This is a genomic window from Flavobacterium sp. GW821-FHT12A05 (assembly GCF_058807735.1).
In genome coordinates this window covers 57,672-103,528 of the sequence record NZ_JBXAQY010000006.1, presented here as the reverse complement: position 1 = coordinate 103,528, position 45,857 = coordinate 57,672, and the positions used below count along the sequence as shown (strand labels likewise).

Genomic DNA, 45,857 nt, shown 5'->3' with positions numbered 1-45,857 from the left:
AATTTACTATAAAAACATTATGTAAAATAGGAATTATGAAAAAGCTCATATACATCACATTAGTTATTTTTTCTGTCACAAATGTCTCGGGTCAGGAACTTAAAAAAGAATATCAAAAGTTTATTCAAACCTTTATCGATAACGTAAAAGGGGATAAGAAAGAAGAAATTGCAAAGATCATTTCCTATCCGTTGAATAGAGAAAGTCCGATACCGGCGATTAAGAATAAAACAGAATTTGTAAAGCGATATTCTGAAATTTTTGATGCCGATTTGAAGAAAGAAATACTATCGTCAAAACCCGATAAAGACTGGTCAGAAATGGGCTGGCGAGGTATTATGCTTAATCAGGGCACAGTTTGGATGGATTCTGATGGGAAACTAACCGCGATCAATTATCAGTCGAAATATGAGAAAGATTTTAAATCAAAACTTATCACGGCTCAAAAAAGTACTATTCATTCCAGCATTGCCAGTTTTAAAGATCCGGTTTGTGTTTTAGAAACCACAAAATTTAGAATTAGAATAGATGATTTGGGAAATAACAATTATCGTTATGCCTCTTGGCCAATTAAAAAGAAGATGACTGAAAAGCCTGATTTGATTATAACAAACGGTAAATTTATTGCCGATGGAACGGGGGGAAATCATAGTTACGAATTCAAAAAAGGGAATTACGTTTACGAATGTTCCATTATAGTTTTGGGAGAAAAAAGCGCACCTCCTGCAAAATTAGCAATAACACAGGACGGAAAACAAATTCTGAATCAGAACGCCAAAATTGTTTCACGATAAACAAAAAGCCAATTCAAGTGAATTGGCTTTGTTATTAATTTGCAGACATTGCGTTTTCGAGTTCTTTTTCCTGCGTTATTTGCTTTAATTTTAATTTTTGGACCTGGAGTTCATTTTCTTTTATTTTAACTCTCTGCTTCTGTATTTTTTCATCAGTAAGGGAAGAGGATCCAATTTTGTTTTCCATTTTTTGGTTGTCAAGCTCCAGTTTGCTTATTTTCTCTTTAGTAGCTTTCAGATTGTTTTCGGCTTTATTGAGATTTTTCTTTTTTTTATTTTCTTCGTTCTGTTGTTTTTTTAGCTCTGAAATTCTATCATCAAGCTTTTTATGAGTTTCTTGTGAAGCTTTTTTGGCTTCTTTTTCAGCCTTTTTTAATTCTAATTGTTGTGTTTTTTGGTCTGTTATAATCTGTTGTGCAAAAAAGAATTGCGAGTTCATCATGAACAACAGTAAAGCGATTGTTTTTAAAGTTTTATGCATCTTTTTTTTAATTTAATTAAAAACGAAATTAAATGATGCCGTGTTTTAAAACATCCACATAAAATTTTAAAAATGACAGAATAAGACAAAAAAAAGCCTATTCGGTTAGAATAGGATTTTTAAGGTTTTATAGATTTTCGACTAAGATCCACGCATCTGGATTTTCGCCTTTCTGAATTTCTTTTTGTGCTTTTTCAGCTTCATTCATTGTGGCATAACTTCCGTATAAAACAGGGAATAATCCATGTTTGTTTTCGCCTAGCATTCTGGCTTTGTAGCCATCTTTAATTAACTGGTTATACGCTTTTTTTGCATTTGCTTCGCTTCTAAAAGCACCCGCCATGATATGATAAGGCATTAGTTTTTCGGCTGTTTCTACTTTTGCTGAATCAACTGCAAGAGTAACAGCCGGCATAGGATTTTGAATTACAAAAGTTGCTTCCTGAATTTTGTTTTGAACTTTTTTCTGAACATTGCCTTCAACAACAAGTGTTTGAGCCGCAATTTGATTTTGATATAACGGATATCCAATACTTCCGGTAATTCCAAGACCAAGTACAAAAATAGCAGCGTATCTTAAGAAAGAACCAGATGATCTTGGTTCGTCATTTTCATATAATGCAACAGGTTCTCTTTCTATTTGCTCGATTTTTTTCTCGAACATTTCTTTTTTCACCAAAGGAGAAACAAAAGGAGCCAGTCCAAAAGAAGTCGCTAAATAGTTGGTTTGATCGTTTGGTGTAAAAACAATATTGTTTTCAGAATTTAAACGAAGTTCACCAATATTTTTTAGGCTGATTACACCATTTTCTTCCAATGCTTGTCTCCAGGTTTGTACCTCAAAAGCAATAGCGCTTACAGCAAAACCGTAAGACGTATTTTCGGCCTGAGCAACATGATTTGCCAGAAGTCCGTCATTGTTTTTCAAACGACTGTTGAAAGAAATCATTTTTTTGGGTGGAAAAAACGAATTTGTGCTTTCATTCAGCTGAGCTGACTGAATTTCGGTTAAAAATGCTCCAAACCCAGGAACCGTTACACACTGATAACGATACAATAACTGCGAGATGTATACTTCGATTTTCATAGTAGCAAAGTTATGTAATGAATATAGTTATCAAAATTTTATTCACAATTTTTATTCACAATTCTGATATTTTTACAGATAATTAATTTTCAGTATTTTAATCATCATCTTATTAGTTTTTTAAAATTTATAATAGCACAAAATTATATATTTATTAAGAAATTACTTTATTTTAACCATATTTGCAGGATTAATTTATTAGAATTTTAAATTCTATTTTACATAATATTTTTAGGAGATGTCAGATCAGGAATTATTTAATTTATTGGCCTTAATGAAAGTGGATGGAGTGGGAGATATTATGGCTAAAAAGTTGTTGAATCATTGCGGAAATGCTGAAGCAATTTTTAAATCGAAAACCAATCAATTGGCTGTAATTGATGGAATTGGATCTGTTTTATTGAAGAATTTGAAAGACAAAAATATCTTTGAAAAAGCCAATCAGGAATTTGAATTTATTAGAAAAAATAATATCGATGTTTCTTTTTTTCAGGATGAAAATTATCCGGATCGCTTAAAACATTGTATAGATTCGCCGGTTTTGCTTTTTTCTGGCGGCAATATCGATTTGAAAAATAGAAAAATAATTAGTATTGTAGGCACCCGTCAGATTACTTCATACGGAACAGAATTCTGTCGAAAACTAATTGAAGATCTGGCCCCTCTTGATCCTGTAATTGTAAGTGGTTTTGCCTACGGAGTTGATATTGTGGCACATCAATTGGCGATGGAATATAACTTGCAGACTATTGGCGTTTTGGCACACGGATTAAACCAGATTTATCCGCGCACGCACAAAAAGTATATGGCTAAGATGGAAGAAAACGGCGGTTTCATTACGGAATTTTGGAGCTCGACAAGTCCTGATAAAGAAAACTTTGTTCGCAGAAACCGAATTGTTGCCGGAATCAGCGAAGCAACTATTGTCATTGAATCTGCCGATAAAGGCGGATCGCTCATAACAGCCAATTTAGCAAACGATTATAACAGAGATGTTTTTGCTGTGCCGGGCAGAGTAACAGATCGATACAGTCAGGGCTGTAATGATTTAATTAAAACGCAGAAAGCAAATGTATTAACCAGCGCCGCCGATTTAATTTATGTTTTGAATTGGGATATTGATAAGAAACCCAAAACCATTCAAAAACAATTGTTTATAGAACTTGAACCCGATGAACAGAAGATTTACGATTTCCTTTTAAAGAACGGAAAAGAACTCTTGGACATCATTGCTTTAGAATGTGATTTACCCATTTTTAGAATTTCAGGAACGCTTTTAAATATGGAACTGAAAGGGATTATCAGACCTTTGCCCGGGAAAATGTTTGAAGCTGTTTAATTATAAAATCAACGTAAAATTAATCTTTATGAGACTTGACAATATTTATAAAAAATAGAAGTAAAGATGCTATAGAGCCCATTAGAGCAACTGCAAAGTTTTCTAAAGACATTAAAATAAGAATTAATATAATAAGCTCAAAATGAGCTAAAGAAAGATAATAATTGGTTTTTCGTTTTAGAAGAAAAACAATAAAATATCCAACGATAAAAAGGCATTGTGACAAGCTAAAAACAAGCGCATTTAAAGCTTCATTAGAAATACTGTAGGCCCATCCAACAGTTTTGTTTATTCCAATTGATGAGACATTTCCAAATAAAAAACCAAGTATATATCCAAATCCAAAAAGCGATATTAGGAGAAGAAATATGTATTTAGTAAATATTTGTCTCATGGAAAAATGGAATGAAAGGGTATAATGGTACTTATAACTTGACTGAGCATTAGTATGTTGCGTTTAAAAAAGAAACCCAAGAGGTTTTTAAAACCTCTTGGGTTTAGTATGATAAATTAGTTCTCAAATCCAAGAACTGTTCTCACTTTTGCTAAAACGCCATCAGCAATAATTGAAGCTTTTGCAGCGCCTTTTTTTAATAAAGCATTTACTTCGTCAGGGTTGTTCATGTAGTAAGTATATCTTTCTCTTTCGGTTTTGAATTTTTCTGTAATCAATTCAAAAAGAGCTTGTTTTGCATGACCGTAACCGTAATTTCCGCCAAGATAATTCGCTCTCATTTCGGCAATTTGAGCTTCATTTGCTAATAAAGAATAAATTGCAAAAGCATTACAAGTATCTGGGTTTTTTGGATCTTCAAGCGGTGTGCTGTCTGTTTCAATACTCATAACCTGCTTGCGTAGCACTTTATCATCAAGGAAAATATTGATAATATTATTAGCAGATTTACTCATTTTTCCGCCGTTAGTTCCTGGAATCAATTTACTGTCTTCCTGAATTTTAGCTTCTGGAATTACAAATGTTTCTCCCATTTGGTGGTTAAAACGAGATGCAACATCACGCGTAATTTCTAAATGCTGCAATTGGTCTTTTCCAACCGGAACAAACTCTGCATCATAAAGTAAAATATCGGCAGCCATTAACATCGGATAAGTAAAAAGTCCGGCATTAACATCGTCTAAACGATCGGCTTTGTCTTTGAAAGAATGAGCGAGAGTTAAGCGCTGGAACGGAAAAAAACAGCTTAAATACCAAGTCAATTCGGCAGTTTGAATCACATCAGATTGTCTGTAGAAAGTTACTTTATCAGGATTTAAACCACAAGCAAGCCAGGCAGCGGCAGTGCTGTAAGTGTTTTCTCTTAATGTTTTACCATCTTTAATTTGTGTAATCGAATGTAAATCAGCAATAAACAAAAAAGATTCATTTGCAGGATCATTCGATAATTCAATTGCAGGGATAATCGCTCCCAATAAATTGCCTAAATGCGGCGTTCCAGTACTCTGAACACCAGTAAGTATTTTTGCCATTCTAGTTTTTCTTATTCTTTGAGCTACAAAGGTCGTGATGTTTTTTTTAACCGCAAAGTTTGAAAGTTTCTTTGGCAGCTTTTAACACAAAGTTTGGAAAGTTTCTTGTGTGTTTTCTAACGCAAAGCGAGCAAAGGTTTTTAGCGAAGAAAAGAAGTTTATTTGCTTTGAGATTTGCTTTGCAATAAGTTCGCAAAGCTTTGTCTATAAAGATTAATATTTTTAAAAGTTTTAGACTTAAGATTATTGTGTTTAATTATAAGAATATATTTATAAATTTGGTGTTTTTAATATGACAGAAAACGAAATATCAAATATTATAATTGGAATTGCTATTGAAATTCATAAAAAACTTGGTCCGGGTTTATTAGAGAATGTTTATAAAGAATGCTTGTTTTATAAAATTAAGCAGAGAGGATTTCTAGTAGAAAAAGAGAAAGCTTTACCATTAGTTTTTGAAGAAGTGAAGCTTGATTGTGGATACCGAATTGATTTGCTTGTAGAAAACAAGTTTTTAATCGAAATAAAAACTGTAGAATCACTCACTGTTAACCATTTGGCACAAACTTTAACTTATTTAAAACTAGGAAATTATAAACTAGGCTTACTCGTAAATTTCAATGAAAGCCTCTTGAAAAACGGAATAAGAAGAGTCGTAAACAACTTATAGATAAAGCTTTGCGAACTTATTGCAAAGCAAATCTCAAAAAATAACTTCTTTTCTCTGCGAAAAACCTTTGCGCGCTTTGTGTTAAAAACTGAACCCTAAAATTCTTTATAAAATTCACTTCGGTTTTCTTACATTTGAAACCATGAAAGGATTAAAGATTGTTTTTTGGATTATTTGGCGCATTTGGTTCTATATTTTAATGGCGGTTCCAATATTAATTATGCTGCCGTTTTTGCTTGTTTCTATTATCTCTGAAAGGGGATATCCCTATTTCTTTAAAATGGCTCGCATTTGGGCTAAATTCATCCTTTTTGGCATGGGTTTCTATTACAAAGTGAAACGCGAACAAAAGCTGATTAAAAAGAAAAGCTATATGATCGTGGCTAATCATACCTCAATGACAGATATTATGCTGATGCTGGCGATAATAAAAAATCCTTTTGTTTTTGTGGGAAAGAAAGAGCTGGTGAAGATTCCGCTATTTGGATTTTTCTATAAAAGAACCTGCATTTTAGTAGACAGAAATTCATCAAAAAGTAAAAACGAAGTTTTCAAAAGAGCGCAGGATCGCTTAAGCCAAGGTTTAAGTATTTGTATTTTTCCTGAAGGAGGGGTTCCTGATGATGAATCTATTTTGCTGGATGAGTTTAAAGATGGGGCTTTTAGACTTGCCATAGAACATCAAATTCCAATTGTTCCAATCGTTTTTGCTGATAATAAAGAAAGATTCTCGTATACTTTTTTAAGCGGAAGTCCCGGAAAAATGCGAGGTAAAATTTTGCCTTTTATAGAAACAAGCGGTCTGACATTAGACCACAGAAAAGAACTTCGAGATACCGTTAGACAATTGATTTATAAAACTTTACTCGAGTTTAAAAAGAAAGATTTAAAAGAGTAATTAAAATACTAAACCCGACAAAATTTCAAAAAATTTGTCGGGTTTTCTTTTGAAATAAAAACCCCCTTTTATTCAAAAAGTTTATCTATGTATTATTTTTTCGGAGATAAATCGTAGTACTTTTTTAAATTTTAATTTGGTTTTTCTTCGGTTTTTATTCAACAACACTTCTATTTTCTCTTTCATGGTTAAAATATTATAAGGTTGGTAATAAAGAGTTTAAAAAAAGTAAACTCAAGTTAATGTCATATCTTATAAGATTGTTGAAAATGAAAAAGGTTGCGTTGAACTTCGAAAAAAAATAAAAGAATGGTGATAAAAAATCCGTTAGTTCAGGAAACTAACGGACTTTTGTCGAATCAACCAACCAAATTTATTCTAAAAAACGTCGAAGTGGGTATTTATGGCAATACCAGCAAATCATGTCTCTTTTTAGTAGATGAACATTTTTAAAAAAGGTTGCGTCATTTTTTTTATTTTTTTTGAAAATAAAAAACCCAACAACTTTTAGGCTGTTGGGTTTGTATATAAAGTATTGATTTTTAAATACTTTTAGGAGTTTTAAGCATCAGCTAATTCTTTAATGTGAGCTTTAATTTTCACTTCTAATTCATCAGCTAATTCAGGATTGTCTTTAATTAACGCTTTTACAGCATCACGACCTTGTCCTAATTTTGTATCTCCGTAGCTAAACCAAGATCCTGCTTTTTTAACGATTTCAAATTCAACCGCTAAGTCAAGAATTTCACCTGTTTTAGAAACTCCTTCTCCGTACATAATGTCAAATTCGGCAGTTTTAAAAGGCGGTGCTACTTTGTTTTTAACGATTTTAACTTTGGTTCTGTTTCCAATTACGTTTTCGCCATCTTTAATTTGAGAAGAACGACGAATATCTAAACGAACAGAAGCATAGAATTTTAATGCGTTACCACCCGTTGTTGTTTCAGGGTTTCCAAACATAACACCAATTTTTTCACGTAATTGGTTGATGAAGAAAACAGTACAATTTGTTTTGCTGATTGTTCCGGTTAATTTTCTTAAAGCCTGAGACATTAAACGTGCGTGAAGACCCATTTTAGAATCTCCCATTTCACCTTCGATTTCACTTTTTGGTGTTAAAGCGGCAACAGAGTCAATTACAACAATGTCTATAGCCCCAGAACGAATTAAGTTTTCGGCAATTTCTAATGCCTGCTCTCCATTGTCTGGCTGCGAGATAATTAAGTTTTCGATATCTACGCCTAATTTTTCAGCATAGTTTCTATCAAAAGCATGCTCCGCATCAATAAATGCTGCAATTCCGCCCGCTTTTTGAGCTTCCGCAATAGCATGTAATGTTAATGTAGTTTTACCAGACGATTCCGGCCCGTATATTTCAATAATTCTTCCTTTTGGATATCCATTTACCCCAAGGGCTAAATCAACGCCAAGTGAGCCAGAAGAAATCGTTTCTACTTCCACAATGGCTCTGTCGCCCATTTTCATTACGGTTCCTTTTCCGTAGGTTTTGTCAAGTTTATCAAGCGTTAACTGTAACGCCTTTAATTTGGCTTCTTTGTCTGAACTCATCTTTTTCTTAAATTATCTAAATTGTTATTTTTAGCTTTCAAAATAAAAATCAAAAGAAGGAAAGATCTTTCGGGTTTTATTTGACAGATTTGTAATTGTGTAAAAATACTTCTTTTTTTTAAGTCTCAATGTGGCAAATTGTTCCAAATTGTCACAAATTTCACTATAAAAATAAAGCCTTTAATTCGGTAGCATCTGCAGGTTTTATTTTCCCCGCAAGCAGTAAACTCAACTGTTTACGACGTAAAGCTGCTTCAAAACGCTGTGTTTCAAGTTCAGTTTCGGGTATAATTGCCGGAACTTCAACCGGTCTTCCGGTATCGTCAACAGCTACAAAAGTGTAAATTGCTTCGTTTGCTTTTGTTCTGTTTCCAGATTCGCGGTCTTCTACCCAAACGTCTATAAAAACTTCCATAGAACTTTTGAATGATCTTGAGACTTTTGCCTCAACAGTAACCACGCTGCCCAAAGAAATTGCTCTGTTGAAAGCTACGTGATTGACAGATGCCGTAACCACAATTCGGCGTGAATGTCTGCGGGCTGCAATACTTGCTGCGCGATCCATTCGGGCTAATAATTCGCCGCCAAAAAGATTGTTTAAAGGATTAGTTTCGCTTGGCAAAACTAAATCAGTTAATATTGTTAGGGATTCTGAAGGGTGTTTTGGATTCATTTTTTTAATGTAAAATTTATTTTTTTGTCCGCTATGCGGACGTTTTTTTTGCTGCTCCCGATAACTATCGGGATAAAATGATTTCAATGATTTTTTTAAATCTTTTTAATCTGTGAAATCAGTGGCATATTTTTAATTCAACCAATAAACTGCCATTACAGCAGGGATAAAATAAATAACAATGGTTCTTGCTCCATCGTAATCTTTGGCTAATCGTTGTCCGAAAAGCATCATTAACAAACAAATACAAGAAAATACAGCGCCGTAAAAACCATATTCGCGGCCACTGTTTGTTAACAATTGTATAGCGCCTACAACGCATAAAACTCCAGAAATTAATTCTAAAATTAATAAGTGAAGTAAAGCAAGCGGCACCTGATTTTTTAATGGTGTTTTGGCAAAATGTCCTTTAAGCCATTCGACATTATCTTTCCAATAAAAAATCTTTTCATAGCCTGATTGTAAAAAGGTTAAGGCTAAAAAGGCTAATAATAAAATAGAGGCAACATTATTCATTTGAGGACTATTTTTTATGAATTAAACGAGTCAGTTTTATAGATAAATCGGTTAAGATTATTTTTGCATTTCCGTTTCTTTCAATGTGATACATCGCATCTGAAAGTTCTTTGAAAATTTCGTGAATGTTGTTTCCGTTTACGAAAGGCGCAAAATTTTCGAGTTTAAACTTTTCTACTTTTGGCTCGATATAAACTAAGCTTGGCGCTTGATAATTCAGCAAAAGTGCCTGACGGAACATTTCGATACAAAACTGTATAAATTTTTTCTGGCTTTCGCGTCCAAGTGAAGCAATTTCTTCGCTCCAGGAAATTAAATCCTGAATAGCCGAGGCATTTCCTTTTGCTCTAAAAGCGGCACGAACCCAATTGACAAACCATTGCTCGAATGGATATTCAGAATCGTCTTCTTTTAGCAAATGAAGCGCTTTACTAAAATTTCCCTGTGCTTGATGGGCAATTTTTTTAGCCAGATTTGCGTCTATATTTTCTTGAGAAACCAATGCATCTGCAATTACTTTTTCCGGAAGTCCGTTAAAGTGAATTACCTGACAGCGTGAACGTATGGTTTGTATGATATCTTCTTCGTTTTCGGAAATCAGAATAAAAATAGTTTTATCCGATGGTTCTTCGAGGAGTTTTAAAAGTTTGTTTGATGCGGCGATATTCATTTTATCGGCCATCCAGATAATCATGATTTTATAACCGCCTTCATAAGCTTTCAGCGAAAGCGATTTTAAAACTTCGGTTGCATCTTCGACTCTGATTTCGCCCTGCTTATTTTGTACGCCTAAAACTTTGTACCAGTCAAATAATCCGCCGTAAGGCATTTCCTGAATAAATGTTCGCCAATCCTGAATAAAGTCTAAACTTTTGGGTTTGGTTTTAACATCTTCGGTAGTTACGGTTGGGTAAATAAAGTGGAGATCCGGATGCGAAATGTTTTGAAATTTCAAATTACAGGAATCGTTCCCGTTTTCATTTTCGTTTCCGGTATTATTACACAAAATGTACTGCGCATAAGCAATTGCTGTAGATAATGTACCGCTTCCTTCTGGCCCAATAAATAATTGCGCATGCGGAATTCGCCCGGAAGAGGCACTTTTTATCAAGTGACTTTTGATGTAATCCTGACCTAAAATTTGTGAAAATTGCATGAAGCAAAGATAGAAGAAAATGATGTAGTCAAAAATTTTCGATTAAAAGATTATCGGCTGCATTTCATTTCTGTGATTATGATTGATTTTTGCTAAAAACTTTGCTGTATGTTAACCAACTTTTGTTAATAAATTAGTTGACGCGAGTAGATATCAAGACTTTTTTGTTAATATTTTTTTGCTCAAAACGGTAAACGTATGCTTTTTTTGGCTATTTATTAATTAAAACGACTGTTTTTTTATGCAGAATATCTTACGGTTTCGAAATTAACAATTTTAACAAAAACCCCGTTAAAACGCACATTTTCTCGACATAAGGCTGGTTTTTAAGCTTTTTTTAAGCTTTTTTTTTGAAAAAAAAAATCAATAAAGTTGCACTTTAAGTTAATTTCTATATTTTTGTTTGCATCAACAACCAATTATATAATAAGAATTTATGAAAGGGAAAATTATTTTATTTAGTGCATTTTTTATCATGACAACTGCGGCTGTTTCTGCCCAGGCAAAAAACGCTCCAAGAAGTATTATCAGTACAACTGCTCTTATTCGTAAATATCACGATCAAAAAGAATTGAGTGGTATGCAAAAAGGAGAACTTTTAGAATTATACATTGAGCGAATTAAAGTATTAGTAAAAACTCTCCCTTACATTGCTTTGGTTACTAAACCAGGGGTTACGATGGCAGACTTAGGTATTCCGGACGATGGTGACCACAAAAAAATATTAGATGCGCAAGCAGTTGGTACTACAACTTTCTTAGATACTACAGTGGAGTTTCAAAGAAAAATGATGCCTTACTCTGATAAAGGAAACCTTATCGCGGCTATCTTATTTTATGAAAATACATTAAAATCATTACACGAGTTCAACGAATTGAACGAAATGTAATTTTTAAAAATATATTTTAAAACCTTTTTTAGAATGTTTACGTAGATGGATTAAATTTCAAACTATGCATTCTAAAAAAGGATTAAAAAAAACAACTCGTTCTTGCTGTATTCTGAATTTTATTGGAAAACACGGGAGGAGTTTTTTCATTTACGCATACCCAAATTTATTATTAACCTAACACCCCTTTATCATGAAAAAAATTACTCAAATGATCTGCGTACTTTTGACAGTTACAAGTATGAGTGCTCAACAAGAGAAAGGAATTATGGGCTACACAAACTGGTTAAACAACTGGACTGAGTTTAAGCCTAACAAAGTAGAGTATGGCGAGGCAAACCAAATTTTAGCAGGAAACATTTCTGTTAATACTAAATTGCTTAAAAGGAATATTTATGTATTGCAAGGTAATGTTTACGTTACTAACAATGCAGTTCTAACAATCGAACCGGGAACTTTAATTATTGGTGATTTCGAAACAAAAGGAACATTGGTAGTTACAAAAGGTGCACAACTTGTTGCAGACGGTTTAGAAACTGATCCAATTGTATTTACTTCAAACCGCAGCCAGAAAAAAGCTGGAGACTGGGGTGGAGTTGTGATTCTTGGTGATGCTCCAATTAACAAATTCGGTAACGTAGGTTCTTACAACATGGATCTTGACCCAACTTTAACTACTTACGGTGGTGACAATGTTGCTTCAAACTCTGGAATTTTAAGATTTGTTAGAATCGAATTTGCTGGTAAAAAAGTAAAAGGTGTTGATACATTCAACGGTTTAACTTTGGCTGGTGTTGGAAACAAAACAATTCTTGAAAACATTATGGTTAGCTACGCTGGAGGAGATTCATTTGGTTTCTTAGGCGGAGATGTTAATGCTACAAAATTTGTTTCTTATAAATCAATCAACGACGATTACAAGTTTTCTCAAGGTGTTCAATGTCGTTTCTATAACTCATTAGCAGTTAGATCTTCTTATTTTTCTAGTACAAAAGACGGATCTCGTTGTATGGAAGTAAAATCATACGAGAAGAAAAGTGAAACAGATTTTACTAAAAAACAAACTTTAGTTGTTGCAACTAATATTACAATGCTTAACGACAGCGAAAATATCAATGCAGATATTCAGGCTGGTTTAGTAAAAGAGGCTGTTTATGTGGCTGAAAATGCTTCTCTTGAAATGAAAAGAAGTGTGATCTCTGGATTTAACCCTGCAGTATTATTAGACAGCAAAACAGAAATCAATGATGCTAACCTTAAAAAAATCAAATTTGAGGAAATGTATTTCAACTTATGTAAAGGAAACATCTTTACTGAATACAATTCTAACAACGAAGATTTAGAGAGCTGGTATGGTAACAGTGTATTCTTTAACGTTTACTCTCAAAGCAGTAACAAAGAAACATTCATTGATATGTTCAACCCTAAAAAACCTGACTACAGATTACAATTAGGAAAAATTACAGCTTCTAGCGGCAATAGATAAATAAATTTCGATTTTTATTTCGCGTAAATTTTATTAATAAAGTCCCCAGACACAATTTATGTATCGTCTTATAAGGACCAAATAAAGATCAAAACATAATGGCTCTATCTACAAAAAAATATTTATATATATTCTTTTTGGTTTCTCCTATTTCGTTAAGTCTGTATGCGCAAAGTTCAGTAACAGAAAAGCCTACAGTTTCTGTTGGCTCTGACTGCAAATCAGCGGCGGTAATTGAAGAAAATCAAAATAACGATTCAGCTGTTACGACTAACAGCAAAATAGATAATTCAAATCAGTTTATAGTAGGGTTGTCCACCCCCAAGGACAACCTTACTATGGCAACTGAATTGAAAGATCAGTCTTCAGATTGTAATGAAAATTCATTTATAAGTGCTACTTCGATTCTTGCAAAAGACATCATTGAGAACTACAAATATGACTTTTCTGAAACTTTCATTGATATCTTGTTTTTTGAGCGTATAGACTTAGCAAGAACACGCACTATATGATTCAAAAAACTACTTTATCTTTTACCAAAATATTGCTTTTATTTAGTATAATTATCCTTACTAAATCAAGCGCCTATGCCCAAACAAAAACTATCAATCCGCAGGTACTGCCTTTTGATAGGATTTGTGCGGGTATTGATGGTAATGAATATACTGCAACTTTTACTTATACAGGTTTTCCTGCCGCAACAGTTTTTGTGGTTGAACTTTCAACGAACAACTTTGCAAATATTGTTACGGCTGCGACTACCCCTGTAAGTGATACTGGAACTCAAAGAACAGTGAAATTTTCTGTACCAACTAATCTTGTTGGTTCAGATACTTATAGTTTAAGGGTTTCAACAACTGGATTTTCCAGTGGTAAATTTGTTTCTTTTGGTTTAAAGAATGCTTTCCCGGTTTATTACAAAGCACATGACAGACAGTATACCATAAATAATTTTAATGGTACGGCTGCATTTTGTTCTGGCGGCAGTTTTTTATTAAAAATTGACCCGGATTCAACAGATCCTGTTAATGACTCTCCTTTGAAATATCCATCCTTGACTTACAATTGGTACAAGGATAATGGAGTTTCTACACTTCCAACTCTTATGGCTGGTGCTTCGGGACCAACCTACAGCGTTACTGCTCCAGGTGTTTATTATGTTGAAACAAACTACGGTACTTGTACATCAGGATCTTATTCTAATCGTGTAACAGTTTCTTCTTCAGGAGGAGGCTCTGCAGTTACAATCGAATCAAGTTTAGGAAATCCTTTTTGTTCAAATGGAGACGGAACAGTTTTAACAGCAACAAGCGGTAATAGTTATGTTTGGACAAAGGGCGGAGTAGAACTAGGAAGAACACGTAGTATTAATGCGAAAGAAAGTGGTGTTTACAACGTTGAAGTTGATTTTGGAGGGTGTAAAGCTTCAGGAACCATTAACTTACAAAGCAATGGTTTTACAGCTAGTATAGACGTGGCTGAAACGACTTCTATAGACGAAGGCGAAACGCTTAATGTGTCTGTTACTACAGATGCGACAAATCCAACATTTGAGTGGTTTTTAAACGGAAATGCAATAAGCGGTGCAGCATCAAATTCATATTTGGTAGCCGTGCCGGGTAACTATAAAGTAAAAATTTCTCAGTCTGCAGGATGTATCTCTTCAAGAGAATTTAACTTCAGAGTAAACGGGCCATCACAGCCATCTTCTGTAATTCAAAATATTATAAAACTAAGTGGTTTAAATCCATATTGGAACATCCCGGATGAATACAAAAATGCAAACACAAAAGTGATCATTTTAAGTTCAAACGGCGAAAAGGTTCTTGACGTAGTCAATTATCAGGGCGACTGGCCGCAGACCGCAATAGATTTTAAAAATGTAAATCCAGTATATTACTATGTCATTCAATCAGACACAGGTGAAAAAAAAGGATCAATAACTGTGATTAAATAATATGAAGAAAATTTTACTATTCATAACTTTAGTTTACGGTTTTTCAAATGCACTCTATTCTCAGGACAAAAATGAGAATGGAGTTGTTTCGTTTTCATTACCTATAAGAAATTCTTTAAAGTTTAATAGATATTTAATTAACCCAACTTTTAGTTTTGTACGTGAATCAAACCCTTATGCAAGTTTTTATAATAAAAGACAATGGGTTCAGTTTGACAACGCTCCACAAACGTATTTAGCAAATTATTCAGGCCGTTTTAGAGAGAACGAAGCATTTGCAGTTGGTTTATTTCAACAGAATTATGGATTAATGACCGTTTTTGGCGGTATTGCCAATTTCGCTCATAACATTGTTTTAGAACAAGACAGCAATTTAACATTTGGTTTAAACGTGGGTGTTTACCAAAGTGGTTTAAATAAAGGAAAAATCATAACAGACGATACTGATATTCTAAACGGAGATTATCCTTCAAATACCTTACTTACAGTTAATCCGGGTATTAACTACGGGACCACTTTTCTTGATTTCGGAATATCGGTTAACAATTTAGTGCTTTACAATTTTGGTTCAGGAATGGTAAAAGATGATCCTGAAAGAGCAATTGAATTGCACGCCATGTACACAGGCTATCTTGACAGCTTCGGTTTTTTTGACAGAAGTAAATTCTCCGGAATTGTAAAAACAGAGCTTAAAAAGGACAAAACAGTGATTTCCGGGCTTGCTATGCTGGCATTACAGCAAGGAGTTTGGGCACAGGCAGGATATAATACCTTATATGGAATTTCTGCAGGTTTAGGGATAAATATTTCGCCTAGCATTGCAATCGAATACAATTATGAAAGAGGAATGGGCAACTTTACAAACATGGGAGGTTCTCATGAATTTGCAATTGCCTATAAATTTAAAAATAGAAATTACTATTACGGAGATGATGAAGAGGGTTCATTAATTGATCCTGCAAAACCAAAGCCAGTAAAAGCTAAACCAAAATCTGAAGCAACTCAGGTTAACAGAACTGAGATTGCCGAAAAGAACAGACTTGCTGCCGAAGCTAAAGCAAAAGCTGATGCCGAAGCAAAACAAGCAAGACTTGCCGCTGCAGAAAAAGTGAAGGCCGATGCCGAAGCTGCAGCAAAAGCAAAATTAGAAGCAGACAATAAAGCTAAAGCAGATGCAGAAGCTATTAAGATAAAATTAGCTGCCGATGCTAAAGCTAAGGCCGACGCCGCAGCTGCAGCAAGAGCACAAACTGCAACAGCAAACAGAGCAGTTGCTGAGACACAAAAAACACAAGCACAATTGGCGGCTGATAAAGCCAGAGCCGATGCAGAAGCACGCAGAATTAAATTAGCTGCAGATAATAAAGCGAGAGTTGATGCCGCCGCAGCTGCGAGAGCACGAGCTGCTGCAAAATCTGAAGAAGCAGCACAAAAAACGGCTGAACAGTTAGCTGCAGATAAAGCACAGGCAGATGCAGAAGCATTAAAAATTAAATTAGCTGCCGATGCAAAAGCCAAAGCCGATGCAGAAGCTTTACAAGCAAAAGTTTTAGCAGCTGATAAAGCAAAAGCCGACGCAGATGCTGCAAAAGCTAAAGCCGCCGCAGCAAATGCAGCTGCACCGACACAGCAAAAAACTGCTGCACAGCTTGCAGTAGAAAGAGCAAGAGCAAATGCAGATGCTGCAGCAAAAATGAGATTAGCGGCAGCAGAAAAAGTTAAGGCTGATGCTGAAGCTGCAAGACAAGCAAGATTGGCCGCTGCAGAAAAAGCAAAAGCAGATGCTGAGGCTGCAAGATTAAAATTAATTGCTGATACTAAAGCCAAAGCTGATGCAGCCGAAGTGAAACGTAAGGCAGATGCAAAAGCAAAAGCAGAAGCGGCAGATATGCAGTCAATTTTAGCAGCAGATGCAAAAGCAAAAGCAGATTCAGATGCGTTACAAGCAAGATTAGCAGCCGACGCAAAAGCAAAAGCAGCAGCCGAAGCTAAAACTAAAGTGTCTATTGATGCAGCAAATAAAGCCAAACTTGCGGCAGATGCAAAAGCAAAAGCAGCAGAAGAAGCAGCTCTAAAAGAAAAATTAGCAGCCGATGCAAAAGCAAAAGCTGATGAAGAAGCAAGACAAGCTATTATAGCAGCTGAAGCTAAAGCGAAAGCAGATGCCGAAGCATTAAAAATAAAACAAGCAGCCGATGCTCAAGCTAAATTAGATGCAGAGGCAAAAGCTAAACTAGATGCCGAAGCTAAAGCGAAAGCCGATGCCGAAGCACTTCAGGCAAAATTAGTTGCTGATGCAAGAGCAAAAGCGGATGCAGAAGCACTTCAGGCAAAACAAGCTGCTGAAGCAAAAATTAAAGCGGAAGAAGAGGCTCGTCAAGCTAAACTAGCTGCCGATGCTAAGGCAAAAGCTGATGCAGAAGCACTTCAGGCTAAATTGGCCGCAGATGCAAAAGCTAAGGCAGACGCTGAAGCATTACAAGCAAAATTAGCAGCAGACGCAAAAGCAAAAGCCGATGCAGAAGCACTTCAAGCTAAATTGGCTGCAGATGCTAAAGCAAAAGCCGATGCAGAAGCACTTCAGGCTAAACTTGCAGCAGACGCAAAAGCTAAAGCAGATATGGAAGCGCTTCAAGCTAAATTGATTGCTGATGCAAGAGTAAAAGCCGATGCAGAAGCTACAGCAAAAGCGAAAGCTGATGCAGAAGCAAAACAATTAAGAGAAGCAGAGGAAGCACGTCAAGCTAAATTAGCAGCAGATGCAAAAGCTAAGGCAGACGCAGAAGCGTTACAAGCTAAGTTAGCAGCAGATGCCAAAGCGAAAGCAGATGCGCAAGCTTTACAAACAAAACAAGCAGAAGAAGCACGTCAGGCTAAATTAGCAGCTGATGCAAAAGCTAAAGCAGACGCAGAAGCGTTACAAGCTAAGTTAGCTGCTGATGCAAAAGCAAAAGCCGATGCAGAAGCTTTACAGGCAAAACAAGCAGAAGAAGCACGTCAGGCTAAATTAGCAGCGGATGCAAAAGCAAAAGCAGACGCAGAAGCATTACAAGCTAAGTTAGCAGCTGATGCAAAAGCAAAAGCCGATGCAGAAGCTTTACAAGCAAAACAAGCAGAAGAAGCTCGTCAGGCTAAATTAGCAGCAGATGCAAAAGCTAAAGCAGACGCAGAAGCATTACAAGCTAAATTAGCAGCAGATGCAAAAGCTAAGGCAGATGCAGAAGCTTTACAAGCAAAACAAGCAGAAGAAGCTCGTCAGGCAAAATTAGCTGCTGATGCAAAAGCTAAGGCAGATGCAGAAGCTTTGCAGGCGAAACTGGCAGAAGAAGCTCGTCAGGCTAAATTAGCTGCTGATGCAAAAGCAAAAGCTGATGCAGAAGCCTTAAAAGTAAGACAAGCAGAAGAAGCACGTCAGGCTAAATTAGCAGCTGATGCAAAAGCCAAAGCCGACGCAGATGCATTACAAGCTAAGTTAGCAGCAGACGCAAAAGCAAAAGCAGATATGGTGGCTTTACAAGCTAAGTTATTGGCAGATGCAAAAGCAAAAGCTGATGCAGAAGCAACAGAAAAACTAAGAGCTGAAGAAGAAACAAGACAATTAAGAGAAGAAGAAGAACGTCAGGCAAGATTAGCTGCAGAAAAAGCCAAAGCCGATGCTGAGGCAGCAGCCAGAGCAGCAACTGCAAAAGACGATACGGCAAAAGCAATTGAAAGTTTAACGCAATCTATTGAGAGTACAAGTAAGTCTCAAAATGATTTATTAGATCAGTTTAAATCGACTGTAGCAAATAAACAAAAAGACTTGAACGACTTAAAAGAAGAGAATGATTTAAGTGAAAAAGGAATCTATAGAGAACCAAAACCTTTCAAAAGTGTTGCTGCAGAAAACAGCCAGTTAGAGGCTTTAAAAGGACAACTTGCTGACGCTAGCAGAATCCAGAAAGATGAAATTGCCAAGCTGACAAATTTATATAACGAAAGACTTAAAAAAGTTCCTAATAAAAATGATGCTTTAAACAAAGCTTATCTTGAAAAGATAAACCAGCTTAAAGCAGCACAATTAAAAATGGAAGCTGATGGAGCCGCTTTATTAGCCGACTTAGAGCGTATTAAAACGGAAACTGAAATTGAGAAAAAACGTAGAATTAAACGTGCGGCTTATGAAAATGATCAGGGAAGATATGCACAGGACGTTGCCGCTCTTAAACGTATTAAGGAGACAACTAAATTAAGCAGTACGCCGCTAACAGCAAGTGATTTTGATTTTGGAGAAGATCAGTCAAACATGCAGATTATTAAGAATATTAAAAATTCTGAAAGTGGTTATTACATGATTCTTGCGGTACATAATAGTGTTGAAAAAAGAGATCAATTCTTAACGAAAGCTGTAGCAGCCGGACTTACAAACATTAATTTCTTCTACAACATTACAACAAGTAAGTATTACATCTATTACGAGAAATTCGACGGTTTACAAGAAGCAACAAAAGCACTTGAAGCAAAAGGATCTAAGTCATATAACGGGAAAATGGCGATCGTAAAAGTGGAGAATTAATATAATTATTGAGAATAAGCCCCGTCCTTCTTGATTTTCGAGAAGGACATCTATAATAAATGTTTCAGAATGCCATAATTTATTTTTTAACGCCCCTTAGAAAATAAAGGAAGCCAAAACAAAATGAAGACTATGAAAAAACCTACTATTTTTAAAGCATTAATTGCAGTTGTATTCTTGTTGCTAAGTATTTCTTCTTTCGCTCAGTTAAGAAAGGGTTTTACTCCGCGACATGCAACTAGTTTGAATGGTGATATTTTAGTTATTGGAAACAATATCTTAAATAGGGATGATGGAAATAATAAGCGCCCAAATAATGCTTATAATGATGTCGGCAGTAGCAGTGAAGTCAATGATAATTTCAATATGAAATACATTGATATCGATGGTGACAATTCAACATCAAATTCAAGTTCTGCAACATTAACAATTCCGCAGGCAAGTAAAACTTGTTATGAAATTGTTTATGCTGCTTTGTATTGGGGTGGAACTTATCAAGGTTCTGATAGAAGCAAGATTAATCAAATTAAACTAAAAACTCCTACAGCAGCTTATAAAACTATTACAGGAACTGTATTATGGGATGAAGGAGCACCAGGTGTTAATAATGCATACGCATCAAAACCATATGCCTGCGTTCAAGAGATTACAACTGAAGTAAAAGCAGCCCAGCAAGGTGTTTATACTATAGCCGATTTAGTATGTTCTGAAGGAAAACTAGATAATGGAAGAGGAGGTAACTCTGCGGGATGGAGTATTTTTGTAATTTATAAAGATCCACTTCTTCCAAATAAATATATTACCAGTTTTGATGGTTTTAGTATCATTAGAAATTCTGATGGGCCATTAGATATTCCTATTTCTGGTTTTAGAACAAATCCTTTTGGAGATGTAAATGTAAAATTAGCATTTAGTGCACTTGAAGGTGATAATAAATTAACAGGAGACGGTCTTCAAATTAAGGGAGCAAAATCTGCTACATGGGGAGATATATCTTCATTAGCCCGACCAATGGATGTAAGCTGGTGGGGAAATAGTACTCCAAACTTTTTTAATAGTTCTATTACAGATGGTGATGTTATTCTTGCCGGACGTACTCCAGCCAGTAGAAATACTCTGGGTTATGATGCAGGTGTTGTAAAAATTGATAACGTCAATAATAATATTATACAAAATGATGAAACCGATGCTACGCTGAGAATCAGTACTTCATCGGATTCCTACTATATGTTTTTTAATGCATTATCAGTAGAAATCATTGCGCCGAAAATCGTAATCAAAAAGAATGTATTAGATAAAGACGATAAAGTAATTGGCGGTCAGCCTGTAAGCCTTGATCAGGAACTTAGATATGAACTGAAGTTTAAAAATGAAGGTAACGATAATGCTAAAAACTTTACTATAACAGATGTTCTTCCTAATAACGTAATCTTTAACGGTCTTAGTGACATAATATTTATGGATGCCGGTATTACAGCTGCTTATACAGCTGCTACCAGAACACTTGTGTTTACAGTACCAGATAATATGGTTGTTTCTAAACAAAGGGGCAGCGGAGATTATTACAATATTAAATTTAAGGTACGTGTCGTAAAAGATTGTAATGAATTAGTTGACGCTTGTTCTAACGAAATTAAAAACACGGCCGTTTCTAAATACTTTGGAGATAAAAATACCACTCCTGGAGGATTTGGAGAAGGGAGTTATTCTACTATCTCAGAATGTAATGTTGGAGAACCTACATCAACCAATTTCTTAGTTGGTATAGACAAATGTTTATTCAGCCGAGATGTTTCTTTATGTGGTACTGCAGTTTTAACCGCTGCAAATGGTTATACCACTTATGTATGGAAAGATCCTAACGGAGTTATTTTTGGTGGTAATAACAGACAAGTTACAATAGACAAGCCAGGAATTTATACTGTTGAAAACAGTGGTGCTTTAAATTGTAAACCTATTAAACAGACATTTAATGTTACAGATTATTTGGCAGGTACAAACAAAAGCCCAATTAAAGGAGACAATATTGATCCTGCAACTGGAGAAGCTTATGGTTGTGTACGTGATCAAAAACCGTTTCCAAAAATATTTTTATGTGGTCTAAATGATAAAAGAATCATAGACACTAAAATTACAAATGCGGCAAGCATTGTTTGGCAGGAAACAAAAGATGTACCTCCAGTAGGAACGCCTAATCCAGACAGCTGTCCTTATGAAGGAGCAACTAACTGGACAACTGTTGCAAATGGACCAGTTTTCACTGCAGACAAAGCGGGTGTTTTTAGACTTGTAATTAATTATGGTAATACTTGTGTGGTGACACATTATTTTAATGTTTACCAAAATTTACTTGATCCAAAAGCAGAAAAGCAGGATATCATTTGTAATACTCCAGGTAGAATTACCGTTACAAATCCGCCTGAAAATTCAGGTTACAGCTATAGTTTAGATGGTACCAATTACCAAACGTCCAGTACATTTAATAATGTTCCAAAAGGAGATTATAAAGTACAAATTAGACAAACGGTATTAATTGATGGTGTACTTTCAACATGTCCGTTTTTTGTTGATGTTACGGTTCAAGAACTTGAATTCAAAACAAATCTTGAAGTTACTCACCCAATTTGTACGGCAGATAAAGGAACAATTAAAGCATCTATTAGTAATGTTCCTGGTGAATACAAGTTTATCCTTAGAAAAAAAGGAAGTACAGTTGAGATTCAAAATACAGGATTAATAACAAATAACTATATTACATTTACAGGAGTTGATCCGGGAGTATATGAAGTTCTTTTTTCTACTAATCATAACGGTTGTAATGCAATTAAAGAAATTGAAGTATTTGATTATCGTTTAACTGCCGATGCAAAAATAACTAAAACACTTTCTGCCTGCAGCGACGGTGAAATTACAGTAACTGTAACAGGAGGAACTCCAAGACCGGGGCCGCCACCTTATTACTTATATTACATAAACGGTAATGCAAATTTTATTACAAATCCGGTAATTCCGGTAACTACTGCTACTTTACCAACTGACGGAATATATAACATTGTTGTTGTAGACGATAAAGGATGTAAAGTAACCCTAGCTCCAATTAAAATTACGCAGATTCCAAAACCAACAATTACAGCTACGCCAAATGCTATTGATTGTTATGGAACTAACGGCGGACAAATTAATATTACTGTTGCACCTGCAAATTCAGGTTACGCACTTTCATACAGCGTTGATAACGGAGCATTCAGCTCTGTTACACCAATTACCAATTTAGCTGCAGGACCACATTCTTTAGTAGTTAAATATACTTACAATGGAGTTGAATGTACAGATCCGGCAAGAACAATTGTTATTACAGGACCAACAGATGCTTTAACAGCTTCTGCAGGTGTATCTGAATTAGCAGGTTGTGGACCAGCAGGATTTGAGTATCAAGGTAAAATTAGAATTACAAACGTTCAAGGTGGAACACCTGGATATACTTATAGTTTTGATAACCAAGTAAATTGGATAAATTCAAATGAAGCTTATGTTGATCCTGGAAAACACACTGTTTATGTTAAAGACAGTAAAGGTTGTATCTATGCAATGTCAGATATTGTTTTAGATCCTAAACCAGCAGATCCAACTATTGAGCCAAATCCTCAAGTTGTTTACAATTGTGACGGAACAGGAAAAGCAACTATTGTAGTAAACAATACAGGAGGAGGAAATTATACATACGAATATTATATAGATACTAAACCAAATACACCTATTACCAGCAATGTATTTAATAATGTTCCTACAGGTACACATCAAATTTCAGTAAAATACAAAGCCGTTGCAGCAGCAACATATAGCAACTTATTGCAAGAAGATTTCGGAAAAGGAGGTTATACTACAACTCCTGGAATCAGTTCGAAATATTGTTTTGAAGATGAAACGACTCCGCACCCAGCAGATTTTAAATGTGGTGACATCAACGATTATCAAATAAACGATGGTAAATATGCAGTCGCAAGCAGTATCAAAACAACTTTTGGAGGTACTTGGGTAGTTGCAAAAGATCATACACTGCCAGCTCATAAATTAGGAAGATTTTTATGTGTTAATATTGGAAGTTCTGCAGGAGTTGGAGGTATTATCTATAGTAAACCAATTAAAGATGTTATTGTAGATCAACCTGTAATTATTTCATTATGGGCCGAAAATTTAATGAAGAGCACTACGGGAGCTAATTATTACGATCCGGAATTAACGATACAATTAGTTAATGACTTGGGAGGACCAGGAGAAACTATCGTTGCAACAACTGATACTGCAAATCCTTGGAGAGTGCCAAGAAATGAAATATGGAATTATAAAGAATTGTCTTTAAATCCGGGTGCTTATAATAAGCTTAGTTTTGTAATTCGTTCTTATAATACTAAATTCAGCGGAAATGATTTACTTGTAGATGATATTTGGGTTCGTCAATTACCTAAATCATGTATCACAGAGAAGAAATTTGACGTTGTTATTCAAAGTAATAAAGCGTTTAAAGCTTCAGAACCAGTTATTGATGATACAACCTGCAGCGACAAAAGCGATGGACGTATCACAATTGCAGTTGAAAATTTTGATGCTGTAAAAGGTTTTAAATATTCTATTGATAATGGAGCAAATTGGAGTACTTCAACAACTTCTCCAGTAATCATTAACGGATTAGCAAAAGGAACTTATAAAGTTATTGTTAAAAATGACGATGCAGGTTTATGTTCGTTTTCTTTCACAAAAGAAATCAAAGCACCGCTTGCAATTGTATTATCAGCGAGCGTTGTTACGCCTCCAACATGTACGGTAGGTGCTCTTATTAAAGCGACTGTAACCAGCGGCGGAACACCAAGTTTTAAATATGAACTTCGTTTAACTGACGGTACTGTTGTAAAAGCATTCCAGGATTCAGATACTTTCCAGCTTGCTGTTGGACAAGTGGGTGATTTTGTGGTTTTTGTAAAAGATGCCAGCAATTGTGCATCACCGGCTTCAAATAAAGTAACTGTTACAGGAGCGGTTCCGCCTACTGCATCTTTAGATGTTACGGCTTCAGACTTATGTTATGATTTAACTAACAAAGCTACTTTGGTAGTTACTGTAAATAACGGAAAAGCACCATTCTCTTATAGTTTAGATGGTCAGACTGGTCAAACAAGTAATATCTTTAAAAATGTTGGACCTGGCCCACATACTATTGTGGTTACAGATGCTAATGGATGTACAGCTAATGTTTCTGGAATTCCAACAATAGCAAATGAATTAAAAGCAGAAGCGAAATTAACGAAAGGAATAGATTGTACTAATTCGCCTGATGCTCAAATTACAGTAACGAATGTTCAAGGTGGTACACCTGGATATACTTATGAAGTATCTACTAACGGAGGAACTTCATTTGGTCCTATGACAACGAATGTATATACTACAAATGCGGCAGGAAGCTATATTTTTAGAGTAACAGATTCTAAAGGCTGTCAGTTTACAACACCAGCTGTTTTAGTAAATCCAAAAGTAGATCCAACGGCTTCTTTAGTTAGTAAAACAGATCCTAAATGTAATAACGGTACAGATGGTCAATTTACTGTTGTAGCCGCAGGTGGATTTGGAGCAGTTTATACATACAGTTTTAATGGAGGTGCTTTTGGTACTTCTGCAACTTATTCTAATCTTAATGCCTTTGTTGGAGCTGTTAACAGCAGAGAATATACATATCAGGTAAAAGATAGTAAAGGCTGTGTTTCTGAGGTTTATAAAGTTACTTTAAATAACCCTGCAAAAGTTGTAGCTTCGGCAAATTTTGCAGCAAATACAACTTGCAGCACTACAACGACTATTACAACTTCAGCTGTTGGAGGTACAGGAAACTATAAATATAATTTTGGTGCAGGTAATACAGATTATAACGATACAAATACATTAGTAGTAACAAATACAAATGCTGTTCAAACCATCACTTACTCTGTAAGAGATACGAATGGTTGTATTGATACCAAAACTATTGATATTCCGGCATTCAACCCGCCAACAGAAATTGGTTTCTCTACACCGGCTGCTATTACATGTAATACAACAAAAACAAGTATTACTGTAACAGTTACCAAAGGAGGTATTGCACCATTTACTTATACCATTACATCTGGGCCTGTAACAGGGACAAATACAACTGGTATATTTAATAATTTAACGGCTGGTACGTATACATTTAAAGTAACCGATGCTAGAGGATGTTCTGTTACTGACTCAACAGTTATTAATCCGGCCGCTACAATTACAGCTTCTGGTGAAAGAACAAATGAAGTATGTTTTGGAGCAAACAATGGTACAGCAACATTTACGGTAAGTTCAACTAATTTTAGTTATACTTTAACTCCTAATTCAGGAACTCCAACTAAAGTAGGTAATGAAGTAAAAGTTATGGGTCTAGGCGCCGGAACTTATTCTTTCGTTGCAACTGATCTTACTACAGGATGTGTATCAAATACGGCACAAGTTACAATTGATGCTGCTACCCAAATTAACTTTACAGTAAACGCTTCAAAAATTAACTGTTCTACTACAATTTCAACCTTAACAATTACCGGTCTATCTGGTGGAAGTGGTGGTTATTCTTATGCTTATGCAAAAAGTCCATCTACTGCGCCAACTACTGGTTACGGACCTTCTTTAAAAGTAGATACTGCAGCATTAGGAGGAACTACTATAGATGTATATGTTAAAGATAGTAATGGTTGTTTCGTTAAGAAAACAGTTTCAGTTTTAACTGAAGATGCTCCGCATATTGATACTCCTGCTATGCAGTGTTACACAGGTTCACCAGTTAACATTCTAATTACGGGAACTTATGTAGGAACACCAAGCTACAGTATAAACGGTACTAATTTCGTACCTACAAATAATTTCAGTTTAACTCCAGGTACCTATACTTTATATTTAAAAGATGGATTTGGATGTCCTGCTACTACAACATACGTAGTTCCAGAACAATTAACTATAAAAACAGAAGTAGTTGATGATGTTGCTTGTACTACAAATACAACAATTAAATTAAGCTCAACAGGAGGTACAGGTACTGTTTCTTATCAGGTTTCTTTCAACGGTGGGGCTTTTGCAGCTGCTGCGAATCCTTATACAGCAACAGCAACAGGTACATACCAATTTAAAGTAACCGATTCTAAAACACCAGCTCCGTCTTGTTCTGCTTTATCATCTGTTATAAATGTTACATTAAAATCTACTGTTCTAACAGTAGGTACAAGCAAAGTGGATGTAAAATGTCATGGAGATAGTACAGGAAGTCTTTTGGTTACGCCAACTTCTGGAAAAGCTCCATATACTTACGCTATAACTAAAGGCGGAGTGGCAGTTCCTGCAACAGTTTCTGCTTCAACTACATCAGCCTCAGCTACAGGTTTGGCTGCTGGTATTTATGATATCGTAGTTACAGATGCGATAGGTTGCCAAGGCACAGCACAGGTTAATATAACTGAGCTTCCTGTATTAGCAGCTACTGCAAGTGTTGATCCATTTACATGTAATACTTCTAATACTAAAGAATCTAAAGATGTTACGATTACTGCAACTGGAGGAACAGGTGTTTACTCTTATAGTTTTAACGGCGGTTCTTACGGTCCTTCAAGCACACTAAGTGTTTCTGATAATGGTACTACACAAACAGTAAAATATTCTGTAAAAGACAGCAATGGTTGTATAACAGCAGAAAAAACAATTACAATATCGCCACTTGTTTTACCTAAGATTTCAAAAGTTGATGCGACTGTAATTTACTGTGATCCGCTTGCAAGCAGAACCAGTACAGCTACAATTACGTTAGCGGCAGGATCTGGAACTTATACCATTGTTTCAGGACCAGTAGTGAATACTACGGGTGCAGTAAATGGATCTTTCACAGGGCTTACAGCAGGTAATTATGTTTTCAGAGTGACGAATGCAAATGGTTGTTATGATGATTTTGCTAAAAACATTCCTGCTTTAGTTTCTATTAAAGCTATTGCAGCAAAATTAAATGATGCTTATTGTTTCCAAGGTACTACAGGAAACATCAAATATGATGTAAGTAACTTCTCTTCTACATACAGCTATACTGTAAATGGAGTATCAGGAGGAACAAATAAAAATGACGCTTCGTTTGTAATGCCAAATCTTGGAAAAGGTACTTATGTAGTAGTATTTACTGATGATACTACATTATGTACTATTTCTACAACAATTACAATCAATGAGCCTACTGCAAAAGTATCTGCTACCGTAGCTCAGGTAAATGCTAATTGTGGTAAAGCAACTTCAAAAGTTACTGTAACTGCGAGCGGTGGTACTCCAGATTACAAATATGCTTACATGCAAAATAATGTTGCACCAGCTGATACGGATTATGTTTTATCTGCTACTGCAGATTTAAATCCGGCAACTAACACAGATTGGGATATTTGGGTTAAAGATGCTAACGGCTGTCCTGTAAAAGTAGATGTTACAATTACGACAGATCCATCTCCTCTATTGAGTGCTAGTGTTACAAATCAATGTACAGCTTCAGGAAGCAATTTTAAAATTGTGGCAGCAGCGACAAGTGGTGTAGCTCCTTATACATATACAATTGATTCAGGTGTTACGCCAAGTCCGGCTGATACGTTTACAGTTCCTGCAGGAACATATGTAATTACAGTTAAAGATGCTAATGGATGTCCTGCAACTACTACAGTTACAGTAAATGATCCATTAAGCGCTAAAGCAACTCGAAAGAAAGATATTACTTGCGATACACCAGCGGAAGCTAAAATCGATATCGAAATCTTTGGTGGGAAAGCACCTTATGGTTACAGAGTTAAAGTTGGTGCTGGTGCTTATAGCGGTACGCCAATTCCAGTAGGAAATACATTCAGTTATAACCCGCCTTCTTTATTAGGAAATACTTATGAGTTCGAAATTTCTGATTCTAACGGTGTTGTTTGTACAACATTAACAAATGTTGTTACTACTAATACACCTGCAACAGTTACTGCTTCGGCTGATAAAGTAAATCCAACTTGTAATGGTTTTAATGATGGTTCTGTTGAGATAACTGCAATTGCAGGAGTTTCTCCGTTCCAATATAGTTTTAATGGTGCTCCTTTTGACTCAAAAAGAGTCTATGGAGGATTAATCGCAGGAACTTACAGCTATCAAGTTAAAGATGCTAAAGGCTGCGTTTCTGTATCTCAAACCATAACACTTGTTGATCCTGTTAAAATTAACGCATCTGTTGTTCCAAGTATTATCGAATGTAACGACAACAAACCAGGTAGTATAAAAGTTGATATTACAGCGGGTGGAGTAGCTCCTTTTACTTATACTATTTACAATAATGCATTTACGCAAGTAATGCCTCCAGTTGTGACTAGTTCAACATCAGTAACTTTTGGTGGAGATCCTCTTTTCCCAACATTATTAACGTATGGTGATTATTATGTTACAATTGTTGATAATAATGGTTGTGAATTTAAAAGTGCAAGAACACGTATTGAAACTAATCCATATATTGAAGCAACAGGTGTAGCTTCTTCAGGAACATGTGAGTTTGGAGCAAGTGTTACTATTAATGTATTAACAGCAGCTTATCCGGTTAGATATGCAATTTTTGGCCAGCCATTAACATCATATGGTCCAACGACAGATCCGTCTCATACATTTACTGGATTAGATCATGGTACTACATATCAATTTCAAGTTATTGATGATGGTGGATGTTTTACAGTTGTTGAAGTAACAACACCTCCTTCACCTTCTTCTATTGCACTTGATCCTATTGTTAAAACAGATATACTTTGTTTTGGAGATTCTAATGGTAAAGTTGATTTTACAGTTAGAAATTATGGAGCTTTAGTATCTGAAATTAGATACGAAGTTCGTGATGAATTAACAAACGTTCTAGTTCCTACTAAAAATGGAGCTCTTACTGGATTAACAGGAGCAGCAGCTTCAGGAAGTGTTACAGGTCTAAAAGCGGGTAATTACGTTTTATATTTAAAAGAATTTGATGGAACAAAATGTAATGTTTCTCAAAAATTCCAAATTATACAGCCAATACAAGGACTTACTTCTAGTGTCTCGGCTAATAAAAATGCAAATTGCGACAATCCAGCTCAGGTTACTTTAAAAACAGTTGGAGGAACAGGACCTTACACTTATGCTTATGCTGTAGCTCCGGCTACGCCTAGTGTGTTTGCTTCAGGAAATGTATTAAATTTAGATCCGGGTGCAGCAGGAACAGACTTGCTTTGGAACATTATAGTGAAAGATGCTAACGGATGTACATTCCCACTGCAAGTAACAATTGCTAAAGATCCAAGTCCAGTAATTGCATTAAGTGTATTTAATAAATGTGCGGCACAAGATGCATTTACAGTAGTAGTTACAGAAACTACAGCTGGTACAGGTACTTATTCTATAAGTGTAGACAGCGATGCTTCATATTCAAGTATTGGTGGTTTACCATATAATGTTACAGGATTGCATTCAGGTCCTCATACTATTTATATAAAAGACGCAAATGGTTGTATTGATTCTAAATCAATCACAATCGACGAACCTCTAAAACTTTTAGCTGGAGTTGGTGTATCACCTGACTGCGGAGTTAACAATGGTTCAATTACATTGACACCATCAGGTGGTTCAGGAGCTTATACTTATAGTATTTCGCCTTCATATGCAGGAATTTCTATAGTTGGAAATACAATAAGCAATTTATCAGACGGTACTTATACAGTAACCATGACTGATAATAATAATAAGGATAATGCAAATGTTGCATGTAGTACTACAGCAGAAATCACATTAACAAAAGGAATTCCGGTTACTTTTGATGCTGAAGTAATTAATGTAGCTTGTAAAGGTGATGCTACAGGAAGTATTAAAGTAAACTTACTTTCAGGTAATACTGATACAGTTTATACTTATGCAATTTCACCAGTAGCAGGAACACAAACAGGAAATGTATTCTCTAATCTTCCTGCTGATACCTATACGATTACGGTAACTTCTGGAAGACTTTGTTCTTTGGCATTACCGTTTACAGTTAGTGAACCAACAAATCCATTAACAGCAACTCCTGCGGTTACTCAATACGCTTGTACAGTTGTTGGTAATACACCAGATGCTGCAGTAGTAAAAGTAAACGCAGCGGGCGGAACTGCAGATTATAAATATAATTTTGACGGTGGAACAAATTATTATGATACTAACGAATTAACAGTACCATATGATGCAGTTAAAAGTGCAGTTCCACAAATAATTAACTATTATGTAATAGATAAGAACGGTTGTAAAACTAATGGTACAGCAACTGTTGATCCTTTCTTGAAATTAAGTGATATTGATTTTGATTTGACAGTGGCTCCAACTTGCCCGTTAAATGAAGCAACTATTACTTTAACAGCTGTTGATGGTAATACACCAATTACAAAATACGAAATGGTTTCGCCTACAGCTATTGATAATGGAAACGTTGCGGTATTTGGTAACATTAAACCAAGCGTTAATTACATATTTAGAGTTACAGATTCTAAAGGATGTTCGATCGAAAGACCTTATAAATTAGATCCAATTGCTCCAATCGATGTTAAACGTACATCATCAACAAATGTAAGTTGTAATACAGCAAACGGAATTGATAATAACGGAACAGCAACTTTCACAGTTTCTGACTTCAGTGCAGCTGGTTATACAGTTGCAGTAACAAGTACTCCTGCTGGATTAGCATTCAACACACCAACTATAGCAGCTAATATTGTTACAGTTACAGGTTTAGTTGAAGGTACTTATACAATAACAGTAACAGACAATACAACACATTGTTCTAAATCTGATAATGTTGTAATTACAATGCCGGCTCCAATGGTGATCGCGGCAACTGCTACAAAAGTATTTTGTAACAGACCTGATTCACAAATTACAGTTACAAGCGTAACAGGAGGAACATCTCCTTACACTTATGCTGTTGTAAAAACAGGAGATCCTGCTCCAACAACTTTTGCAGATAATATCAATACCCCATTTACCGCTCATACCGGTTTAACAGATTTATCTTGGGAAGTTTATGTGAAGGATGCAAACGGTTGTATTGCAGGACCACAAAACGTTCTGGTTACTTACAACTTGCCTCCAGTTCTTAATATGCCGGCGCAGCAATGTTTTGTTGGTGCAGAATTAACGGTTGATCTTGATGCATTATCTACAACTTACAATGGTGTAAAATCATTTACAGTAGATGGTTTACCGGTAAGTTCTTTAGCAAAATTCACTGCAGATGGAAGTTATGTATTAACTGTTATCGATGATAATGGTTGTACGGATAGTAAAACTTTTGTTATCCAAAAACAATTAACTGCAGGTGCAACTTTAAAGAAAGATCTATATTGTACAGGTGTAACAGCCGCTAGAATCGATGTTGAAATTCAGGGTGGAGTAGCTCCATACTCTTATGAAATATATTATAATGGAGTAGGTTCTGGTACACAAGTGCCAGTAACTACAGGAAACAAATTTACAGTTTCACCAACTCTTGCCGGAGATTACTATTTTGTAATTACAGATAGCAATACACCTGCTTGTCCTGTAAAAACAAATACAGAAAAAGTAACGCCTCCAGAACAGCCAGAAGGTACAGAAACTCATGTAGATTTAAAATGTATGTCTGACACAGACGGAAGTTTAACAATCACGCCTTCAAAAGGTGTTGGTCCTTATACTTTTGCGTTAACTCCTGCAGGTAACACAACAGGAGATACTTCTGGAACTTACACAGGTTTAGCAGCAGGTAATTATTCTGTTATTGTAACAGATAGTAAAGGTTGTTCTTCTGCTGCAATTCCGGTTGTAATTAGTCAGCCAACATTGCTTACAGCTTCACATACTATTTTGAAAAATAATACATGTAGTGTTGAAACTATTATCGAAGTTACAGCTGCTGGTGGTACGCCAAGAGCAGATGGTAAGTATTATTATAACTTTAATAACCAAGGTTATGATACTAAAAATACTTATACAGTAATTAACAATGGTTCAATTCAAAATGTAACGTATACAGTTAGAGATGAAAACGGATGTGAAACAGGAATAGTTACAATACCGGTTGCTCCATTAGATCCTCCAATTGGTTTAACATTCAATGCAAGCCCAATTACTTGTATCAGCGGAAACAGCAGCAATGTATCTGTTACGGCAACAAAAGGTGTTGGAGAGTTAACATTTGATATCATTGAGTTTAATGGTGCAGCTCCTGCAGTACCTTATCCTTCTGTAAAAGTTGCAGATAATACAATTGCTGCAATTTTTAACGGATTACCTTTTGGAGATTATTTATTTAGAGTAACAGACAATAACGGATGTTCATACAGTAAATTACTTCCAATTAAGGATGTTGTTAGAATAGAACTAGGTCATTCATTACTTACAGATATATCTTGTAATGCTTTAAATGATGGAAAAATAACATTTACAGTTTCTAAATTTACAGGAACGTATACGTATTCAGTAACAGATGGAGGAACTTATTCAGTAGGTCCAATAACGACTTCTGATGCTGAGATTCCATTAACAGGTTTATCTGATGGAAAATATACAATCAGTGTTACTGATAATGTTACAGGTTGTCCTTTAACTTATGCAGTAGATGTAAACAGACCAAGTCTTGTTATCGTTACTGAGACAGGTAATGTAAATGCAAATTGTAACAAAGGTGCATTAGTAACCGTTCAAGGAAGTGGTGGAAGCCCGGATTATACTTATTCATTCGTAAAAGCAGGAGATCCTGCGGGTACATTTGAGCCAGAAGCTACCAGAGAATTAAATCCTGCAACTCCTTCTTGGTTTGTATATGCAAAAGATTTGAACGGATGTATTTCTGCTCCTATAACTGTAAACATTATTAAAGACCCATTACCAGCTGGATTTACAGCTTCGGCATTGTCTCAATGTCCTGATAATGACGGAAACTATGTAATAGTTATAGACGATACGGCAGCTACAGGTATGGCACCTTATACATACAGCATTGGTGGAGATTTCCAATCAGGTAAAACATTTACAGTAAATGTACCAGGTAAATATGATGTAACGGTAAAAGATAAATTCGGATGCCCTACTATATTTACTGCACTTGTAGAAATTTTAGAGCCATTAGATTTAAAATACAATAATGTTGTATTGCCAACATGTGCAGATGGTGACGGAAGCCTTAGCGCATCAGCAACAGGCGGTTCAGGTAATTACAGCTATACAATTGGAGCTGTAACGCTTACAACAACACCAGCTGATTTCAAAGATTTAAGCGCTGGTAAACATACAATTGTTGTAACAGACGTAACAACTGGTTGTACGGCAGAAGTTGAAGTAACATTAGGTGCAGCAACTCCAATTTTAGGATTTGACGCAAGTTCAACACCAGTATCATGTTTTGGAAGTACAGATGGTACAATTACAGCTGTTATAGATCAAACAGGTGCAAATGATAATCCTCCGTACAAATACAGTTTAGATGGAGGTCCATTACAAGACAGTCCTTACTTTACAGGATTAGCAGCAGGAACTTATAATGTTGAGGTGATCTCAGGCAGAGGTTGTCCAGCTTCAAAACCAGTAACTGTAGGAACTCCGGCTATAATCACAGTTCCAACACCAACAGTTGTAGAATATGGTTGTACTACTGATAACATCAGTAACCATGCTACAATTACGGTTAACGGAGTAACTGGTGGTTCAGGAACATATACTTATATCTTCATTAAAGGAGGAGTAGAAGTGTACAGAGGCCCAAGAAATGTATATACAGAAATGGATTATACAGGAGGTACTTATACAATAATTGTTAAAGATGACAAAGATTGTACTGGTAATACTCAAACAGCTCCAGTTCTTCCATTTATTGCTATGGATGATGTAGCAGTTACAGTAAACAAAGCGATTACTTGTATTTCTAAAGAAGATATTACGGTAACAGTGAAAGACAAAAATGGAGTTAATGTTCCTGGAACATTCGACTACACTCTTACTGGAACTAACGGAACAGTTTATGGACCAGTTACTAATAATAACGGAATATTCCAAGGATTAGATGTAGGTAACTATTTAATTACAGTTCTTAATACAGCTACAAAATGTACAATTCAAGATGTTCATTACATCTTTGAACCAAATGTGTATGAATTGAAAGCAGTTCCTGCAAGCGATAAAATTTGTTACGGTACTTTAGACGGAGTAGTTAATTTAACGTTATTGGATAATAAGGGTAACCCTGCAGGTCCATTCACGTATACAATTACAGGTCCGTTCCCAAGTACAGCAGTTAAAACAGGAGCAGGTCCAAATACAGTAACAAACCTTGCTGCTGGACAATACAGTGTTGTAGCAAAATTAGATAACTCTCCAGAGTGTACAACTGCGGCAATAATCTTTACAATAGAGCAGCCAACAGCAGCGTTAGTTGTAACTAAAACACAATCTGAAATTACTTGTGCCCCAGGTAATAATGATGGTGTGATCATTGCAAGCGCAACTGGAGGATGGCCAGATGAATACTTATACGAATTAAGATCTGGAACTACTGTAGTTAAGGCTTATAGTGATTCTCCAGTATTTGAAAATCTTACTGCTGGAAATTATACAGTGTATGCTAAAGACAGTTTTGGTTGTGAGGCTTTTGTTAATGCTTCATTAGTAAACCCAACACCAATCAATGTAGTAATTAGCGCTACACCATTGCTTAAATGTTTCGACAATGAAGATGGAGTAGTAACGATCAATACCGTAACAGGAGGATCAGGTAATTACACTTACACATTACACGGAGTATTAACAGATGGTACAGTTACTACTGAGCAATCGCAAGGGCCAGCACAATTTACAGGTCTTAAAGCAGGATCTTATTATGTAACGGTTAACGATACTTGGGGTTGTACTAATAACTCTAATACAGTTATTATTAATCAGCCAACAAAAGTAGCAGGAACTTTAGATATCGTATCTAATGAGACTTGTCAAAAAGCACCGGTAATTAAACTTACTTTCCAAGGCGGAACACCACCGTACTATTATAGTGCAGACGGTACTACTTATTTTGGACCATACAACTCATTTGTTGACATTACATTATCACAAACAGTGGCAAAAGTGGAATACAAATATTTTGTAAAAGATGCGAATGGATGTATTAATGCAGAAACGAACCATGTTCCATTCTCACCAGTTCCAGTTTTAGATATCGAACGTTTAAGCGAAGTTGATATTAGATGTCAAGGCAGCTCAACAGGTTCTATTATAGTAGTAGCAAAAGGAGGTTTAGGAAACTATATCTACACTTTACAAAATAGTGCAGGTGTAAACATTACTCCAGCTCCGGTACAGACTATACCAGGTACTTTCACAAATTTACCTATTGGTAAGTATATCGTTAAAATTGAAAGTTCTGATTGTTCGAAATTTACACCAATTATCGAATTAACAGAGCCAAATGCGCCTTTAAGTGCAACCCCGGTTGTTACAGGAGTTACATGTAACGGATATAACAACGGTAAAATTACTGTAAATGTAACAGGAGGAACAGGAGCTTATAAATATGCTATTGAACCTGAGTTCAAACAGTTCTTTGACAAAAATGTATTCGAAAACTTGAAACCAGGATTCTACGATATCTTAGTTCAGGATGAAAACGAATGTTATGTATTCCTTAAAGATGTTGAGGTAACAGAACCAGATCCGCTTACAGCTGCTTTAGTTCCAAACTCTATGATTCCTGAGGTTTGCGTTGGAGATAAAAACGGACAGTTTGCTATTGAAATTCAAGGAGGAACAGCTCCTTACACAGCAAGTCTTGATAATGACAAAGGCCCATTCCTTCCTGTAACTGGTAATACTGTTGATTACACTGGTTTAACTGGAGGTAAGCACATCGTATACATTGCAGATAACGGAGGATGTCCTACTGAAGTTGAAGTAGATATGGGATTACCAGTTCTTCTGGATCCTAAGTATACAATATCTTACGATTGTGTTAATAATAAACAATCAAACATGGTAGTAGTTACAGTTGATGAAAGTAACAACCCTGCAGATATTGATTACTCTCTTGACGGAGGTCCAATTCAGCCAAGTAATGTCTTTATAGATGTTCCTGCTGGTGATCATATTATTACAGTAAGACATACAAACGGATGTCCGGCAGAAGTTAAGTTTAACATTGTTGGTTACAATAAACTAGAATTAACGCTGGCAGAAGAAAAAGGTGTTTGGAACATAATCACAGCAACTGCTACAGGTGGCGGAGGTGAATATGAATACAGTATTGATGGTGTAAACTTTAGTACTGATAATAAATTCAAAATTTACAAAACAGGTACTTATACAATTACGGTTAGAGACAAAAACGGTTGTACAGATAAGAAAGACTACTACATCAAATACGTAGATGTTTGTCTTGATAATTACTTTACTCCGGCTGGTTCTACTAACACACTGTGGGGTCCTGGTTGTACAAATATTTACAACAACCTTACGTTCTCAATCTTTGACAGATACGGTCGTGTAATTGCTAAATATCACTACGGTCAAAAATGGGATGGTAAATACAATGGCGAAGATTTACCTTCAGGTGATTACTGGTATGTTCTTAAACTAAATGACGAGAATGATGGAAGAGAGTTTGTTGGACATTTCACTTTATACAGATAACAAAATAATAGCCCCTATGATGTTATCTAAAAAAATTATTACAATGAAAAAGTTTATTTTATCCTTAGTACTCATGGCTGTAACAACAAGTTACAGCCAAGAGTTAAACCTACCGGTATTTACTCAGTATTTAGCCGATAACCCTTTTGTACTTTCTCCTGCTTTTGCGGGTATTGGAGATAACCTTCGAATAAGAGCAAATGGATTAACGCAGTGGGTCGGAATTAAAGACGCACCGCAAAACCAATCTCTTTATGCCGATTTTAGAATATTAGATCGTTCAGGAGTTGGTATCTCTATGTACAATGATAAAAACGGATACACTAAACAAACTGGTGCCAAAGTCTCTTTTGCACATCACCTTATTCTGGACTATTACGGCCAGCAGTATTTATCATTTGGTCTTTCGTATAACTTTAATACATTTAGAATTGATATTGATGAGTTTAACAACACCATCGAGCATCCAATTCTGGACCCGTCAGTAACAGACAACCGTTATACAACAAATAACAACTTTGATATTAGTGCTTTGTACCGAAACAAGGGCTTTTATATAAGTTTCAATGCCAATAACGTTTTAAAGAAAAACACTAATAAATATCGTGGTGTAGAGCCAGATCTTCTTTCAAACTATCAGGTTTATACTGGTATGGTTTTTAAAGACAGAGAAAACAGTCGTATAGAGTACGAGCCGTCTATTTACTACCAATATTTTGCGAGTGATAAACGTTCCACAACCGATTTTAACTTCAAATACAGAAGATACAATCGTTACGAAGATTATTACTGGATAGGGGTTTCATACCGTTTCTTAAACGACCAGTTCCCTAAACCATTATCAGTTGGGCCAATGGCAGGTTTCATGAAATCTAAATTCTATTTTGGATATTCGTATCAAATCATGTTCAACGATTTAGGAAGTTATAATACCGGAACACACGTTGTAACCATAGGGTTTGATTTCTTACAATCGATCAGTAACTGTCCTTGTACGCAAAGTCCGGTTCACGATTAAAACTATTACATAAAACTTACTGTGGTTTAATTACAGTAAGTTTTATTGTTTTATAGCAGATCGATTTTTTTCTTTATTTCTTAAATTTTTGTTTTTTTTCAGTGTTTACATCGTTTTCGTTGTAATAGCGCATTATTTTTCGTTTTTTTCGAATTTGACACACGATTAAATGTCCTATATTTGTTTTTCTTTCAAAAAAACTAAAAAATTATCAAATGAAAACTTTAAACGATTTCGACTTTAAAAATAAAAAGGCAATTATCCGTGTTGATTTTAATGTGCCGTTGGACGAGAATTTTAATGTAACCGATACAACACGTATTGATGCTGCAAAACCAACTATCGATGCTATTTTAGCACAAGGTGGAAGTGTAATTTTAATGTCGCATTTAGGAAGACCAAAAGGTGCTGAAGAAAAATATTCATTAAAACATATTTTAAAAACAGCTTCTGAAATTTTAGGAGTACAGGTTAAGTTTGCTGAAAACTGTATTGGTGAGCCAGCTCAAACTGCAGCCAAAGACCTAAAACCAGGAGAAGTTTTATTACTTGAAAATTTACGTTTTCATGCCGAAGAAGAAGCTGGAGATGTAGCTTTCGCAAAAGAATTAGCTTCACTTGGAGACATTTATGTGAACGATGCTTTTGGAACAGCACACAGAGCGCACGCTTCAACAACAATTATTGCACAATTTTTTCCAAACGAAAAATGTTTCGGAACATTATTGGCAAAAGAAATAGAAAGCTTAAACAAAGTACTTAAAAATAGCGAAAAACCAGTTACTGCAGTTTTAGGAGGATCTAAGGTATCTTCGAAAATTACAGTTATTGAAAACATTTTAGACAAAGTTGACCACATGATTATTGGCGGTGGAATGACTTTTACATTTGTCAAAGCACAAGGCGGAAAAATTGGTGAATCAATCTGCGAAGATGACAAACTAGATTTAGCACTTGAAATTTTAAGACTGGCAAAAGAGAAAAATGTTCAGGTACATATTCCGGTTGATGTAGTAGCTGCAGATGATTTTTCAAATACAGCAAACACACAAATCGTAGATGTAACTGCAATTCCTGACGGATGGCAAGGTCTAGACGCAGGTCCAAAATCTCTAGAGAACTTCAAAAAAGTGATTCTAGAGTCAAAAACAATTCTTTGGAATGGTCCATTAGGAGTTTTTGAAATGGAAACTTTCTCAAAAGGAACAATCGCTTTAGGTGATTATATCGCTGAAGCAACTAAAAATGGCGCATTTTCTCTTGTTGGAGGAGGTGATTCTGTTGCAGCAGTAAAACAGTTCGGTTTTGAGGACAAAATGAGCTACGTTTCTACTGGTGGCGGGGCAATGCTTGAAATGTTAGAAGGAAGAATTTTACCTGGAATTGCTGCAATTTTAGACTAAAATATCACAATTAACATTTTTTTGCGTATTTTTCATCGATAAACTGTTTAAGTTTGCAAAAATACAAGTCCTGTAATTGGTTGAATTATAGAATTTTAAAAAAATGTTATATGATTGCAAAGAAAATCTCCTTAGTGGTTACCGCTTTATTTTCGATGTCGATGTTTGCGCAGGAAACTGCCGAACTTTCAAAGGAAATAAAGCCCGAAGTAAAGTTGTCCTATCTAGATTCTATTAAAAGCACATTCAAAAAAGATGACATGGCAGCGAAAGTTGACAGTCTTTGGATGAATGAGTTAGTAAGTTTAGACATCTACGATGATTTGACAAAAGACATTCAAACCATTAATAAGGATGTAACGGTAGACGAAGAATTGCCTACAGAACTGTTAAAACAGCGTCTGGCAGCAATGAATGCTAAATCTCCTTTTGAGATAGAATACAATCAAGGATTAGAAAATGTAATAAAGTCATTTCTTAAGAACCGAAAAAAATCGTTCTCTAGATTAATGGCATTATCAGAATACTACTTTCCAATATTCGAGGAAACTTTCGCAAAAGAAAAAATTCCATTGGAAATAAAATATTTAGCCGTTGTAGAATCTGCTTTAAATCCTAAAGCAGTTTCTAGAATGGGCGCTACCGGACTTTGGCAATTTATGTACGGAACCGGAAAACAATACGCTCTAAAAATCGATTCTTATATCGATGAAAGAAGTGACCCTCTTAAAGCGACAATTGCATGTTCAGATTATATGACCAGAATGTTCAACGTTTTTAATGACTGGGAACTTGTTTTGGCATCTTATAACTCAGGGCCAGGAAACGTAACCAAAGCAATTCGTCGTTCTGGCGGTAAAACAGGTTATTGGGATATTCGCAATCATCTTCCAAAAGAAACCCAAGGTTATGTTCCGGCATTTTACGCTACAATGTATCTTTTTGAATACCATAAAGAACACGGAATTAATCCGGAAAGAGCTGTAGTTAAAAACTTTGAAACCGATACTGTTGCAATCAAAAATCAAATGACTTTTAAGCAGCTTGCAGATTTACTGGATATGCCGCAATCGCAGCTTCAGCTTTTAAATCCATCGTATAAACTTAATGTAGTCCCCGCTTATCATGGGGAGCAGAATTTCCTTCGTTTACCAAAAGATAAAATTGCAACCTTTGTTTCAAACGAAGATAAAATTTATGCTTACGCACTTTACGAATCATTAAATAAAACAATTCCAACTCGCTTAGCTGCTAAAATAGGTCCAAAAGCAAAACCAGTTAGAGAAGCAGTTGAATCTTCAAAAGAAATTCAGTTTTATAAAGTTAAAAAAGGAGATAACTTGGGTGCAATTGCAGACAAGTACAATGTAAATATTTCAGATTTAAAAAAATGGAACAATCTTAAGTCAAACGCTATTGCTTTAGGTCGATCTTTAAAAATTAAATCAGATATAGATGCTTCTGCAAAAATTGTAAAAGAGCCTAAATCTATCCAGCCAATTGAGAAAAATACTGAAGAAGCTGTTGCAGTTGTTGAAGAAAATGATAAAGGCACAAAAATGTACGAAGTGTACGTAGTAGCAGCTGGTGATAATTTAGGAAGCATTGCAAAAAAATTCGGTATGAATATTGCGGACTTAAAAGAACTTAATAATTTAACTTCAAATAATATTAGTTTAGGTAAAGCTTTAACTATTTCTAAAATCGTTAAAGACATAGAAGAGCCTGTTTCAACAGCGATCGCATCTAACTCTGTTGATTCTTTCAAGAAAAAAGCATCTTCAGCAAAAAGTATAGGAGAAGATTATTATGTGAAAAAAGGTGATTCTTTATACAGTATTTCTAAAAAATATCCTGGAGTAACAATTTCAGATATTAAAAAATGGAATGGCATTAAAGATGAAGATATTAAACCCGGAATGAAACTTAAAATAAACGGATAATAAAAAATCTTATTTAAATTTGGGTTTTATTTCATAAATTAATAAAATGAATAAAACCCATTTTTTATTTATAATACTTCCGTTTCTACTGATTTCTTGTTTAAAAACAGATAAACAGTCACAGCCTGTTTCCGGAAAAACAAACACCATTTCTATCATTATTGACGATCAATTATGGTACGGCGAAGTAGGCGATACCATTCGAAATAAATTTGCATCACCGGTTTTAGGCTTAACTCAAGAGGAACCTTTATTCACCATTAATCAATATCCGGCAAAACTCCTTGAAGGATTTGTAACCGACAGCCGAAGCATTATTGTAGTTAAAAAAACAGCAAACGAAAAGTTTGAAGTTATTCACAGTAAATCTTTACCACACAACACTTTTCGTATTTACGGAAAATCAATCGAAGATATCATCTGCAGTATCGAATTAAATTCGGCACAAATCATCAAAATGATCCGCGATGCCGAAATTGAAAAAATTCAGGAAGACAACAGCGCTTCGTTGTTAAACCCCGCCGTAATAAAAAACAAATTTCATATCGATATTCAAATCCCAACCGGATATGAATATGTTCTGCATAAAAAAAACTTCATCTGGCTTAAAAAAGATATTATAAGCGGTAATACCAGTTTATTAATATACCAGATTCCACTTCGCACCTTCAAAACCAAAGGAGATGTAGTAAGTAATATTATTAAAATGAGAGATTCTATTGGACGTTACATTAATGGCCGAGAACCCAATACGCCCATGATTACAGGCGAAGCTTATGCGCCTTATTTTTCTCATACTACACTCGATGACAAAGAAGCTTTTGAAACAAAAGGAACATGGGAACTTAAAAATGACTTCATGGCCGGTCCTTTTATAAACTATGCTATCGTGGATCCTGTTTATAATAGAGTTTTAGTTATCGAAGGATTCTGTTATTCTCCCTCAAATCAGGAACGCGACTTAATGCTCGATCTTGAAGCTATTATAAAATCAGTAAAAATTGACAAGCGATAAAGGAGTTTGTTTCAGGTTTTTTAACTGCTGAGGACGTTTAAGAATTACGCAAAGTTTATTAGCCACGACACGAGCGATAGTCAATTGGCGAAGCAATTCACGAATTATTTTTAATCTCATAGATTATCAAACTAATTCGTGAATTCGTGGCTTTTTTAAAGATATAGCTCCGCGAATCTTGCGGTTAAGTCTCTCACTGCATAAACTTGAAATCTCAAACCTGAAACAATTTTAATTAATTTCTTACTTTTGTTTTTGTAACAAACATAAAAACAAATACTTATGAAAAATTTAACCGCAACACTAGTAATAATAGCACTCTGTTTTGCCTCTTGTAAAAAAGACGTAAAAATGGAAAACGAAACGACAAATGTTTCTGACAGTTCAAAATTGGATGGTGTTAAAACCGAAACACCCGTTGCAGAAACACCAGTAGATTCTGCAGCACAAGCCAAAGCCTGGCAGGCTTATGCAACTCCCGGAGCACCTCACAAATTAATGAACGATGAAGTTGGTACATGGAACTGCGAAATGACTTTTTGGTACGATAAAGACAGCAAACCCGAAAAAGCATCTTCTGTAGCAACTGTAAAAATGATTTTGGGCGGACGTTATCAGGAAGCCAATTATGTTGGAAAAATTATGGGAGCACCATTTGAAGGAAAAAGCACGCTTGCTTATAACAACGCCAGTAAAGAATACACGACAACTTTTATAGACAACATGGGAACCGGAATGATGATTGCAACCGGTAAGTACGATGAAAAAACAAAAAGCATGGAATTAAAAGGCGATGTAGTAAATCCTATGAACGGAATTAAATCCCCGTATAGAGAAATTTATACTATCGTAGACGCGACAACCCGTAAAATGGAAATGTTCGACACAAAAAATGGAGAAGAATATAAAAGCATGGAAATCATCATGAAGAAAAAATAATAACACATTCCTTCAAAATTTCCAAAATCCCGATTGCGTTTCGTAATCGGGATTTTGATTTAGTAATATTACTGTAATTTTGTTTTGTTTGTAAAAAGATATAAATCATCTTTCGAAACAATAAACCAAAAACAACAAACAAAAAACAACAAACAAAAAACAAAAAACAACAAACAGAATCTAAATGGAGCTGAAATGGAAAATAAAGCCTTTTGAGGCATTAAATGTAAATGAGCTATATGATTTGCTCAGACTTAGAAGTGAAATCTTTGTAGTAGAGCAAAACTGCGTCTATTTGGATCTTGACGGTAAAGACAAGAAAGCACTTCACTTAATTGGCGAATACGAGGGCAAAATTGTGGCCTATTCGCGTTTATTTGATGCCGGGATTAGTTTTGATAATGCTTCAATAGGAAGAGTGATTGTTGATGCTGATTTCAGAGATAGAAAATGGGGACATGATTTAATGCGTGAAGCTATTGCGGGAATAAAATCTAATTTTGATAAAGACAAAATTACAATTGCAGCACAATTGTATTTAAAGAAATTTTACGAAAGCCACGGTTTTTTACAATCCAGCGAAATGTATCTGGAAGATGATATTGAACATATTGATATGATACGAGGTTAACGGAATTAAACTATAATTTTTAAACCCGACAAGTTTTTAAAACCTGTCTGGTTTATTTATATATTTTATTCCGCAAATATTTTAAAAGCAACATTGTTGCGTTATTTGTTTTGTGTTTTAACTGATAATTATAATGATCTTTAAAAGAATCGATTAGTAGTATCGCTTAGAGTAAAACTTTAAATGAAAATCTGAAAATTAAATGTTTTTATCACAAGAACAAACTAAATTTTTGTAATCAAAAATTCCACCCGGCGGTCATAATTATCGCCTTTTTTGAGAGGAAATCTATTACCGCAGCCCTGATAAGTCATTCTGTTTTTAGAAATCTTTTTGGTGCTCAAATAATAAAAAACACTTTTGGCGCGGTTCCAGGAAAGCCTTCTTTCTTTGGTATCCTTGTCGATTCCGTCAGTATAAATTTCCGGAGTACAGCATACGTGTCCTCTAATTTCAAACTGAAGATTTTTTTGTTTTAGAAGTGTTGTGGCAATATTGTCTAATACTTTTTTAGAGTTCTGGGTTAATCTCGAACTTCCAAGGTCAAATAAAATGCTTTCTAAATAAATTTTATCGCCCACTTTTAGTTTGTCCTTGAACGAAGTATAAACGCCTTTACCGAAACTATTGCGCTTAACGACAATCAAATCAACCCGCCGATTTCGCAAACGGGTTTCGTAAAGATTCTCAACCGTGTCAGGCTTAACCACTACACGTCCTTTTCCTTCCAGAATAACAATTTTACTTTCCTTAAATCCGGAAGAAAGCAATAAGTTTTGTATCGTATTAACCCGATCATGAGACAATCGGAAATTATAATCATCGGTGCCGCGGTCATCGCAGTACCCGTAAATTTGTATCGATTCGACTTTAGCGGTGTCTATAGATTTTATAAAATTAGTTACAACTTTTACCTGCGGTTCAGTAAGATCATATTTATCGAAATCAAAATAGACTGTTTCGATTGGTTTTTGCTGCGCCGATAAATTGTAAATAATAAACAAAAAAAGGACCCGATAAGCTTTCATTTTCTACATTTTTAAAATCGTTTTATATTCAGTCTGATTATTTAATACGCCCACTGCTCTCTTAATTTCTGAATTGTTCTTAATATAAAATTGATACAAACCTTCCTGGTATTGGTATCTCTTAATAAGCTCTTCCTGAATCAAACCTCTAATTTCTTTTTGGTTTTTATCTAATAATGTGGTTTCGCTTTTCTCTAATGCGGCTAATAATTGTTGATATTCCGGAGCAATTGTTTCGTCTATTTTTTCATTTTTGGCTGCAGCTAAAGTGTTTTTCAAGGCAACTTCTGTTTCAGTATCAAAACTAATTTTGTTTGCTTTCAGGTATTGTTTGAAGCTTACATAATCAGCATCAGAAACTACAGGGATTTTATCGCCTAAATTTGGATTTTTATAATAGTAAGTAGTTGCGTAATCAAAGATTCCGTCATTTTTTAAAAGAGCGGTCGTAATAGGGCTCATTTTGGCATCTTCTAATTCAATATCAGGTAAAACACCGCCGCCATCATAAACCGTTCTTCCTTTTCGGGTTTTAAAAGCATTGAAATTTTTAGAATCTGTTTTTTGAGCAACGCCGTTTTTATCTTTATGCGCA

General features: G+C 35.3%; 26 protein-coding genes (1 of these 26 only partly in view). 17 read left to right on the top strand and 9 right to left on the bottom strand.

The annotated features are described in order from the left end of the window. Positions 1 to 794 (top strand): hypothetical protein (locus tag AC1RRQ_RS14785; protein WP_493023801.1); only part of this gene is annotated, 794 nt, incomplete at its 5' end. A 34-nt stretch (positions 795 to 828) separates the two neighbouring features. Here AC1RRQ_RS14785 and AC1RRQ_RS14780 read toward each other — a convergent pair. Then, on the bottom strand, positions 829 to 1,275 hold the full coding sequence (locus AC1RRQ_RS14780) for a hypothetical protein (protein WP_493023800.1): 447 nt from the start codon (positions 1,273 to 1,275) through the stop codon (positions 829 to 831). A gap of 127 nt (positions 1,276 to 1,402) precedes the next feature. Next, positions 1,403 to 2,362, bottom strand: coding sequence for an HU domain-containing protein (locus tag AC1RRQ_RS14775; RefSeq protein WP_493023799.1), 960 nt, complete (start codon positions 2,360 to 2,362; stop codon positions 1,403 to 1,405). A 238-nt stretch (positions 2,363 to 2,600) separates the two neighbouring features. On the opposite strand from AC1RRQ_RS14775, the gene dprA reads away from it, so the two are divergent. Beyond that, a complete protein-coding gene (gene dprA, locus AC1RRQ_RS14770; protein WP_493023798.1) occupies positions 2,601 to 3,701 on the top strand; it encodes a DNA-processing protein DprA in 1,101 nt (366 codons plus the stop codon). A gap of 510 nt (positions 3,702 to 4,211) precedes the next feature. Here the strand turns inward: dprA and trpS are convergent. After that, positions 4,212 to 5,186 carry a tryptophan--tRNA ligase gene (trpS, locus tag AC1RRQ_RS14765; protein WP_493023797.1) on the bottom strand — a complete coding sequence of 325 codons (975 nt, stop codon included), beginning with the start codon at positions 5,184 to 5,186 and terminating at the stop codon, positions 4,212 to 4,214. 292 nt (positions 5,187 to 5,478) lie between these two features. Here trpS and AC1RRQ_RS14760 point away from each other — a divergent pair, with 292 nt between their 5' ends. The 3 genes from AC1RRQ_RS14760 to AC1RRQ_RS14750 all read left to right on the top strand — a co-directional run bounded on the left by AC1RRQ_RS14760 (position 5,479) and on the right by AC1RRQ_RS14750 (position 7,207). Continuing rightward, a complete protein-coding gene (locus AC1RRQ_RS14760) occupies positions 5,479 to 5,856 on the top strand; it encodes a GxxExxY protein (RefSeq protein ID WP_493023796.1) in 378 nt (125 codons plus the stop codon). A gap of 142 nt (positions 5,857 to 5,998) precedes the next feature. After that, a complete protein-coding gene (locus AC1RRQ_RS14755; protein WP_493023795.1) occupies positions 5,999 to 6,754 on the top strand; it encodes a lysophospholipid acyltransferase family protein in 756 nt (251 codons plus the stop codon). A 309-nt stretch (positions 6,755 to 7,063) separates the two neighbouring features. After that, positions 7,064 to 7,207: a hypothetical protein gene (locus AC1RRQ_RS14750; RefSeq protein ID WP_493023794.1), complete on the top strand. Its 144-nt coding sequence runs from the start codon at positions 7,064 to 7,066 to the stop codon at positions 7,205 to 7,207. Between the two features lie 108 nt (positions 7,208 to 7,315). Here the strand turns inward: AC1RRQ_RS14750 and recA are convergent, their stop codons facing one another. The 4 genes from recA to AC1RRQ_RS14730 all read right to left on the bottom strand — a co-directional run bounded on the left by recA (position 7,316) and on the right by AC1RRQ_RS14730 (position 10,668). Further along, positions 7,316 to 8,323, bottom strand: coding sequence for a recombinase RecA (gene recA, locus AC1RRQ_RS14745; protein ID WP_053474356.1), 1,008 nt, complete (start codon positions 8,321 to 8,323; stop codon positions 7,316 to 7,318). A gap of 163 nt (positions 8,324 to 8,486) precedes the next feature. Further along, positions 8,487 to 8,996 carry an acyl-CoA thioesterase gene (locus AC1RRQ_RS14740; RefSeq protein WP_493023793.1) on the bottom strand — a complete coding sequence of 170 codons (510 nt, stop codon included), beginning with the start codon at positions 8,994 to 8,996 and terminating at the stop codon, positions 8,487 to 8,489. A 132-nt stretch (positions 8,997 to 9,128) separates the two neighbouring features. After that, positions 9,129 to 9,512, bottom strand: a complete 384-nt coding sequence (locus AC1RRQ_RS14735; protein ID WP_493023792.1) for a DoxX family protein — start codon at positions 9,510 to 9,512, stop codon at positions 9,129 to 9,131. Positions 9,513 to 9,519: 7 nt separating this feature from the next. After that, the gene (locus AC1RRQ_RS14730) at positions 9,520 to 10,668 is read right to left on the bottom strand and encodes a DNA polymerase III subunit (RefSeq protein ID WP_493023791.1); all 1,149 of its coding nucleotides are present in this window, start codon (positions 10,666 to 10,668) and stop codon (positions 9,520 to 9,522) included. Between the two features lie 436 nt (positions 10,669 to 11,104). On the opposite strand from AC1RRQ_RS14730, the gene AC1RRQ_RS14725 reads away from it, so the two are divergent. The 12 genes from AC1RRQ_RS14725 (at position 11,105) to AC1RRQ_RS14670 (ending at position 44,234) form a co-directional block, all read left to right on the top strand. After that, positions 11,105 to 11,557, top strand: coding sequence for a hypothetical protein (locus AC1RRQ_RS14725; RefSeq protein ID WP_493023790.1), 453 nt, complete (start codon positions 11,105 to 11,107; stop codon positions 11,555 to 11,557). Between the two features lie 193 nt (positions 11,558 to 11,750). Further along, positions 11,751 to 13,043, top strand: coding sequence for a beta-helix domain-containing protein (locus tag AC1RRQ_RS14720; RefSeq protein ID WP_493023789.1), 1,293 nt, complete (start codon positions 11,751 to 11,753; stop codon positions 13,041 to 13,043). Between the two features lie 98 nt (positions 13,044 to 13,141). Next, positions 13,142 to 13,555 (top strand): hypothetical protein, encoded by a 414-nt coding sequence (locus AC1RRQ_RS14715; protein ID WP_493023788.1) that lies wholly within the window; start codon positions 13,142 to 13,144, stop codon positions 13,553 to 13,555. Further along, entirely contained in the window at positions 13,552 to 15,000 is a 1,449-nt protein-coding gene (gene sprC, locus AC1RRQ_RS14710) for a gliding motility protein SprC (RefSeq protein ID WP_493023787.1), read from the top strand. The genes AC1RRQ_RS14715 and sprC overlap by 4 nt, the downstream gene beginning before the upstream one ends. Position 15,001: 1 nt before the next feature. Beyond that, positions 15,002 to 19,555, top strand: coding sequence for a PorP/SprF family type IX secretion system membrane protein (locus AC1RRQ_RS14705; RefSeq protein WP_493023786.1), 4,554 nt, complete (start codon positions 15,002 to 15,004; stop codon positions 19,553 to 19,555). Positions 19,556 to 19,687: 132 nt separating this feature from the next. Continuing rightward, the gene (locus AC1RRQ_RS14700; protein WP_493023785.1) at positions 19,688 to 37,285 is read left to right on the top strand and encodes a T9SS type B sorting domain-containing protein; all 17,598 of its coding nucleotides are present in this window, start codon (positions 19,688 to 19,690) and stop codon (positions 37,283 to 37,285) included. A gap of 43 nt (positions 37,286 to 37,328) precedes the next feature. Continuing rightward, a complete protein-coding gene (locus AC1RRQ_RS14695) occupies positions 37,329 to 38,303 on the top strand; it encodes a PorP/SprF family type IX secretion system membrane protein (protein ID WP_493023784.1) in 975 nt (324 codons plus the stop codon). 215 nt (positions 38,304 to 38,518) lie between these two features. After that, a complete protein-coding gene (locus AC1RRQ_RS14690; protein ID WP_493023783.1) occupies positions 38,519 to 39,706 on the top strand; it encodes a phosphoglycerate kinase in 1,188 nt (395 codons plus the stop codon). 110 nt (positions 39,707 to 39,816) lie between these two features. After that, complete coding sequence (locus tag AC1RRQ_RS14685; RefSeq protein WP_493023782.1) at positions 39,817 to 41,649, top strand: LysM peptidoglycan-binding domain-containing protein; 1,833 nt, start codon at positions 39,817 to 39,819, stop codon at positions 41,647 to 41,649. 46 nt (positions 41,650 to 41,695) lie between these two features. Beyond that, positions 41,696 to 42,664, top strand: coding sequence for a DUF4837 family protein (locus AC1RRQ_RS14680; protein WP_493023781.1), 969 nt, complete (start codon positions 41,696 to 41,698; stop codon positions 42,662 to 42,664). Positions 42,665 to 42,946: 282 nt separating this feature from the next. Then, positions 42,947 to 43,603 carry a DUF1579 domain-containing protein gene (locus AC1RRQ_RS14675; RefSeq protein ID WP_493023780.1) on the top strand — a complete coding sequence of 219 codons (657 nt, stop codon included), beginning with the start codon at positions 42,947 to 42,949 and terminating at the stop codon, positions 43,601 to 43,603. A gap of 184 nt (positions 43,604 to 43,787) precedes the next feature. Next, positions 43,788 to 44,234: a GNAT family N-acetyltransferase gene (locus AC1RRQ_RS14670; RefSeq protein WP_493023779.1), complete on the top strand. Its 447-nt coding sequence runs from the start codon at positions 43,788 to 43,790 to the stop codon at positions 44,232 to 44,234. A 224-nt stretch (positions 44,235 to 44,458) separates the two neighbouring features. Here the strand turns inward: AC1RRQ_RS14670 and AC1RRQ_RS14665 are convergent, their stop codons facing one another. Both AC1RRQ_RS14665 and AC1RRQ_RS14660 read right to left on the bottom strand, forming a co-directional pair. After that, positions 44,459 to 45,262, bottom strand: coding sequence for an OmpA family protein (locus tag AC1RRQ_RS14665; protein ID WP_493023778.1), 804 nt, complete (start codon positions 45,260 to 45,262; stop codon positions 44,459 to 44,461). A gap of 3 nt (positions 45,263 to 45,265) precedes the next feature. Next, positions 45,266 to 45,857, bottom strand: the 3' end of a protein-coding gene (locus AC1RRQ_RS14660) for a S41 family peptidase (RefSeq protein ID WP_493023777.1). Its footprint extends 1,046 nt past the window's final position; only the last 592 of its 1,638 coding nucleotides appear in the window; its start codon lies beyond the right edge, outside the window; its stop codon occupies positions 45,266 to 45,268.

Excerpts from the sequence above, each read along its gene's own strand:
- AC1RRQ_RS14775 (WP_493023799.1), bottom strand. The coding sequence starts at position 2,362 with ATGAAAATCGAAGTATACATCTCGCAGTTATTGTATCGTTATCAGTGT.
- AC1RRQ_RS14675 (WP_493023780.1), top strand. The coding sequence starts at position 42,947 with ATGAAAAATTTAACCGCAACACTAGTAATAATAGCACTCTGTTTTGCC.
- AC1RRQ_RS14685 (WP_493023782.1), top strand. The coding sequence starts at position 39,817 with ATGATTGCAAAGAAAATCTCCTTAGTGGTTACCGCTTTATTTTCGATG.
- AC1RRQ_RS14740 (WP_493023793.1), bottom strand. The coding sequence starts at position 8,996 with ATGAATCCAAAACACCCTTCAGAATCCCTAACAATATTAACTGATTTA.
- AC1RRQ_RS14695 (WP_493023784.1), top strand. The coding sequence starts at position 37,329 with ATGAAAAAGTTTATTTTATCCTTAGTACTCATGGCTGTAACAACAAGT.
- AC1RRQ_RS14665 (WP_493023778.1), bottom strand. The coding sequence starts at position 45,262 with ATGAAAGCTTATCGGGTCCTTTTTTTGTTTATTATTTACAATTTATCG.
- AC1RRQ_RS14725 (WP_493023790.1), top strand. The coding sequence starts at position 11,105 with ATGAAAGGGAAAATTATTTTATTTAGTGCATTTTTTATCATGACAACT.
- AC1RRQ_RS14680 (WP_493023781.1), top strand. The coding sequence starts at position 41,696 with ATGAATAAAACCCATTTTTTATTTATAATACTTCCGTTTCTACTGATT.
- AC1RRQ_RS14690 (WP_493023783.1), top strand. The coding sequence starts at position 38,519 with ATGAAAACTTTAAACGATTTCGACTTTAAAAATAAAAAGGCAATTATC.
- AC1RRQ_RS14735 (WP_493023792.1), bottom strand. The coding sequence starts at position 9,512 with ATGAATAATGTTGCCTCTATTTTATTATTAGCCTTTTTAGCCTTAACC.
- sprC (WP_493023787.1), top strand. The coding sequence starts at position 13,552 with ATGATTCAAAAAACTACTTTATCTTTTACCAAAATATTGCTTTTATTT.
- AC1RRQ_RS14750 (WP_493023794.1), top strand. The coding sequence starts at position 7,064 with ATGGTGATAAAAAATCCGTTAGTTCAGGAAACTAACGGACTTTTGTCG.
- AC1RRQ_RS14670 (WP_493023779.1), top strand. The coding sequence starts at position 43,788 with ATGGAGCTGAAATGGAAAATAAAGCCTTTTGAGGCATTAAATGTAAAT.
- AC1RRQ_RS14730 (WP_493023791.1), bottom strand. The coding sequence starts at position 10,668 with ATGCAATTTTCACAAATTTTAGGTCAGGATTACATCAAAAGTCACTTG.
- AC1RRQ_RS14780 (WP_493023800.1), bottom strand. The coding sequence starts at position 1,275 with ATGCATAAAACTTTAAAAACAATCGCTTTACTGTTGTTCATGATGAAC.
- AC1RRQ_RS14760 (WP_493023796.1), top strand. The coding sequence starts at position 5,479 with ATGACAGAAAACGAAATATCAAATATTATAATTGGAATTGCTATTGAA.
- recA (WP_053474356.1), bottom strand. The coding sequence starts at position 8,323 with ATGAGTTCAGACAAAGAAGCCAAATTAAAGGCGTTACAGTTAACGCTT.
- dprA (WP_493023798.1), top strand. The coding sequence starts at position 2,601 with ATGTCAGATCAGGAATTATTTAATTTATTGGCCTTAATGAAAGTGGAT.
- AC1RRQ_RS14705 (WP_493023786.1), top strand. The coding sequence starts at position 15,002 with ATGAAGAAAATTTTACTATTCATAACTTTAGTTTACGGTTTTTCAAAT.
- AC1RRQ_RS14755 (WP_493023795.1), top strand. The coding sequence starts at position 5,999 with ATGAAAGGATTAAAGATTGTTTTTTGGATTATTTGGCGCATTTGGTTC.
- AC1RRQ_RS14720 (WP_493023789.1), top strand. The coding sequence starts at position 11,751 with ATGAAAAAAATTACTCAAATGATCTGCGTACTTTTGACAGTTACAAGT.
- AC1RRQ_RS14715 (WP_493023788.1), top strand. The coding sequence starts at position 13,142 with ATGGCTCTATCTACAAAAAAATATTTATATATATTCTTTTTGGTTTCT.
- trpS (WP_493023797.1), bottom strand. The coding sequence starts at position 5,186 with ATGGCAAAAATACTTACTGGTGTTCAGAGTACTGGAACGCCGCATTTA.
- AC1RRQ_RS14700 (WP_493023785.1), top strand. The coding sequence starts at position 19,688 with ATGAAAAAACCTACTATTTTTAAAGCATTAATTGCAGTTGTATTCTTG.